The following is a 55,769-nucleotide window of genomic DNA, read 5'->3' as shown; positions in this document are numbered from 1 at the left end:
TTGCAACTGGCCCGCGACCAGATGCCTGATATTGTCATTCTGGATATCGGCATACCCAAGCTTGATGGACTGGAAGTCATTGCGCGCCTGACGACAAGTGCATTGCCCATGAAAGTGCTGGTACTGACATCCCAGGCACCCGGTCATTTTTCAATGCGTTGCATGCAGTCAGGGGCGGCAGGCTATGTATGCAAGCAACAGGATCTGACCGAGCTGCTCAGTGCCATAAAAGCTGTTTTGTCCGGATACAGCTATTTTCCGAATCAGGCCTTGCACACCGTGCGTACCAGTCTGGGAAATGCCAGTGAAGCAGACATGGTTGATCGTCTGTCCGGGCGAGAAATGATGGTGTTGCAGCAATTGGCGCGGGGCAGAACCAACAAGGAAATCGCCGATGGCATGTTTCTCAGCAACAAGACAGTCAGTACCTACAAGACTCGTTTGCTGTTGAAACTCAATGCGCGCTCACTGGTGGATCTGATCGAGCTGGCGCAGCGTAATGGGCTGGTCTGATGGTTCCAGCCGTCGATGGATCTTGGGCGGATCGGTATCGACTTGCGGCAGAATGTAAAAAGCCTCCGTTGCGGGAGGCTTTCAAAAGTCACAGATCAAAATCGTAATCCGCCAATTGCTTCTGCAGTCGGCGCTCCTCGAGCAGGTTATCGATGGTCCGGCGCTTGCTGAGGTTGGTCTTGGCGACTTCGACTACGGGCTCGGCGTCGTCGGTATCGGCAGCGGCGAAATCGTCATCTACGTCCAGTTGTTCTTTGCTGTCAGTCATACGGTTAGCTCCAGGCTGAGACTGCCTTTGGCGCTCCTTATATCGATATTCCTGCTACGGGTAAAAAAGATTTTTTCAATCGACGAATCAAGAAACCCAATAGCCAATCAATCGTCAGAGGTTTTGTGTTTGTACTCGCACAAATCCTCGATCCGGCAACTGCCACAACGCGGCTTGCGTGCCAGGCAAACATAGCGCCCGTGCAGAATCAGCCAGTGGTGAGAGTCCAGCAGGTAGTCTTTTGGCACAAACTTCATCAGCTTCTTTTCGACCTCGACCACATTTTTGCCAGGGGCAATACCGGTACGGTTGCAGACCCGGAAAATGTGTGTGTCCACCGCCATTGTCAGTTGACGAAAAGCAGTGTTTAGCACGACGTTGGCGGTTTTGCGGCCAACGCCGGGCAGGGCTTCGAGTGCTTCGCGTGTCTGCGGGACCTGGCTGTCATGCTTTTCCACCAGCAGGCGGCAGGTCTCGATGACGTTTTTGGCCTTGCTGTTATAGAGGCCGATCGTCTTGATGTACTCGGACAGGCCTTCGACGCCCAGGGCATGAATGGCCGCTGGCGTATTGGCTACCGGAAACAGCTTCGCAGTGGCCTTGTTTACCCCGACGTCAGTGGACTGTGCGGACAGGATCACTGCAATCAACAGTTCAAAGGGCGAAGAGTAGGCCAGTTCGGTCTTGGGCTCGGGATTGTCCTCGTGAAACCTGCGGAAGATCTCCAGACGTTTGGCGGCATTCATGGGTGATGCTTTTCCTTGGGTGGAGCGGGGCGGGTCCAGGCCTGGCGGGCCGCCAGCAATAACCCCAGCAGAATAAAGGCGCCGGGTGCCAGCGTCGCGAAATGCAGGCCGTCGGCAAACAGGATCAAACCTTGCCAGCGCTCAGAAAGGTGATGGCCGATGCTGCCCTGACCGATCAGTTCACGCAACACGCCCAGCACTGTCATCAGCGCGGCAAACAGCCCGCACAGTCTCAGTTTTCCATTGATCGGCAGGCGAAAGAATCCATTGTGTTCCAGTACGACGCATTGCAGGCCGATCAACCCCGAGTAAAGGCCGATCAATTGATGCCACTGCAAAGAGGCGCTTTGCAGGAGAATCTCGGCGCAGCTGGCCAGGGTCGCAGCCAGCACCAGGCTGACGGGCAACAAGCTCTCGCCGCTCAAGCGCGAACGCAGTGCTGTCATACACAAGCCGTACGCGCCCACTACGACAGCGAACAGCAACAGAGTCGCCAGCGTGCCGGCCACGGAGTCGGTAGCACCGATCAACAGCACCAGCATCATTGAGTTCGACAGGGTCGTTGACGTGTTCATGGCGCGCTCCCCAGCAGAGCCATCCGGTGATCATCAAAGTAGCGCAAGGCATCGTGGATGGCGTTGATGGTCGCGCGGGAGGTAACGGTTGCGCCCGCGATCTGGTCGAATTGCCCCTGATCCTTTTTCAAGGCCCATCCGGCATCCGTCGGCTGGTTGATCGATTTACCTATAAACGTCTGAAGCCATGGGTTCGGCCAATCGCCGATATGCCCGCCAAGCGCGGGTGTTTCGGTTTGCTCGAGGGTTTTTACCCCGAGCAGTCGGCCATTGGCATCGATGGCAATCAGCAACTCGATGCGGCCCGCGTAGCCCTCGGTCTGGCTGCGCAGCAGCACTGCCACAGGCTGCCCGGCGCTGGTCGCGCGATAACCGTCCAGCAGCAGGCTGTGGCTCAGGTCAGTGTCGGTCAGCGTCAGGGGGTGTTCCAAAGGCTGGTTGTCGTACGCTTCGACCGGAAGTACGTCCAGCAGTTTGCGATTTTCGAGCTGGTGCTGTTCGGCGGCGATGTGTGGCGCATTGCTGTGTTGCACAACACAGGTCACGCCGACGCCTGTCACGGCCAGTAGCGCCAGAGTGATCAGGCTGTCAGTGCGGTTCATGGCGTCACCTGTGTCTGACGGTCATTGGCAAAGCGTTCCAGCGCCGGCACGCACAGGTTCATCAGCAGTACTGCGAATGCCACGCCGTCCGGATAACCGCCCCAGGTGCGAATCAGATAAGTCAGCAGGCCGACCCCTCCACCGAACAGCAAGCGGGCAAGTGGGCTTTTGGGCCCCGACACCGGCTCCGTGACGATGAAGAATGCCCCCAGCATGGTCGCCCCGCTCAGCAGATGAAGCAGCGGCGACCCATGGGAGTCCGACCCCGAGCCGTTCCAGCACAGCAGGCTGATAATGAACAGGCTGGCGAGCATACCGACCGGCGCCTGCCAGCCGAACACCCGACGCTGCAGCAGGAACAGCCCGCCGGCGAGAAACGCCAGATTCACCCATTCCGCACCATGGCCGCCCAAACGGCCAAACGCCGGGTGGCTGGCAAACAATTCATCGATGGTCAGGCTTTTATTGATGCGCAGACTGTCCAGTGCAGTGGCCTGAACCCAGGCATCCGGCGCCACGCCCAGGTTGAACACCTGGCTGAAAGCTGCCGTCAGATCCATGCCATGGGCCGGCCAATGAGTCATCGGTTGCGGAAACATCACAATAACCAGAGCAAAACCGAGCATGGCCGGATTGAAAGGATTTCTGCCCACGCCACCGTACAAATGCTTGCCCAGCAGCAAGCCTGAGGCAATCGCCGTGACCGTCAGCCACCATGGGCAGTAAGGCGGCAGGGCGATGGCCAGCAGCGTGGCGCTGACCACCGCGCTGCCATCGGTCAAAGTGGTTCGCAGCGGCTGCCGGCGAAGACAGGTCACGGCGGCTTCGACGCTCAAGGCTGTGGCGACGGACAGGATCAGGTTGATCAACACGCCCCAGCCGTAGAACCAGAACAACGCCAACAGCCCCGGCAATGTCGCCAGTAAAACCAGCTTCATTGCCTGTTGCAGGCGCTCGTCCCGGTTTTCAGTGGAGGACATGGGCTTGTACCTGCCGTTCGGCCTCTTGCAGGCGGGTACGGGCCTTGTCGAGGACTTCGGCTGGCGTGCCGTCGCGTCGTTGCAGCTTATTCAGATCCGCGCGGGCGTAAGCCAGTTCGGTTTTCAACTGGCGAAGTTGATTATCGATAGGGCGTTTCTCGACACGCACAAGCTCGGGAACCGGTTGATCGCTGGCGACTTCGGCGCTGTGCAGCGCCTGTTCGGCGTCACGCAGGGCTTGTTCGAGTGCGGCAATCTGCTCTGGTGAGGCTTCTGCGGTCTGCGCCTTTTTCAGCTCGGCACGGCGCATCGCCAACTGGATTTTCGCTCGCTTGAGGTCGGCGTCCTTTGCCGGCGCCGCCTCGGTCGGTGTCGGAGCGGTCTGGCTTTCCAGTTTCGCCAGGGCCTGTTCGGCGGCTTCGAACTGCTGTTGCAGCACGATCAATTGCGACTGCTGTTCGAAGGTCGGCGGGTGGCCGAAGGCTTTCAGCGATTTGTGCAACTGGGCGCGGCTCATCGCCACGTCGATCCTGGCCTTTTTCAGCGCGGCGTCGGTGGTCGCGGCTTTCTGCGCTCGCACCCGTTCCAGCGCTGCCTGCACCGGATCGAGCGTGTCGGCTGCGACTTTAACCTGAGCCGCACGTTGTGCGCGGGCGTCGCGTTCAGCCTGCTTCTGCTGTTCTTCTCTTTGCAGCCGGGCGTTACGTCGTTTGAAACGTTGCCTGGCGTGATTGCGTTTTTCGGTGCGTGCCTGTTGTTCTTCGGGGGTGTTGGCCAGACCGCCCACCACTGGCAGCGTTCCGAGCGGCAGCGGGTGCATCTCGATGCAATCGACCGGGCAGGGCGCCACGCACAGATCGCAGCCGGTGCACTCGTCGATGATCACCGTGTGCATCAGTTTCGCCGCGCCGACGATGGCATCGATCGGGCAGGCCTGTATGCATTTGGTGCAGCCGATGCATTCGGCCTCGCGGATGAACGCCACTTGCGGCGGCGCCGAACCACGACTGACGTCCAGCTCCAGTACCGGGATTTTCAGCAGCTGTGCCAGGGCTTCGATGGTTTCATCGCCACCGGGGGGGCACTTGTTGATCGGCTCGCCGCCGGCGATGCCTTCAGCGTAGGGTTTGCATCCGGGATGGCCGCACTTGCCGCATTGGGTCTGCGGCAGCAGGGCATCGATGCGTTGAATCAGACTCATGTTTTGATCAGTCCACTGAATCCGAGAAAAGCCACAGCCATCAGTCCGGCGCCGATCAACTGGATCGGCAGGCCACGAAAGGGCAGGGGAATATCGTTGTTGGCCATGCGTTCGCGCAAATCGGTGAACAGGCTCAGCACTAGCCAGAACCCGAGGCCGGCCCCTGCGCTCAGCGCTGTCGCATGAAACAGGCCTTTATCCGCTTGCGCGTTGATCAGCGTCAGCCCCAGCACACCGGCATTGCCCAGCAGCAGCGGCCACAGACCGTCGAATCGCAGAGCGGGTCGCCAACTCGCCAGCAGCTTCAGCAATGGCGCGATCAGCAGGACGCTCAACGGCAGGAGCACGAACAGCCGCAGGAATTCCAGTTGCAGCGGCACCAACAGCCAATGCCGGATTGCGTAACCCGCCACGCCGACAATCAGCATCAGACACGACGTTGCCAGGCCCAGTGCATGCGCCTGGCGGCGCTCGCCAGCCAACAGCGGATCGAAACCCAGCGGCCAGTGCAACACGAAGTTGTTGATCAGCGCAGCACTGAAGAGCGTAAGCACGAATTCGGTCATGGTTCTGCCGGTGAGAGCGGGCGGGTGTCACTTAAGATTAGGCATTATCCGGCCTTCCTGGAGGGCGGGCCAGATATGAAAAATCCCACAGGCGCACGGGGCACGCCGGTGGGATCGATCAGTGCAGAACCTTACTTGATGCGCTGACCTGGCTTGGCGCCGCTGTCCGGGCTCAGCAGGTAGATTTCTTCACCGCCAGGGCCGGCCGCCATCACCATGCCTTCGGAGATGCCGAACTTCATTTTCCGTGGCTTGAGGTTGGCGATCATCATGGTCAGGCGACCGTCGAGTTTTGACGGGTCCGGGTAGGCGCTCTTGATCCCGGAGAACACGTTGCGTTGTTCGCCACCGAGGTCCAGGGTCAGACGCAGCAGCTTGTCCGCGCCTTCAACGTGTTCGGCCTTGACGATCAGCGCCACGCGCAGGTCGACGGCGGCGAAGGTGTCGAAGTCGATTTCCGGCGACAGCGGATCCCTGGCCAGTTCGCCATTGCCGGCAGGCGCGGCGGCGCCGGTGTCGGTCTGGCTGGCGGTCAGGTCTTCTTTCGAGGCGTCGGTCATGGCTTGCACTTTTACCGGGTCGATGCGGGTCATCAACGGTTTGAATTCGTTCAGCTGGTGGTTGGCCAGCAGGGTGGTGTGGTCGTTCCAGGTCAGCGGGGCAACGTTGAGGAACGCCTCGGCATCGGCGGCCAGCACCGGCAGCACCGGCTTGAGGAAGATCACCAGCTGGCGGAACAGGTTGATCGCCGTGGCGCAGACCGCCTGGACTTCATCCTGCTTGCCTTCCTGCTTGTTCAGCGACCACGGTGCCTTGTCGGCGATCCAGGCGTTGGCGCGGTCGGCCAGGGCCATGGTTTCGCGCATGGCACGGGCAAAATCGCGGGCTTCATAAGCGTCGGCGATGCTCGGCGCGGCAGCCAGGAAGGCTTCGGTCAGTTCCGGTGCGGCGTTGGTGTCAACCAGCAGGCCGGCATTGCCCTTCTGGATGAAACCGGCGCAACGGCTGGCGATGTTGACGACTTTGCCGACCAGGTCGGAGTTGACCTTCTGCACGAAGTCTTCGAGGTTCAGGTCGAGGTCGTCCACGCCACGGCCGAGTTTGGCCGCGTAGTAGTAGCGCAGGTATTCCGGCGACAGGTGATCCAGATAGGTGCGGGCCTTGATGAAGGTGCCGCGGGACTTGGACATCTTCTGACCGTTGACGGTCAGGTAGCCGTGCACGTTGATCCCGGTCGGCTTGCGGAAACCCGCGCCTTCGAGCATCGCCGGCCAGAACAGGGCGTGGAAGTTGACGATGTCCTTGCCGATGAAGTGGTACAGCTCGGCGGTGGAGTCCTTGCCCCAGAACGCATCGAAGTCCAGCCCCGGCGTGCGGTTGCACAGGTTCTTGAAGCTGGCCATGTAGCCGATCGGCGCGTCCAGCCACACGTAGAAATACTTGCCCGGCTCGCCCGGGATCTCGAAGCCGAAGTACGGTGCATCGCGGGAGATGTCCCACTGTTGCAGGCCGGCGTCCAGCCACTCGGCGATCTTGTTGGCCACGGCATCCTGCAGCGTGCCGCTGCGGGTCCAGGTCTGCAACATCTGCTGGAAGTCCGGCAGCTTGAAGAAGAAGTGCTGGGAATCCTTCAGTACCGGGGTGGCGCCGGAGATGGCCGACTTCGGATCCTTCAGATCGGTCGGGGCATAGGTCGCGCCGCATTTTTCGCAGTTGTCGCCGTACTGGTCTTCGGTGCCGCATTTAGGGCAGGTGCCCTTGATGAAACGGTCGGCCAGGAACATTTTCTTTTCCGGGTCGAAATACTGGGTGATCGAGCGCTGGGCGATGTGCCCGGCATCACGCAGCTTCAGATAGATCTGGCTCGACAGCTCACGGTTTTCTTCGGCGTGAGTGGAGTGGAAGTTGTCGAAATCCACCAGAAAGTCGGCAAAGTCGGCGCTGTGTTCGGCCTGGACGTTGGCGATCAATTGTTCCGGGGTAATGCCTTCCTTTTCCGCGCGCAGCATGATCGCCGAGCCGTGGGCGTCGTCGGCGCAGACATAAATGCACTGATTGCCGCGATGTTTCTGGAAGCGCACCCACATGTCGGTCTGAATGTACTCCAGCATGTGGCCAAGGTGGATCGAACCGTTGGCATAGGGCAGGGCGCTGGTGACGAGAATCTTGCGTGGTTCGGACATGTGGGGCTTCGCTACTTGATGAAACGGAGGTCGGCCACTATAAAACGCCCGAGCATATTTTTCACCCTGTGAGCGCGTTATCGGGTTTGTGTCGTAGGATACCCGCCATCTTTTCCAGTCTTGTTATCGGAGTTGCCCATGAGCGCCGTCACTCGCGCAGCGGTGGAAGCCGTCCTCAGCCAATACACCGACCCTTACCTGAACCAGGATCCGGTCAGCGCCGGTTGCGTGCGCAGCATCGACATCGCCGGTGACCGCGTCAGCGTGCAGCTGGAAATCGGCTATGCCGCCGGTCTGTTCAAGAGCGGCTGGGCGCAACTGCTGCAACTGGCCATCGAAAACCTCGACGGTGTCGTGACAGCCAGGGTCGAGGTCAACAGCGTGATCGCCGCGCACAAGGCCCAGGCGCAGATTCCGGGGTTGGCCAACGTCAAGAACGTGGTTGCGGTGGCGTCGGGCAAGGGCGGTGTGGGCAAGTCCACCACCGCCGCCAACCTGGCGCTGGCGCTGGCCCGCGAAGGCGCGAAGGTCGGGATTCTCGACGCCGATATCTACGGCCCGAGCCAAGGGATCATGTTCGGCATTGCCGAGGGCACCCGCCCGCAGGTCAAGGATCAGAAGTGGTTCGTGCCGCTGCAGGCCCATGGCGTGGAAGTGATGTCGATGGCCTTCCTGACCGACGACAACACACCGATGGTCTGGCGCGGACCGATGGTGTCCGGTGCACTGTTGCAACTGGTCACGCAAACTGCCTGGGGCGATCTGGATTACCTGGTGATCGACATGCCGCCAGGCACCGGCGACATCCAGCTGACCCTGGCGCAGAAAGTCCCGGTGGCCGGCGCCGTGATCGTCACCACGCCGCAGGATCTGGCGCTGCTCGATGCGCGTAAAGGCGTGGAGATGTTCCGCAAGGTAAACATTCCGGTGCTGGGCGTGGTGGAAAACATGGCCGTGCATATCTGCTCGAACTGCGGTCATGCCGAGCACCTGTTCGGTGAGGGCGGTGGCGAGAAACTGGCGACCCGGTACGGCGTCGAACTGCTGGCTTCGCTGCCGCTGTCGATGTTGATCCGCGAGCAGGCCGATGGTGGCAAGCCGACGGTGATTGCCGAGCCGGACAGCCAGATCGCCATGGTCTATCAGGAACTGGCCCGCCACGTCGGTGCGCGGATCGTGTTGCAGGAAGCGGCGTCGCCGGCGATGCCGAACATCACCATCAGCGACGATTAAAACGTATCGGTAAGACGCAGGACAAAACTGTGGGAGCGGGCTTGCTCGCGAATGCGGTGGATCAGACAACTGATGGGTTGAATGACACTCTGCGTTCGCGAGCAGGCTCGCTCCCACATTGGGTTTTGTGTTGTCGGCTAGATGCGCAACCCGCCATCCATTTCCAGGATCCGGCCGGTGTAGTACTCGTTCTCGAAGATGTACGCCGCCGAATGGGCGATCTCTTCCGGCTTGCCCATGCGCTTGAGCGGAATGCCCGACGTCATTTTCTCTAGCGCTTCGGGTTTCATGCCCAGAGTCATCTCGGTCTCGATAAAACCCGGTGCGATGCCGGCCACGCGAATGCCGTAACGCGCCAGCTCCTTGGCCCAGGTCACGGTCGCCGCAGCGACACCGGCCTTGGCGGCGGAGTAGTTGGTCTGGCCGACGTTGCCCGCACGGGAGATCGATGAGATGTTGATGATCGCGCCGCTGTTCTTCAGCTCGACCATTTTGGCTGCGACTTCACGGGTGCAGAGGAACACGCCGGTCAAATTGACGTCGATCACTGCCTGCCACTGGGCCAGGCCCATCTTGGTCATTTCGCCGTCCTTGACCTTGAGCAGCAGACCGTCACGCAGGATCCCCGCGTTGTTGATCAGGCCGTGGATCGCGCCGAAGTCTTCGGCGACCTGGGCGACCATGTGCGTCACCTGCTCTTCATTGGCAACGTTGCACAGGTAGCTGCGGGCTTCGACACCCTTGGCCTTGCAGGCCGCGACCGCGTCATCGAGCTTTTCCTGGTTCAGGTCGACCAGTGCCAGCTTCGCGCCCTTGCCTGCGAAATACTCGGCCATCGAGCGGCCCAGGCCTTGGCAACCGCCAGTGATAATGATTACTTTGTCGTTGAGTTGCATTCGCATGCCCCCGAGAGCAGGTCAGAGTGGTGTTGCTTGCAGGGCGTCTCCCGATCTGCACCGGCTTTGGGCAGGTTGCACATGAGAATTGCCCGATGGTGTAAACGGGACTTGATCCCGAGCGCCCGTCCGTTTTTATGACGGACTTTATTTAAGGAGTCATAAATTGAGCGTTGAAGCGGCCAAGAATGCCCGAGAATTGCTTCTCAAGGAATACCGTGGCGTATTGTCGACCCACTCCAAATCAATGCCCGGTTTTCCGTTCGGCTCCGTGGTTCCCTACTGCCTGGACGAGCAGGGCCGGCCGTTGATCCTGATCAGCCGCATCGCCCAGCACACCCATAACCTTCAGAAAGACCCGAAGTGTTCGCTGCTGGTGGGGGAGCGCGACGCCGATGATGTGCAGGCCGTTGGCCGCCTGACCTATCTGGCGGAAGCGGAAAAGCTCGAAGACGCTGCGGCCATCGAAGCGGCTGCCGAGCGTTACTACCGCTATTTCCCCGAATCGCAGAATTACCACAAGGCCCACGATTTCGATTTCTGGGTGCTCAAGCCTGTGCGTCATCGCTACATCGGCGGTTTCGGTGCGATTCACTGGGTCGATCACCTGACCCTAGCCAACCCGTTCGCCGGCAAGGCCGAGATCAGCATGGTCGAACACATGAACAGCGATCATGCCAAGGCCATCGCGCATTACGTCGATCTCGCCGGGCTGCCGAAAACCGTCCCGGCACAAATGGCCGGGATCGACACCGAAGGCATGCACCTGCGCATCGGTCAGGCGCTGTACTGGCTGCCGTTTCAAGCACCTTGTCATACGCCGATACAAGTGCGCGAGGCCTTGGTTTCTCTGGCTCACGCCGAGGTCTGGCCAAAAAATGCGGTGGCCGACGCTTGAATTCACGAAAGGGCGACGTCATCTAAGGCTTACTGCAAGGCATTTCTTGCGTTGAGGAAATTTTGATGCGCCCTTTCTTGTTGCTCTTTCTACTGTTCCCGGTGCTGGAGCTGTTCGTATTCGTCAAAGTGGCAGGATCGATCGGATTTTTCCCGGCCCTGCTGCTGATCATTCTCGGCTCGATGTTCGGCGTGTTCGTGCTGCGCATCGCCGGCCTGGCCACAGCCCTTCGTGCCCGTGAAAGCCTGAACCGCGGCGAACTGCCTGCGCAGACCATGCTCGAAGGCCTGATGCTGGCCCTGGCCGGTGGCCTGTTGATCCTGCCGGGCTTCATCAGTGATGTGGTCGGTCTTGTGTTGCTGTTGCCGTTCAGCCGTCGTCTGTTCGCCAGCAAAATGCGTCAGCGCGCCGAAGAGCAGGCCATGCGTCAGCGTGCGTTCGCCGATGACCTGCAACCTCGCGGCGGTCCTGCACCGCGTCAGCCTCTGGGCCGCGAAGGCGATGTGATCGAAGGCGAATTCGAACACCGCGACAGCAAATGACTTCTGCACTCACACGGCACCTTCGGGTGCCGTGTTCGTTTGTGTGGTTAATCATGAAGCTCACCGCAAAAAAAATTTAGCCCCCACCCTTGTAATAAGCATAGGCGCCCCTATGTATCGGTCACCGAAAGGTTTCCGGTTATCTGAACCGGACAGACTTCCGCGGTTCGCTCGACGAACCGCAACCGGCGCAGGCCGGATTCGTTAAACCCGCCGGGACTACACCGGCCGATGAAAACCACAATTAGGAGAGATCGACAATGAAGCTTCGTCCTCTGCATGACCGCGTCGTCATCCGTCGCAGCGAAGAAGAAAAGAAAACCGCTGGCGGTATCGTCCTGCCAGGTTCGGCTGCCGAGAAAGCCAACCACGGTGAGATTCTGGCTGTAGGCCCGGGCAAGGCACTGGAAAGCGGTGAAGTGCGAGCACTGTCGGTAAAAGTAGGCGACAAGGTTGTGTTCGGTCCGTACTCCGGCAGCAACACTGTGAAAGTCGACGGCGAAGACCTGCTGGTAATGAGCGAGAACGAAATCCTCGCTGTTATCGAAGGCTGATTACCCGCTCATTTTCCCGCTACTACAAAGTATTTAAGGAATATCGATCATGGCTGCTAAAGAAGTTAAATTCGGCGATTCCGCTCGCAAGAAAATGCTGGTTGGCGTAAACGTCCTGGCTGACGCGGTAAAAGCGACCCTGGGCCCGAAAGGCCGTAACGTGATCCTCGAGAAGAGCTTCGGCGCTCCGACCATCACCAAGGACGGCGTTTCCGTTGCCAAGGAAATCGAGCTGGAAGACCGTTTCGAAAACATGGGCGCGCAGCTGGTCAAAGACGTTGCCTCCCGTGCCAACGATGACGCCGGTGACGGTACTACCACCGCTACCGTGCTGGCTCAGTCGATCGTCAACGAAGGCCTGAAAGCCGTCGCTGCCGGCATGAACCCGATGGACCTGAAACGCGGTATCGACAAAGCGACCATCGCGATCGTCAAAGAGCTGAAAGCCCTGTCCAAGCCATGCGCCGACACCAAGGCCATCGCTCAGGTCGGCACCATCTCCGCCAACTCCGACAACTCCATCGGCGACATCATTGCCGAAGCCATGGAAAAAGTCGGTAAAGAAGGCGTGATCACCGTTGAAGAAGGCTCGGGCCTGGAAAACGAACTGTCGGTTGTAGAAGGCATGCAGTTCGACCGTGGCTACCTGTCCCCGTACTTCGTCAACAAGCCGGACACCATGGTTGCCGAGCTGGAAGGCGCGCTGATCCTGCTGGTCGACAAGAAGATCTCGAACATCCGCGAAATGCTGCCAGTACTGGAAGCTGTTGCCAAAGCCGGCCGTCCGCTGCTGATCGTTGCCGAAGACGTTGAAGGCGAAGCCCTGGCGACGCTGGTCGTGAACAACATGCGTGGCATCGTTAAAGTCGCAGCCGTCAAGGCGCCAGGCTTCGGCGACCGTCGCAAGGCCATGCTGCAGGACATCGCCGTTCTGACTGGCGGTACCGTGATCTCCGAAGAGATCGGCCTGAGCCTGGAAAGCACCACCCTGGAACACCTGGGCAGCGCCAAGCGTGTGACCTTGTCCAAGGAAAACACCATCATCGTTGACGGTGCTGGCGTTCAGAGCGACATCGAAGCCCGTATCGCCCAGATCCGTGCCCAGGTGGCCGAGACTTCCTCGGACTACGACCGTGAAAAACTGCAGGAGCGTCTGGCCAAGCTGTCCGGCGGCGTTGCAGTGATCAAGGTTGGCGCTGGTTCCGAAGTAGAAATGAAAGAGAAGAAAGCCCGCGTTGAAGACGCCCTGCACGCTACCCGTGCAGCCGTTGAAGAAGGCGTGGTGCCTGGCGGCGGCGTTGCGCTGATCCGCGCTCTGCAAGCCATCAGCGAACTGAAAGGCGACAACGCCGATCAGGACGTCGGTATCGCGGTGCTGCGTCGTGCCGTTGAAGCACCGCTGCGTCAGATCTCCGCCAACAGCGGTGACGAGCCTAGCGTTGTGGTCAACGAAGTGAAGAACGGCAAAGGTAACTTCGGTTACAACGCAGCTTCCGGCGAATACGGCGACATGATCGAAATGGGTATCCTGGACCCAACCAAGGTCACCCGTTCGGCTCTGCAAGCTGCAGCTTCCATCGGCGGTCTGATCCTGACCACCGAAGCGGCTGTTGCCGAAGCACCGAAGAAAGATGCACCTGTGGGCGGCGGCATGCCGGACATGGGCGGCATGGGTGGCATGGGCGGCATGATGTAAGTCAGCCTCACCCCGAAACGAAAAACCCCGCCTGCGATGAGCAGGCGGGGTTTTTTATTGCCCGTCAAAAAGCCTCGGGATCATCGGCCCGAGGCATTTCGATCAGCGTTCACTGACTTGTGGATGGCCCTCTTTGGGGGCTTTCCAGCCAAGCAGCTGTTGCTTGAAGCCATAGCTGGCGGTCTGGTAATACGAGATCGCGCGGCTGATCAGCGGATCGTTGCTGTCGACCCGGGATTCGCGGCTCTCGCTCAGCGCATCGTCATGCCGGCGCAGGCCCTGGCGTGGGCTGAGGATCGCCAGGTCCTTGCCGTCGAACAGGCCCAGGTGCTGATAGTTGCCTACCACGACCCGAGGCGGCAGCGGGTTGTCCTGCAGCAGATTTCGACCGAAGAACGTCGATTGGTAATCCAGGTTCAACAACCCCAGCAGGGTCGGCGCGAGATCGATCTGGCTGGCCAGTTGCGCGTTTTCCCGTGGCTCGATCAGCTTGGGCGCATAGATGAACAGCGGGATCTGGTAGTTGGTGATCGGCAGGTCTTCCTTGCCTGCACTGCCGGCGGTGTGGTCGGCGACGAAGATAAAGATCGTGTTGTCGAACCACGGTTTCTGCCGCGCCTGCTCCAGGAACTGGCCGATGGCGTAGTCGGTGTACTTCACCGCGCCGTCGCGACCGTTACCCGACTTGATGTCGATGCGGTTTTCCGGATAGGTGTAGGGCCGATGGTTGGACGTAGTCATCAACTGCAACAGGAAGGGTTGCTGTCTGGCGTAATCGGCGTCCGCCAGTTTCAGGGTCTGCTTGTACAGATCTTCGTCGGCCATGCCCCAGGCATTCTTGAAGTGGATTTCCGACTCATCGACGCTGCTCTGGTCGACAACGCGATAGCCGTTGCCGCTGAAGAACGCGTTCATATTGTCGAAGTAGCCACGGCCGCCGTAGACGAACACGCTGTCATAGCCGACCGCGCTCAGTTGCTGGCCGAGGCTGGCGAAACCGCTTTCGCGACCGATGCGTTTGACGATCGAACGGCCCGGTGTCGGTGGAATGGCCAGGGTGATGGCTTCCAGACCCCGGTCGGTACGGGTGCCGGTGGCGTAGAAATTGTTGAAGTAAAGGCTCTGCTTGCGCAACGCGTCGAGGTTCGGCGTCAGGTTGCGCCCGTCACCGTTGCTGCCCAGGTATTTGGCACTGAGGCTTTCAATGGTCACCAGCACAATGTTCGGTTTGCGGGTGACACCGGGGTTGTCGATATTGCGGCGGATATCCTGTGGATCCTGACCGACGAAACGGGCATTGGGCTCATTCAGTTCGGCACGCATCTGACTGGCGACTGTATCCGTCGGCAGGCTCTTGTAGAACTGGCTGTAATCCAGCTCGTTATTACGGAATGCGGCGAAGAACTGATACGGGCCATTGCTCGCCAGTTCGTTCTGATAGGCGTTGCCACCCTGGGCGCGCGGTGCGTCCTGGCTGATCAGTTGCAGACTCAGACCCGCCACCACCAACAGCGCCAGCGCATTGAGCAGCCGACCACGCAGTGGCGGCAGCGGGGCGTCGAGTGCGGCATTGAACGGCTTGCGCAGCGCGAAACTCAGCGCGATGGCCAGCACTGCCAGAAGGCTCAGCAACTTGCCGATCGGGTAGGACTCAAGCACGTTGTTCAGCACTTCGTCGGAATACACCAGATAATCGACGGCGATGAAGTTGAAGCGAACCCCGAACTCGTCCCAGAACAGCCATTCGGCCACTGCCGTGAACAACATGGCGTAGAGGCTGACGGTCAGCAGTCCCTGAAGGAACCAGCGGTGACCCCGGCGGCGCCACAGAGCCGGCGGACACAGCAACAGATACAGCCCCATCGGCAGGGCGGCATAGGCGAGGAAGGCCAGGTCGTATACCAGGCCGATGCCGAACACGGACAACGATCCACCACCGGCCTCATTCAGATGAGTCAGCAGCAGAACGATACGGGTGAGGAGGAATACCGCCAGCCAGGTGCCGGTGACCAGTTGCAGATAGCGCATCGGCGCCGTCTTGAGAAAAACCATTGTGTTTAGTTCCTTTTATCAATGGCGCGGGAGTTTCGCGGCGCCACTGTAATCAGGTTGTGAATCGATAGTGAAAACTTTGTTAAAAAATTATTTAAGTCAGGCAAATTCAGCTGTCGGGACGCCAACCCTAGCCCTGAGCCGAAACAGGCCGTAAGCTGCGCGGGCCATGATGGCCGTTACTGTGTACGCAAGAGGTGCCCATGCGAATTCTATTGGTCGAAGACAACCGCGATATCCTGGCCAACCTGGCTGATTACCTGGGCCTGAAGGGCTATACCGTCGATTGCGCCCAGGACGGTCTGTCGGGCCTGCATCTGGCAGCCACCGAACACTATGACCTGATCGTGCTCGACATCATGTTGCCGGGCATCGATGGCTATACCCTGTGCAAACGCCTGCGCGAAGATGCCCGCCGCGACACGCCGGTGATCATGCTCACCGCCCGCGACCAGCTCGATGACCGCCTGCAGGGCTTCAAGTCCGGGGCCGACGATTATCTGGTCAAACCTTTCGCCCTGTCGGAGCTTGCGGCGCGAGTCGAGGCGGTGATGCGCCGGACCCAGGGCGGCGGTCGTCGCTCCCTGCAGGTCGGCGACCTGAGTTACGACCTCGACACGCTTGAAGTGACCCGCGAAGGCAAATTGCTCAAGCTCAACCCGGTCGGCCTGAAACTGCTCGCGGTATTAATGCAGAAAAGCCCGCATGTGCTGCGTCGGGAAATTCTCGAAGAAGCCCTGTGGGGCGATGACTGCCCGGACAGCGACAGCCTGCGCAGCCACGTCCACCAGTTGCGCCAGGTGATCGACAAGCCTTTCGCCAAACCACTGCTGCACACCGTGCACGGCGTCGGCTATCGCCTGGCCGAGGGCCGCGATGGAGTTTAAGCAAAGCCTTGCCCAGAGGATCATCATCGCTTTTGCGTTGATGAGTGCGCTGGTGGCAGGGGCCTTCGCCATGGGCATCGTCGCGACGGTGCACCTGGTGGAAGAAAAACTGATCTCTGCCGGGCTGGGCGGCGACCTGCAGCGTCTGTTGCTGATGGACAATGTCTCGGACTGGAGCCACCGGCCGGAGCCGGATCAGCTGTTCTATTTCAGCGGCGGTCCTGGCGACTTCGAGCTGCCCAAGGATCTGCGGCACCTGGACTCGGGGTTCCACGAAGTTTTCCGCGAACAGCTGTCGTATCACGCCATGGTCGAAATCGTCGATGGCCGACGCTATGTGTTGCTGCAGGATCAAAGCGATTTCGAAGAGCGTGAGCGCGTGCTGTTCGCTGTGGTGCTGGTGGGCTTCGTGCTCAGTCTGGCGCTGGCGGTGTTCCTGGGCTGGGTGCTGGCGCGCAAGGTGATGGCGCCCGTGGTACGGCTGGCGCGTCAGGTGCGTCACCGCGATCAGTTACTGGGGCTGGCCCCGCCGCTGGCCCCGGACTACGCCGCCGATGAAGTGGGCGAGCTGGCGGTGGCCTTCGATGCGACGTTGGGGCGTCTGCGCCAGGCACTGACCCGCGAGCGGCTGTTCACCAGTGATGTCAGCCATGAGCTGCGTACGCCTTTGATGGTGTTGGCCAGTTCCTGTGAGTTGCTGCTGGAAAACCCGGACATCGATCAGCGCGGTCGTGCCCAGGTCGAGCGGATTGCCCGAGCCAGCGAAGAAATGCGCGAACTGGTGCAGACTTTCCTGATGCTGGCCCGCGCTCAGCGCGAAGATGCGGGGGCGGGGCCCCGGCACAGCCTCGGTCAGGTGGCGGACAATTTGTTGGGCCTGTGGCGCGAGCCGATCGAATCCAAGGGGCTGAAGCTGATTTTCGAACCGGGCAACCCGCCGGACACCCCTTACAACGCCACGTTGCTCAATGCGGTAATGGGCAATCTGCTGCGTAACGCATTGCACTACACCGAGCAGGGTTTCATCCGGTTGACGCTCAATGCCAACGGTTTTGTGGTCGAAGACTCGGGCGTGGGCATTCCCGAGGAGAAACGTCAGGAGATGTTCAAACCTTTCGTGCGCGGTAATGAAAAACGCGGAGAAGGCCTTGGTCTCGGGCTTTCACTGGTTCAACGTATCTGCGAAAACCAGGGTTGGAGCGTCAGTTTGAGTACGATGGAGCCCAATGGCTGCCGTTTCGAAGTAGATCTTGGCAAACGCGAATCCCTCCCAAACAGCACAAAAAAGCTGCCAACCTGAACAAATGCTGTATAACCTTGAAATAGTTCGTGGGTTTACGCGACGTTTTTTTCACAAAGGGATGACCTGACGCTGACACGTCCCTGCATAAGGTGGGGATATCAGCAATTCAGGAGTCCCGATAATGGCCGGCCCGATCAAGCTCGATTTTTCCGAGAAGTACGACGATAACCATGCGCAGAAATATCTGCGCAAGCACCAAGATGGTCTGGGACGTCGCCTGTCCAACTGGCGTGATCAACAGTTGGCCCGCAAGGCGTTGACTCTGGTCGGCGAACCGGGACTGGTGCTGGATCTGCCGTGCGGTGCCGGGCGTTTCTGGCCGTTGCTGGCAGAAAAACCCAATCGGGTAATCATCGGGGCAGACAATTCCGAGTCGATGATCAGGACGGCGATGCAGGCGCAGCCGGCGGACGTGGTGAAGCGGGTGCAACCCTTGCACACGTCGGCGTTCGACATTGCCTTGCCTGACAATGCCGTGGACAGCATTTTCTGCATGCGTCTGCTGCACCACATCGGCGAAGCCGAACATCGGCAGGCCATTCTGCGTGAATTCGAACGCGTGACCCGGGACAGTGTGATCATTTCGTTGTGGGTGGATGGCAATTTCAAGGCCTGGAAACGCAAGCGCGCCGAGAAACGGCGCGGACAGGAAGGTTACCAGAACCGGTTTGTGTTACCGGCCGCTACGGTTGAAAAGGAATTCGAAGCGGCAGGATTCAGGATCCAGGAACAACTGGACTTCATTCCGCTCTATGCCATGTGGCGAGTTTACGTATTACGCAAGAGGTAAGAGGATGGCAGTGCAATTTGCAGCAGAAACGGAAGTCGCTCCCCAGGATCGCTTCGACTATTACTGGAACCAGCGCGGTGAATGGGTAGAAGAACCCAACGTGCGTCGTGGTGGCGAAAGTGGAGTGCAGCGAGTGGTGGGGCGCGATGGGCAACTGCTGTATGCCAAACGCCAGACAGGACATATCTATCGCAGTTGGCTGCACCCCTTCGGGCGGCCGACCGTATTGCGTGAACTCGATGCGCTGACCGGCGTGACCCGGTTGGGCGTCCGGGTACCGGAAGTCGTTTTTTGTGGTGCGCAGCCCGATCCAGAGCACAAGTGGCGGGCGTTGCTGGTCACCAAATCGCTGGACGGTTTCCAGGAACTTGAACAGTGGGAAGCGGGAGGCGGTCGCGAGCGACACGGTGAAGCCGTGTATGAACGCGTGCTCAAGGACCTCGCCGAGAATCTGGCCCGCATGCACAAGGGCCGCTGGCAGCACAGCTGCATTTATATCAAGCACGTTTTTGTCAGTGTCACCGGCGAGGGTGAGTCGGCCAACGTCCAAGTGGCGCTGATCGATCTGGAAAAATGCCGCCAGCGCCTGACCGCTTATCGTGCGGCGTCCCACGACATGAAACAATTGCGTCGCCACTCGTCGTTCAGCCCTACGGACTGGAAAAAACTCGTCTATTTTTACGAGACGGCGTTTGGCAGCGCTATCAAGGGTTTATAGCGATGAAACTAGAAATTGCGCGAGGTTTGTTTCTGGTAGGAGCCTTGGCAGTTGCATCATTGGCGGTGGCGGCCTGGGAACAGCCACAAATGCAGGTGATCGGCAAATCGGGCAACGATGCCCATTGCCCGATGCCACGGGTGGCCAAGGCCACCGTGGCCACTCAACCGGACCATGATCTGCTGCTGTTCATGTTCGGGCTTTCTCAACGGATGAGGCCGCAGAGTTGAATCGATTGAAGCCTCTTTCTACAAGAGCCAAAGGCCTTGCATATGCGAGGCCTTTTTTATTGCGGCATCAGCTGGAAGTGGAAGGCTTGGGGTCGGGGCTGGCCAGCAGGGTATAGACACAGGGCAGAACAAACAGGGTAAACAGTGTCCCGATCGACATCCCGGTGGCAATCACCGTACCGATATCAAAACGACTGACCGCGCCGGCACCTGTGGCCACGATCAGTGGCACCATGCCGAACACCATCGCGGCAGTGGTCATCAGCACCGGCCGCAAGCGAATGGCTGCCGCTTCCTCCACGGCTTCCCGAGCCGTCAGCCCCTTTTCCTTGCGCAACTGATTGGCAAACTCGACGATCAGGATCCCGTGCTTGCTGATCAGGCCGATCAGCGTCACCAGGCCGACCTGAGTGTAGATGTTCATGCTCGACCAGCCGAGGAACAGCGGGATCAACGCCCCGCAGATCGACAGCGGTACGGTCACCAGGATCACCAGCGGATCGCGGAAGCTCTCGAACTGGGCGGCCAGTACCAGGAAAATGATCGCCAGCGCCAGGGCGAAAGTGACCCATAGCGCGCTGCCTTCCTGCACGAACTGCCGTGAGGCGCCGCCATAGTCGAAGGCAAACCCGGCAGGAGCTTCTTCCCGGGCGATCTGCAACACGCTGTCGATGGCTTCGCCCATGCTGACCAGCGGAAATCCGGACAGCTTCGCCGCATTGAGCTGCTGGAACTGATTGAGCTGTCGCGGTCGTGCCCGGTCGGTCACGGTGATAAGGGTCGACAGGGGCAACAAGTCGCCCTGGGTGTTTTTCACGTAGTAATTGTTCAGCCAGTCCGGATTGTCGCGATAGGCCCGCTCGACTTGGGCGATGACCTTGTAGCTGCGCCCTTCGATGGTGAAACGGTTGATTTCCGCCTCGCCCAGCAAGGTGGCGAGCGTGCCGCCCAGATCCTGCATCGAGACGCCCATCTGTGCTGCCTTGGCACGGTCGATATCGACCACGACTTCCGGTTTGTCGAAGGCCAGATCCAGGTCGACGAACGCGAACTTGCCCGACTCCATCGCACGTTTCTTGATCCGGTCGGCCACCTGCAGCAACGGCTCGTAGTCATTGGCGGTGTTGATCACGAACTCGAACGGCAGACCTTCACCGGTGCCAGGCAGGGAGGGCAGGTTGAAACCGAAGATCTGCAGGCCTGGAATGCTGCCGAGCTTGCCCTGGACTTCAGGAAGGATCTGCATCTGGGTACGGTGGCGTTCGTTCCATGGCTTGAGCAGGAAGCCGCCGATGCCGCTCTGCACACCGTTGTAGCCATTGATCTGGAACGATGAGTAGTACTCCGGGAATTCCTTGAAGATCTTCACGAATTCTTCGGTATAAGTGTTCAGGTAATCGAGGTTGGTCGGTTGCGGTGCGTTGGCCATCATGAAAATGATGCCCTGGTCTTCATCCGGCGCCAGTTCCGATTTGGTGAACTTGAGCAGCACCGGAATCAGGCACAGCACGATCACCGCGAACACCAGCACCACCGGGCGCGTATCGAGAGTGCCGTGCAGCATGCGCTGATAACGGCGCTTGAGGCTGTCGAAGATACTGTCGAGTCGATGGGCAAGGCCGGTGGGGTTTTCCTCGTGGCGCAACAGCAGTGCGCACATCATCGGCGACAAAGTCAGGGCGACGATGCCGGAAATCACCACGGCGCCGGCCAGGGTCAACGCGAACTCCTTGAACAACGCACCGGTCAGCCCGGTGAGGAAACCGATCGGTGCATACACCGCCGCCAGGGTGATGGTCATCGACACCACCGGCATCGCGATTTCCCGGGCACCCTCCAGAGCGGCCTCCAGCGGTGTCTTGCCTTCCTCGATATGCCGGTGGATGTTTTCCACCACGACGATGGCGTCGTCCACCACCAGCCCGATTGCCAGCACCATTGCCAGCAGGGTCAGCAGGTTGATCGAGTAACCCATCATCTGCATGAAGAACATCACGCCGATCATCGACAGCGGGATGGTCACCACCGGGATCACCACCGAACGCAGGGCGCCGAGGAACAGGAACACCACCACGATCACGATCAGCACCGCCTCGAACAGGGTTTTCACCACCTCGTCGATGGACGCCTGGATGAACAGCGTGGCGTCGTAGGCGATCTCGCTCTTGAGGTTGGGCGGCAACTGGGCTTCCAGTTCCGGCATGATCTTGCGCACTTCCTTGATCACGTCCAGCGGGTTGGCCCCAGGGGTAGCCTTGATGCCGATGTACACCGACGGCGTACCGCCGAAGGAACTGATGGAGTTGTAGTTCTCCGCCCCCATTTCCACCCGCGCCACATCGCTCAGCAGTACGCGGCTGTCTCCATTGACCTTGAGCGGAATCTTGCCGAATGCCTCGGCGGACTTCAGCTCAGTGTTGGCGTTGATGCTGGTGACCACGTATTCGCCTTTCACTTCGCCGGCGGCGGAGAGGAAGTTGTACTGGCGCACGGCATTGGTCACGTCGCTTGCGCTGAGGCCGAATCCGGCGAGCTTCACCGGGTCTATCCACAGACGCATGGCGAACACCTGGTTACCCAGAATCTCGGCTTCGGCCATGCCCGGCAGGGTCGCCAGTTTTGGCTGGATCACCCGTGACAGGTAGTCGGTGATCTGCGGGTTGCTCAACTCCTTGCTGAAGAAGCTGATGTACATCAGCGCCGAGGCATCGGCGGACTCCTTGCTCAGCACCGGGTCTTCGGCGTCCTGCGGCAGTTTGTTCTTGACCTCGTTGGCCTTGGCCAGCAGTTCGGTGAACAGACGATCGCTGTTGGAGCCGATGCGTGCATAGATCGAGATCACCGAGAAGTTCTGGCGGCTGACCGAGGTCATGTAGTCGATGCCCTCGGCACTCGCCAGGCTCTGTTGCATCGGCTGGGTGATATAGCCCTGAATGGTTTCGGCGTTGGCTCCTGGATAAGCGGTGGTCACCGTGATCAGGGCGTTTTCCATTTGTGGGTATTGGCGCAGCGGCAGCTTGCTCCAGGCCTGGAAGCCCAGCAGCACAATCAGCAGGCTGACCACGGTGGCGAGCACCGGGCGGCGAATGAACGGATCGGTAAAGGCCATGGGGGTTCCTTGATCAGTCGACGCGGCGCGGACTGTTCTGTTCGCCGAGGGTCTTGTCTTCGCTGATGGCGATGTGGGCACCGTTGTCCAGTTTGATCTGGCCGGCCGTCACCACTTGTTCGCCGCTCTGCACGCCCTTGTTGATCATCACCAGGCCATCACGGCGTTCACCGGTCTCGATGAAGCGGCGCTCGGCGATCAGTACCGGCTGGCCCTGGTCGTCCTTCTCGACGCCGCCGTCCTCGGCTTTCTTCTGTCCGACCACGTACAGCGAGTTGCCGTAGAGGGTGTAGGTGACAGCGCTCTCCGGTACCACGACGTGCTTCTGCGGATCCGGCAACAGGACTTCGAGGCTGGCGAACATGCCCGGCAGCAACTTGCCGTCAGGGTTGGCCAGCGTCGCGCGAACCAGAATGTTGCGGGTGGTGCTTTCGACGATCGGGTTGATGGCGCTGATGGCGCCGGGGAAGTTCTGCCCGGGGTAAGCCGCGACCGAGATCTGGACCGGCTGACCGATGGCCAGTTTCGGCACGGATTGCTCAGGCACGTAAAAGTCGGCGTAGAGGCTGCTCAGATCCTGCAGGGTGGCGATTTTCGTACCGCTGGCGAGGTAGTCGCCGACGTCCACCTGACGGATGCCGATGGTGCCGCTGAAGGGGGCGACGATGCGTTTTTTCGCCAGCGATGCATTGAGCTGATTGACCGTTGCGCGGTTCTTTTGCAGGACCGCCGAGAGCCGGTCGTATTCGCCTTTGGAAATGGCGCTGCTGCCCACCAGCTGACTGCCGCGACCGAAATCCAGTTGCGCCAGGCCGAGGTCGGCCTTGGCGGTTTCCAGCAGGGCGGACTCGACAGCGCTGTCGAGTTGCAGCAACGGTTGCCCGGCCTTGACCTTCTGCCCCGATTCGAATTTCAGCTCGGTGACGGTGCCGGCGACTTCCAGGCTCAGCTCGACGCCTTGCAGCGCCTTCAACGTGCCAACGGTGGGCAGACGCATCTGCCACGGGCGCTCGGTGGCAGTGGCCACGGCGACGCTGATCGGCGGCTTCGGTTTGGCAAAGCCCTGGATCATGGTGTAGATCGAGAAGGCCTTGTAACCGGCGAGAAGCAGAACGATCAGCAGTACAACACCCAACATGATCAGCATGCGGCGACGCAGCATATTCCAGTTCCTTGGAGAAAATCAGGCGAGACAGGCGGGCACATTACCCCGACTCCGGCAGGGATTCCAACTGCCAGTTTTTACAGGGTAGGAGGGGATGAGGTGGAGAAAGGAAGCACCGCCGACCGGACGGTCGGCGGCGATCTTCAGGCCATCAGGTGCAGATGGTTGTCCCAGAGCCCTGCGGGCAGATCCAGCGGTTTGGCCAGCAGTTCATCCTGGCGGCAATCGTAGTAGCGGCAACGTCCTTGCCCCGAAGTCACGACAAAGCCGTCTTTCACCGCACCGACGCCGGCGCAGTCGGGCAGCGGTGCGTCGAGGCGCACTTCGCCACTGTCCAGATCCCAGATGAAGAAGCGGTTGCCACGCGGCGCGGTCAGCGCCACCAGACGCAGTTCGCTGTGCACGGCGACGCTGGCGGTGTAGTGCCCCATTGACTGCAACTGATGCTCCGGCACCGGAAACGCCACGAACGGCTGGCCCGGACGCTTGATCGCCAGCAGTTCGGAGCGCTCCTGGGAAGGCCCCATGAACTGCTGACCGGCGACGATGGTGCCGTCGCTGGCGATGCCCAGATGACGCACGCTGTTCATCTGCTGGGCGAGGGTTTCCTTGCTCAGCAGGGTGCCGTCGCGTTGCATCAGCACCAGGCTCGGCTCCATGGCATCCAGGTTCATGTCGACCCGGCTTTCGGCTTCGGTGCGGATTCCGCCGTTGGCCACCACCAGGGTTTCGCCATCGGGCATCCACGACACCTGATGGGGGCCGAGGCCATGGGTGGAAATCTCGCCGCTGTGCACCAGCCGTTCGCCCTCGAACCTGTACACGCCGAGCAAGCCCCGGCCCGGATCGCTGGTGTCGTTTTCGGTGGCATACAGATAGTCGCCGCTGTGGTGGATCACCGCGTGGCCGTAGAAATGCCGGTTCGGCTGCGAAGTCACGGTCTGCAGCAAGTTACCGTCGCGCAGATCGATCAGGTAGCTCTCGGTGCCCGGACGCCGGGCGACGAACAGCGCGATCGGCAGCGTCGGGTGATTGATGATGTCGTGGCAGCGCTGGCCGACTTCGGTGGCGAACACCCGGGTGCCGTCCAGCCGATAACCGACGGCGTAGTGCCTGCCGTCGGTGTCGTCCCGCGCCGACAGCAGCAGCGGGCTCTGATCCTTGCGCTTGAACAGCGTCCAGCCGCCCAGTGTCACTGCTCCCAGCAGCAAACTACCTAAAGTCAGAGCCTGGCGTCGCAGCATGGCACTTGCCCTCATCAGTCACCGTCGTTGGCGTTGAAGCCCAGTTGGATGCCCAGCGCCTTGGCCAGTTCGCCTTCGTGCAGGCGATGGACGACGTTGAGGCTGTCATAGATGTCGTTGAGCTGCTGGCGACCGGCGTCGTCTTCGAGCATTTCGGTCAGCGAGCGCTGAGTGCTGCCGAACAGCTTGAGCGAGGCCGCGTACGCCGCGTCGATCTTGTCCGCGAGTGGTTTCTGCTCGGCAGGCAGCAAGCCGCGCAGGCCTTTGTTGTCGACGCCTTCCCAGACGGTTTTGGCAGCGGCCAGGCTGGCTTCCATCGCTGTCAGCGACGACTGGCTGCGCCATGCATCGGCCTGGAACGGTTGCGGCACACCTTTGCTCTGGCGGCCCATCGGGGTGCCGAGTTTTTTCTTCAGGGTGTCGAGGGCGGTGACCTGTACCCGCAGCAGATCGGCGATCGCCTCGTGGGAATCGGCGTAGCGCTGGTTGGGGAACTTGCTCATCTGCGCGAGCATGCCGTCAGTGTTGTTCCAGTTGCTCAGGATCTCTTCAGCCAGTTGTTTCTGGCGTTCGCCGATGGCCACCAGCAACGGGCAGTATCTGGCCTTCTGTGCGTCGTTGGCCACGTCAGGCTTGGCGTCGAACAGGATGTATTCGTAGGCCGACAACCCCTGGACCACAACACTGGACTTGGCCAAAGCGGCGGCATCGATCTGCGGCTGGCTGCTGACCAGTTGCTCGACCTGACGGCCGACCAGGTTTTTCTTGTCCGGCCAGAACTGCACCTGCCACGAACGGTTGCCTTCGGACAGCGGGCCGATCAGTAGCGGTTGCAGCTCGGCCCAGGCTTTCTGCGCGTGCAGGAAGTCGGCGCGGGCGGTTTCCAGATTTTCCTTGCCCTGGCAGTAGGCGAGGGCGCTGACGGCCAGTTGCCGGTCAGCCTCGACCCAGCGGGTGTAGGTCGGCAGGATCACCGACTTGGCGATCGCGGCCGAGGTGACGGCTTGCGGATCCTGCGGCGAGCAGGCGCCGAGGGCCAGTGCGGCAAGGCTGGTGAACAACAGCTTGGGACGGAACATGTCGGGCTCCCGATTCTTTTAAGTGTTTAAAGTGAATTCAAGAACGCCAGCAGCGCGGCACGCTGCCCGGCATTGAAAGACAAAACCTGTTGCTGCGCCGCCCGGGCTTCGCCGCCATGCCAGAGCACGGCTTCAAGCAGGTTGCGCGCGCGGCCGTCATGCAGGAACTGGGTGTGACCGCTGACCGCCTGTGTCAGGCCGATGCCCCACAACGGCGGCGTGCGCCAGTCGCGGCCGCTGGCCTGGAATTCGCTGCGGTTGTCCGCCAGGCCCTCGCCCATGTCATGCAGCAACAGATCGCTGTACGGACGAATCACTTGATTGGCCAGTTCAGGTTCGGCCGCGTTGGCGGCGGTGGTGTATTTCGGTGTGTGGCAGGACTGGCAGCCCGCCTGGAAAAACAGATTCTTGCCGGCCAGCACCTGCGCATCGTTGACGTTCCGGCGGGCGGGAACGGCCAGGTTGCGGGTGTAAAACAGTACCAGGCGCAGGATGTTGTCGCTGACTTCCGGTTCGCCGTCCGGGCCATTGCCATTGGGCGCCTGTTTACAGGCGGTTTGCGCATCGGTGCAGTCATCGAACGGTCGCAGACGGGTCGTGAGGCCCATGTCTCCTGAGAACGCGTGAACATTTTGCTGATTGAGATTCGGTTGCCCGGCTTTCCAGCCAAATCGGCCCATTACGGTCTTTTGCTGCTCGTCGTCCCAGACCCGGTTGGGTCGGCCGTTGATGCCGTTGTTCTCTTTGGCCTGCGCGGTGGCGTTGGCGAGGATGGCTTCTTCCGGAATGGCTTCGAGCAGGCCCAAACCGATCATCGGCGGCGCGACCCGTGCAGAGAAACGTGTGTCCGGGTGCATCGGGCCGTAGCCGAGCTGGCTGAACTGCAGGACCGGTTTGCGCAGCTCGACTTCGGTGCCGTCCTTGAAGCGCACGGGCACCGGCGTGTAATCGACCCGCACCTTGCCTTCCGGCGCCACGCCCGGGATCGCCATGTCCTGGAACTGCCCGCCGTACACGGGCTCCGGCACCACCCCGACCTGCTCGATCAACCTGGCGTACTGCGGCGCATCGGGAATCGACAGACGCACCAGCATTGACACGGCGTTGGGTGCATCCGGCGTCGGTGGATGGCCGCGCCCGTCCTTGATGTGACAACCCTGGCAGGCGTTGGTGTTGAACAGCGGGCCGAGGCCATCACGGGCGGTGGTGGTCGATGGTGCGATCACCCAAGGGCTGCGAAAGAAACTGTTGCCGACGCTGAAGTCCACGCGGCGCGAGGGCGGCAGATTGGCCGAGGGCAGGGAAAATGCATTCTGATCCGTCTTGCGCACGGTCGCCGCGCCGCCGGAACGGGCCTCGCCGGGTTCGGCCTTGGTGAAACGCGGGGCGTCATCGCAAGCACTCAGGCCCAGGGCCAGAAACAGTGCGGACAAGCGAAGAGGCAACGACGGCATCAGACTTCCTGCGGACGGGCAAAAATAAAGGCGCAAAGTCTAACAGGGCGTGGGAGTTTGAATAAGAGGAATTATCGTTTGCTTGATTTGTGGCAACTATGAAGGATTGATCGTTCCCACGCTCTGCGTGGGAACGCAGAGCGTGCGTTGAGACATTTCCACGCAGAGCGTGGGAACGATCAGCAAAAAAAGGCGACCCGAAGGTCGCCTTTTTTACCGGACGCTGTGATCAGAACTCGTGATCGGCGTTGTCCGGGTTCAGGTCGCTGATGCCCAGTTTGCCGGCAGCCGCTTCGATCGAGGCGGTCTGCTTGACCAGCGAGGCGATGGCGTCACGGACGATCTGGTTGCCGGCGGTGTTGCCGGCGGCGATCAACTGGTCGTAGTGCTCACCCTTGTTGGCGTGATCGACCATGACCTGGATCCTGGCTTCGGTAGCGGCCAGATCGTTTTTCAGTGCGGTGTCGGTAGCCGGGTCAACCTTGGCCACCAGCGAAGACAGGCTCGGGCCGGTCATTTTGGTGCCGTCGACGCGGGTGTATTCACCCAGATAAACGTTGCGAATGCCCTTGGCATCGTAGAAATGCGAGTTGTGGGTGTTGTCGCTGAAGCAGTCCTGTTCGTCTTCCGGGGAGTTCGCTTCCAGTGACACCTTCATGCGCTCGCCGGCCAGCTCGCCCAAAGACAGGCTGCCCATGCCGAACAGCATTTTGCGCAGGCCGCTTTCAGCCGGCTCGGCTTCCAGGGTGGCGCGGTAGTTGTCGGCCACGTTCGGTTTCCAGTTGCCGACCATTTCTTCCAGGTCGCTGACCAGCAGCTGGGTCACGGCTTTCAGGTAGGCACGACGACGATCGTTGTGACCGCCGGTGGCGCCGGCGCCCTCCAGGTAGTCCGAGGCCGGACGGTTGCCGGCGCCCGGGCCGGTGCCGTTCAGGTCCTGGCCCCAGAGCAGGAATTCGATGGCGTGGTAGCCGGTGGCGACGTTGGCTTCGGAACCGCCCAGCTCGTTCAGGCTGGCGAGTTTTTCCGGAGTGATGTCCTTGACGTCGACCTTGTCTTCGCCGACCTGCACTTCAGTGTTGGCAATGATGTTGGCGGTGGCGCCCGGATTGCCCAGTGCGTGTTCGTAGGATTTGTCGACGTAGTCGATCAGACCTTCATCCAGAGGCCAGGAGTTAACCTGGCCTTCCCAGTCGTCGATGATGGTGTTGCCGAAGCGGAACACTTCACTTTGCAGGTAAGGAACGCGGGCGGCGATCCAGGCTTCGCGCGCGGCTTTGAGCGTGTCGGCGTTCGGTTTGGCGAGAAACGCATCGATAGCGGTCTGCAGGGTTTTCGCAGTGGATTCGGCATCGCTGTAGACGGCGAAGACCATGTCGGCGTAGTGCGCGACCACAGCCTTGGCGGCGGCTTCGTCGACTTTACCGGCAGCGGCAGGTGCAGCCGGTGCGGCGGTGCTGGCGGCTGGCGTCGGCGCAGCCGGAGCGGCGGCCTTGTCTTTGCCTTCGCCGCAACCGGCGAGGGAAATGGCAATGGCCAGCAGACTGGCGGTAGCCAGAGGCATACGAATCATGGCGAACATCCTGCTTCGGTAATTGAGTGGACAGGCGCTTGGGTGCGCAAAAGCTGCGACATAATGCAAATCTTTCGCATTATGTGTAAAGGGTTGCAGCTGGAAATATTTCTTGTTTGCGCAGGGGTTGCTTTGGATCAACGGCGCCGGTTTCGCCCCGGCAGCGGTTGGCGGCGACAGGTTTCAGAGAATCGCGGCGTTGCTGCGTTGCGCCTGCTTGAGATAGACGCTCAGCTCCCGCGCCGGCAGTGGCTTGCTGTAGTGATAGCCCTGACCTTCGTGGCAACCTTCGGAGATGATGTAAGTCTCTTGCTCGGCGGTTTCCACACCTTCGGCGATCACCTGCATGCCCAGGCTCTTGCCCAGTTGGATGATGGCGCGAACGATGGTCGCGTCATCGTCGTCGTCCAGCAGGTCCTGAACGAAGCTCTTGTCGATCTTGATCTTGTCCAGTGGCAGGCTTTTGAGATAGCTCAGCGAGGAATAGCCGGTTCCGAAGTCGTCGATGGCGATCAGTGCGCCGGAGCGGCGCAGGCTCAGCAGGTGCTGGGCGGCGGTGCTGATGTCTTCCATCAGGCCGGTTTCGGTGACTTCCAGCTCCAGGCTGCGCGGCGGCAGGCGGTACATCTGCAGCAGGTTGTTGACCACCCGCGGCAGCTCGGCGTGGTGCAGTTGCACCGTGGACAGATTGACCGCCATGCGCAGGTCGACGAAACCCTGATCGTGCCACTCGCGCAGTTGCTTGCAGGCTTGATCCAGCACCCACTCGCCGATGGCAATGATCGTGCCGTTCTGCTCTGCCAGAGGAATGAACAGATCCGGCGGCACCATTCCATGTTCGGGATGCTGCCAGCGGATCAGCGCCTCGACGCCTACCACGCGATGATCGCGATAGCTGATCTGCGGTTGATAAACGAGATAGAACTGATCCCGCAGCAAGGCGTCGCGCAGGTCTTTTTCCAGTTCGCGACGGCGGCGCATTTCGCTGTCGACGCTGGCGATATAGAACTGATAGCGGTTGCGCGAACGGGTCTTGGCCAGGGTCATGGTCTGCTCGGCTTTCTGCAACAGCTTCTCGGTGCTGTCACCATCCTCCGGAAACAGCGTGATGCCGATGGTGGCGCGCAGGCGGATCTCTTGATGGTCGAGGGCGAAAGGGGCTTCCAGATCGTCGAGGATGCTTTGCGCCAGTTCCGCCGCTTCGTAAGGTTGTTCGATATCGGCCTGCACCAGGGCGAACTGGTCGCCACCGAGTCGGGCGAGGGCGCCGAGGCGGCCGCTGTGGGCGCGCAGACGATCCGCCAGGGCCAGCAGCAACTGGTCGCCGGTCTGGTAGCTGAATTGTTCGTTGATGCCCTTGAAGTCATCCAGCCCGACACACAACACCGCGACCCGACGCTGCAGCTTGCCGGCGTCCACCAGGATCTTGTCCAGTTGCTGTTGCAATTGCTGGCGGTTCGGCAGACCGGTGAGGAAATCGTACTGGGCCATGCGCAGCAGGCTGTTTTCCGCTTCATGACGCAGATGGGTATTGCGTTCGATGGACTCGAGCAACTGGTTGGCGGTGTTGATCCAGATCCCGAGCTCGTTCTTCTCGTGCCCCTTGATCTGCGGAATCTTGTGTTCGCTGGGACGGTCCGGGTTGATTTCGGTGAGGTGCTCGATGATCCGCGACAGCGGCTTGGTCAGCAGCCAGTGATAGACCAGATACAGCACCAGCCCCAGGGCCAGTGCGCGCAATACGCCGGAAATGAAGATGATCACCGAACTGACGATGAAACTCTGACCGTAGGTCGCGGTGTCGAGGGTGATGCTCAGGTCGCCGTAATACTCGCTGTAGGGGCCGCGACCCACCAGTTGGGTGGTGAAGGTGCGTTCCTGGCCGAGGATCAGGTCGGTCAGCCAGCGGCTGCTCGATTGCTGCAATTCACGGGACTTTTGCGCGAGCATCGCTTCATTGGGATGCCCGATGGACGCCTGGCGCACGGCGTCGTCCTGGAACAGGCCTTCGATCACCTGCATGCCCATTTCCCGGTCCAGGCTGTAGACCGCCTGGGTGGAGGGATCGCGGAACATGTCGAGGATGCGTTCGGCGTCGCCGGCGACCGCCTGGCGTGTCTTGTAGGCATCGAAAACGATTTGCGCGCAGCTCAAGACCACGCCGACGATCAATGCTGAAAGGAGCACGACCCGGAGCAACTTCACCGACAAGCTGTTCTTGAGTTCCAGCTTCAAAGGGTTATTCCTTGTTCCGTGCGGGTAGCGTCAAGTTGCCATGAGTATTGGCAATCCCGTGTTGGCAGTCAAAGGGACAATCGAGCCGCGGAAAAATTGTCCGTGGCCTTGGCCGAAATGCGGCTGCCTGGAGCGTTTGCCCTGATTGTACTGTGTCGGTAGTTTTGCCCTGCAACTTGAGGGCCGTCAGACAATTTTTCCTCTGTTTGATGGTAGTCCGCCGTGGCTCGGGGGCAAGGGGGCGAGGGCTGCTTTGCGCGTGGGAAATGGCCCTGTTTGTGACGGGATTCGCCGACCTGATCGTGCAGAAATAAAAAACCCGGCAAAGCCGGGTTTTTGTCTGGCGTGCAGCTCAAGCGGTGAAGGTCTTGCCTTCGAACTGCTCGGCCACGAACTTCCAGTTGACCAGGTTCCAGAACGCCTCGACATACTTCGGACGCAGGTTGCGATAGTCGATGTAGTAGGCGTGTTCCCAGACGTCGCAGGTCAGCAGCGGGGTGTCGCCGCTGGTCAGCGGGTTGCCGGCGCCGATGGTGCTGGCCAGGGCCAGGGAACCGTCAGCCTTTTTCACCAGCCAGCCCCAGCCGGAACCGAAGGTGCCGATGGAAGTTTTGCTGAACTCTTCCTTGAACTTGTCGAACGAACCGAACGCCGCGTTGATGGCGTCAGCCAGTGCGCCGGTTGGCTGACCGCCGGCGTTTGGCGCCAGGCAGTTCCAGTAGAAGGTGTGGTTCCAGACCTGAGCGGCGTTGTTGAAGATACCGCCCGAGGAAGTCTTGACGATTTCTTCCAGGGTCTTGCCTTCGAACTCGGTGCCTGGCACCAGGTTGTTCAGGTTCACGACGTAGGTGTTGTGGTGCTTGTCGTGGTGGAATTCCAGGGTTTCCTTGGAAATGTGCGGCTGCAGGGCATCGTGTGCGTAAGGCAGCGGCGGCAATTCGAAAGCCATGATGATTCTCCTAATCAGGTCTGTTGCGGTGAGCGCAAGGCCGATCACGGGCGGCCAGAAATGCACCGGCGAGTTTTTACTCTTTGCGGCGCAGGGTTCGGATCATAGCACCGGGGGTGCGGCTTAACCACGCAACAACTGTGTGGGATAGAGGTTCCAGAGCCTTTTGGAATAATTCAGGAAGCCAATATCAATTGCCCTGCCACCGTGAACATCATTACCGCCACCAGCAGATCGAGAATTCGCCAGGTACCCGGCCGCGCCAGCCACGGTGCCAGCCATGCCGCGCCGAACGCCAGGGTGAAAAACCACAGCAGCGAAGCACTCGCCGCGCCCACGACATAAGCGCCGGGCACCGATTGCTGTGCACCCAGGGAGCCAATCAGCAGCACTGTGTCCAGATAGACGTGGGGGTTGAGCAGGGTCACCGCCAGTGCGCTGAGCATCACCGCCCGCAATGAGCGCACGGTCTGGTTTTCACCCTGTTGCAGGCTCTGTTTCGAGAAGGCCCGGCGTAGCGCCTGGCTGCCGTACCAGATCAGGAACACCGCGCCGCCCCAACGGGCGACCGCCAACAGCATCGGGTTCTGCGCCAGCACCGTGGCCAGGCCGAATACCCCCGCCGCCACCAGCAATGCGTCGCAGGCCACGCACAGCGCGGCGACCGGCAGGTGATGTTCGCGACGCAGGCTCTGGGCCAGGACAAAAGCGTTCTGGGTGCCGATCGCCATGATCAGCCCTAAGGCCACCAGCAGGCCGTTTGTATAGCTTTGCCACATGACGGTTACTCCGCGTTGGCTGCGAGATCGCGCAGCACTTGCATGGCGCGTTCGGCGTCGGCCTGACCAACGAACAGATGGTCGTGGTAGTAGCCGGCAATCACGTTGCAACTGATCCCGGCCTTGCCCAGAGCAGTGGCGAAAGCGGCGGTCAGGCCGACGGCCTCCAGCGCCGAATGCACGTTCAAGGTGATCCAGGCGGCAACGTAGTCGAAGCTGAAACCGGCTCGCTCGGCGTGGGACCGTTCGAGAATCACCGTCAGGCCTTCCTGTTCACGGAAACTTCCAACAACTCCCAGACCGCTCGGCAACTGTCCGTCGCGCAAGGTGCAGAACACGTATTCGCCGGCATTGAGCTGCGGGCTCATGCTGCGCAGCAGGGTGGTCAACGAGGTTTCGCCAGCCATGGGGGGGATCCTTGATAAAGAGTGATTGCTGGCTATTCTCCGGGCACAAGCTGTATAAGAAAAACCAATAGTGCTGATCGCTCATTAGGAAAACTGATGTTCGACTATAAATTGCTTTCCGCTCTGGCTGCCGTGGTCGAGCAGGCCGGATTCGAACGGGCGGCGCAAATCCTCGGGCTGTCGCAGTCGGCGATTTCCCAGCGGATCAAATTGCTGGAAGCGCGGGTGGGCCAACCGGTGCTGGTGCGCGGAACTCCACCGTCACCCACTGAAATCGGCCGGCGTCTGCTCAACCATGTTCAGCAGGTGCGCCTGCTTGAACGGGATCTGCAAAGTCTGGTGCCGGCGCTGGACGAAGAGGGGCTGCCGGAACGTCTGCGTATCGCATTGAACGCCGACAGCCTCGCAACCTGGTGGGCCGAGGCGGTGGGGGACTTCTGTGCCGAACAACATCTGTTGCTCGACCTGATCGTCGAAGACCAGACTGTCGGCCTCAAACGCATGCGCGCCGGTGAAGTGGCGGCTTGTCTGTGCGCCAGCGAGCGACCGGTGGCAGGCGCCCGCAGCGTATTGCTCGGGGCGATGCGCTATCGGGCGCTGGCCAGTCCGGCGTTCATCCAGCGACACTTCCCCGACGGCGTGCGGGCCGAACAACTGCCGCGCACCCCGGCGCTGGTGTTCGGCCCGGACGACTTTCTGCAACATCGTTATCTCGCGTCCCTGGGTGTCGATGGTGGTTTCGAACATCATTTATGCCCGTCGTCCGAAGGTTTCATCCGCCTGACCGAGGCCGGGCTCGGCTGGGGGCTGGTGCCCGAACTGCAGGTGCGCGAGCAACTGGAGCGCGGCGTGTTGCGCGAACTGTTGCCAGATAAACCGATCGACGTGCCGTTGTACTGGCATCATTGGCGCAATGGCGGCCAGCTGCTGGGGTTGTTGACCGAGCAATTGGTACGTTCGTCGTCGCAATGGCTGGTGGCCTGAAAGCAGCTGCGAGCGTCAAGCTGCAAGCGGCAAGCAAGCGCTTGCGTACTGTTTTTACCTTGCAGCTCGAAGCTCGAAGCTCGAAGCTCGAAGCGTGCAACCGGTTTTGTTGGAGCTCTACATGAAAATTCTGGTCACCGGCGCGAGCGGTTTCATTGGCGGGCGCTTTGCGCGTTTTGCCCTGGAGCAGGGTCTGGACGTGCGGGTCAACGGTCGCCGGGCCGAAGGCGTCGAACATCTGGTACGTCGTGGTGCCGAGTTCGTTCAGGGTGATCTGAGTGATCCGGAGCTGGTGCGTACGCTCTGCACCGATGTCGAAGCTGTGGTGCATTGTGCCGGCGCCGTCGGTTTGTGGGGGCGCTATCAGGATTTTCATCAGGGCAATGTGCAGGTCACCGAAAACGTGGTCGAGGCCTGCCTCAAACAGCGTGTGCGGCGCCTGGTGCATCTGTCGTCGCCGTCGATCTATTTTGACGGTCGCGATCACCTCGGCCTGACCGAAGAGCAAGTGCCCAAGCGTTTCAAGCATCACTATGCGGCGACCAAATATCTGGCCGAGCAGAAGGTTTTCGGCGCCCAGGAATTCGGCCTCGAAACCCTGGCCCTGCGCCCGCGTTTCGTCACCGGTGCCGGCGACATGAGCATTTTTCCGCGCCTGCTGAAGATGCAGCGCAAGGGGCGTCTGGCGATCATCGGCAACGGTTTGAACAAGGTCGACTTCACCAGCGTGCACAACCTCAACGAAGCTTTGTTGAGCAGCTTGCTGGCGGCCGGCTCGGCGTTGGGCAAGGCCTACAACATCAGCAACGGCGCGCCGGTACCGTTGTGGGATGTTGTCAATTACGTGATGCGCAAAATGGAAGTCCCACAGGTCACCCGGTACCGATCCTACGGACTGGCCTACAGTGTGGCGGCCCTCAATGAAGGCGTTTGCAAACTCTGGCCGGGACGCCCGGAGCCGACCCTGACGCGTCTGGGCATGCAGGTGATGAACAAAAATTTCACCCTCGACATCAGTCGCGCCCGGCATTATCTGGACTACGATCCGAAAGTCAGTCTCTGGACCGCCCTCGATGAGTTCTGCGGCTGGTGGAAGGCGCAGGACATTCGTTGATACGAAGTGCTGAACCCAGCCGCAGGTCGAGGGTCAATCCCTGCGGTTGCGGGGTTTATACTGCGCCGCAATCAGCCATTACCGGGTTTCACAAAGGTTGCCTCAATGTCCATGCGTAACGATGCCCACGACGACGATTTCGACGATGTACCCAGTCTGCGTGCCGACACCCTCGATGATGACGACTTCCCCGCCACGGCGCGCACGTCCGTGCATTCGCGCACGCCGCCGGTGGTCAAGGTCAAGTCTGCCAGTACCGGGCCGCTGTGGGCGCTGGTCGGCGCCTTATTCTTTGCCTTCATCGGTCTGGCCTGGTGGAGTTTCCAGCAGATCTCGCTGATGGAGCAGCAACTGGTGGCGACCCAGGAAAGTTTCGCGCGGATCAGTGAGGAAGCGGCAGGGCGTCTGCAGGACATCTCCGGCAAGGTCGTGGCCAGTCAGACCAACGTCAACACCGACAGCGAAGCGCTGAAATTGCAGATCAAGCAATTGCAGAATGCGCTTCAGGATCAAAACAAACAGCAACAGGGTGTTGCCGGGCAGGCGACGGATCTGGACAAGCGTCTGGCGCAGATGAGCGCCCAGACCACTGAGCAACAGAACGCCAATACCCAGTTGCAGGCCCAGGTCAAAGCCCTGAGCGCAGAGCTGGCGACGCTGAAAAGCACACCGGCCGATACCAGCAGGATCGACGCGCAACTCAAGGGCTTCGATGCGCAGTTCAAGAGCCTCGGTGCCGACATTACGGCCCTCAAGAAACAAGGCGGTTCGAACGCCGCCATCGAGCGTCTGGAACAGGAAATCGTCGTGCTCAAGAGCGAGCAGGACAACCGTCCGGCAGCGCAGGGCGGCTCCAGCACCGCCGAGTTCGATGCATTTCGCGGGCAGATGACCCGCAACATCAACACCCTGCAGGCGCAGATCCAGAACCTGCAACAGCAGATCAACGCCCGGCCTTGAGCCTTTTCTGTGGCGAGGCAGCGAACGCCCTCGCCACAGCAACATTCAGAAGCTTTCTGAATATCCCTGCATCCCTTAACGCCGTCTACGCTCTTGAAACACCAACAGGAACGAGGGATGCGTCATGGGGTTTGTGCAAAGACTGGCCTGGCTCGGCGCGGTGCTGTTGTTGAGTTTTGGCCAGGCCAATGCGGCCACGGAAAAGGACGACAGCAAGGCGGCCATCGCCCTGCTGGAAAAGGCGCTGGCCTACTATCACGACAACGGTGACAAGGCGTTCGCGGCATTCAGCCGCCAGGGCGAATTCGTCGACAGGGATCGTTACGTGTTCGTGGTCGACACCAAGGGTGTGATGCTCGCCAGCGGCGGGCCGTCATCGGCGTTGATCGGCCGGGATGTGAGTGAAGTGCTCGGGCCGGATCTGCAGAAAGCCTTCAAGGATGCGTTGAAGGTGCCGGAAGGCAACGGCATCCAGCAGGCCGAGTACCGTTGGCAGAATCAGGCCGACGGCAGGGTCGAACGCAAGCATGTGTTCTATCAGCGCATCGGACAGCGGATTCTGGCGGTGGGTTACTACTTGCCGCGAGCCTCGGCGGAGCAGGCGAAATCATTGCTGGACAAAGCCGCTGCCGATTTGATCAGAGACGAAAAGGGTACGCTGACGGCGATCAATTCGCTCAAGGGCGGTTACCTTCAGGATGACCTGTATGTGTTCGTGGTTGACCTGAATACCCGGCGCTACGTCGCCCATGGCACCAACCTGCGGTTGATCAACACCGATTTCGCCAGGGTCAAGGACCCGCAAGGCAAACCGGTGGGCGAACCGATTCTGGCGCTGATCGGCAAGCAGGATGAGGGTGAATACGAATACCGCTGGAAGAATCCGGTGACCGGCAAGGTCGAGGACAAGCATGCCTACCTGAAAAAGGTTGGCGGGTTCCTGGTGGCGGTCGGTTATTACAGCGCTTGATCCCTGTGGCTCCCACGCAATGCGTGAGAGCCAACGGCATCCGTCAGCGTGAGCCGTGCTCACGCCCGCGCAACAAGCGGTTCGGCATGGCAATCGCCGCGGCCAGCCCCAGCAACGCAACCCCGGCGCTGACCATCAGCAAATGCCGGAACGTCACCAGCAACTCGGCGCGCAACGCGTTCTGCGCATCGCCGGGAGCGGCGTTCAGGCCATCGAGCAGCACGTTGCCGGAATGGCCTTCACCGAGCAGCGATGCGCCGGTCAGGTGGGCCAAGCTGGAGTCCTGCAACAACGCCAGCAACAGCGCCGACATCAACGCCACGCCCACCGCGCCACCCAAAGATCGGAACAGGTTGGTGGTGCTGGTGGCGACGCCGATGTCCTTTTGTTCCACCGAGTTCTGCGTGCCGACCAGTGAGGTCGGGAACTGCATGCCGCCGGCGATACCGCTGAGCAACATGAACAGGCTGCTGACCAGCGTCGCATCGGGCGGGCTGAAAGCCATGCCGAGAATCGAGATCGGCATCAGCAGCGCACCGGTGAAAATCTGCGGCTTGTAGCGCCCGGTAATCGAGGTGCGGCGTCCGGCGAAATACGCACCGATCGGCAACCCCATCGCCAGTGGCAGCAAGTGCAGTGCTGCGCTGTCCGCACCGGCACCGGTCACGCTCTGAAAGCGCAACGGCATCAGCACGATCAACGAAATCGCCTGGAAGCTGCAGAAGAAAATCGTGCACCAGCACAGCAGGGCGTTGCGGTTGGTGAACAGATGCATCGGCAGCAACGGTTCCTGCGCACGGCGTTCATGCCAGACAAACACCGCCAGTACCGCCACCGCGCAAGCGAACAGACCAAGCACTTCAGGGCTGCGCCATGCATGACCCTGGCCGACCTGAGTGATCGCCAGCAACAGCGCGGTCAGGCCGATGATCATCAGCAGAGTGCCGAGGTAGTCGATAACCGGTTTGCGCTGGGGAATCGGCAGACCGACCAGATTGCGTCGAGCCACCCAGTACGCGCCCAGGCCCAGCGGCAAGTTGATCAGGAACACCCAGCGCCACGAAAGATATTCGGTCATGTAGCCGCCGAGCACCGGGCCGGCAACGCTGGCCACCGCATACATGCTGCTGAAGTAGCCCTGATAGCGACCACGCTCCCGGGGTGGCACGATATCGCCGATGATCGCCTGACTCACCGAAATCATTCCGCCGGCGCCGATCCCCTGGAAAATCCGCGCCAGCACCAGTTGCTCCATGCTCTGGGCCATGCCGCAGAACAACGAGGCGAGGGTAAACAGGCCCATGCCGAACAGCATGAGTCTGCGCCGCCCGTACAGATCGCCGAGCTTGCCGTAGATCGGCACCGCCACGGTCATCGCCACCATGTAGCCGGAAATCACCCACGCCAGCAGGCTGACGTCCTTGAATTGCGCGGAGATGGCCGGCATGGAAACGGCGACGATGGTCTGGTCCAGCGCGCCTAGAAAGATCGCCAGCATCAGCGCGACCAGCACGCTGCGAATGGCCGGTTTGGGCGTTTCGGGGTGATTGAGAGTGGTCACGGGCAAACCTGTGGGCAGAGATGATATCCGCCGTGGCGAGCGGATCAGTGCTCGCCAGTGTAAGTCGATAGCAGGCTATTCGATAGCCTCATACGGAAGCCCGACGTAATTTTCTGCAATGGTTTTTTGCCCCGCTTCCGAACTGACAAAGTAGTCCAGTTCCGAGGCGCTGATCCGCTGGCTGAAGTCATCGTGCTCGTCGAAGCGATGCAGCATCGAGGTCATCCACCAGGAGAATCGCTCGGCTTTCCACACTCGCCGCAGACAGATCTGCGAATACTTCTCCAGCAAGTCGGTGCGGCCTTCGCGATAAACCTTCAGCAAAATCCTGAACAGCGTGCTGACATCGCTGGCGGCCAGATTCAAACCCTTGGCCCCGGTCGGCGGAACGATGTGCGCCGCATCCCCCACCAGAAACAGGCGCCCGTACTGCATGGGTTCGACCACGAAACTGCGCAGCGGCGCGATGCTCTTTTCAATCGACGGACCGGTCACGAGTTTTTGCGCCAGATCCTGTGGCAGACGATGGCGCAGCTCATCCCAGAAGCGTTGATCCGACCAGTCGTCGACCTTTTCCTCGGCCGGCACCTGCAGGTAATAACGGGTGCGTGTCGCCGAACGCATGCTGCACAGGGCGAAGCCGCGTTCGTGACGGGCGTAGACCAGTTCGTCATGAACCGGCGGTGTATCGGCGAGAATGCCCAGCCAGCCAAAGGGATAGACGCGTTCGAAGACTTTCAGGCATTCCGCTGGAATCGACTGCCGGGCCACGCCGTGGAAACCGTCGCAACCGGCGATGTAATCGCAATCGACGCGCCAGGTTTCGCCGTCCTTTTCAAACGTGACGAAGGCCTCGTCGCTTTTCATGCCACCGGGAACGACATTGCATGCTTCGTAGAGGGTCTGCCCGCCGGTCTCCCGACGAGCGGCCATCAGGTCGCGGGTGACCTCGGTCTGGCCATAGACCATCACGGTTTTGCCAGCGGTCAGCGCCTGCAGATCGATGTGTACCCGACGCCCGTCCAGGGCCAGTTCGAACCCTCCGTGCACCAGGCCTTCGGCGTCCATCCGCTGACCCACGCCAGCTTCGCGCAACAGCTCTACCATGCCTTGTTCAAGCACGCCGGCACGGATTCGTCCGAGGACATATTCAGGTGTCTGGCGCTCGATGATCAGGGTGTCGATGCCGGCGTTGTGCAGCAGTTGGCCGAGCAATAATCCGGACGGACCGGCGCCGATGATGGCGACTTGGGTTTTCAGCGTTTTCATTGTTTTTATGACTCGCAAGCTTCACACGACAACGGCCGGTGAATGATTTTCAGGATTCGAGTGCTTGCATTTTTCCCTTGCGGGTCTGTCAATTGAAGGTGAAAACTGAGCCGATACCTGTACATTCTGCCAATCGGGGCGATTATCGCCCGCAACCTTCGAGGCCTGGATTGAAGTGATGAACAAGCCTGACCTGCCTTCGATTCCGGTGTTCAAGCTCTACGGTGAAAGCCTGGACTGGCCGACCCCTGACTTGCTGCACTGTGAAACCATTTCCAAACGCAGCCGCGAACATCAATGGGAAATCAAACCTCACCGTCACGCCGATCTGTGCCAGTTGCTCTTCGTATTCAAAGGTCAGGCAGAGCTTGAAATCGAAGGCCAGCGCACGCAACTGAACGAACCCGCCATCCAGATCCTGCCACCGCTATCGGTGCATGGATTCCGTTTTTCCGAGGACGTCGAAGGATTCGTCGTGACCCTCGCCACACCGTTGATCAACCACCTTCAAGCGCAACTCGGCAGCGCGGTGCAGGCCCTGGCCCAGGCCGGGAGCTACCCGGCGGGACAGGATGCGGATTACCTCAATAGCCTGTTCGCCGCACTGCAGGCCGAGTACAACGGTCACCAACCGGCGCGGGAAATGCTCATGCATTCGCTGGTGAGCGTGATCATGGTCTGGGTCAGCCGTCAGGCGATCCGCCGTCATAACGCCAGTCAACGTCCGCAGCGTCAGCGCGAATACCTCAACGGGTTCATTCAACTGGTGGAAGAAACCTACCGTCAGCACGTCAAGGTCGAAGACCTGGCGCATCGTCTGGGTATTTCCGTTTCGCACCTCAACGGCACTTGCCGCGAACTGGCGGGGCAGCCGGCGTTGCAGATCATGCATGAGCGTCAATTGCTGGAAGCCAAGCGCCTGCTGACGTACACCAGCATGACGATTTACGAGATGTCCGAGGTATTGGGTTTTTCCGATCCGACCAACTTCACGCGCCTGTTCCGGCGTCGGGTGGGGATCTCGCCAAAGGCGTTCCGCGACCGACTCAAATCCGAACAACAAGAGAGTGAATAGGTGGGAGCGAGCTTGCTCGCGAAGACGGTGTGTCAGCCAGCAATTTTGCCACCTGACACGCCGTCTTCGTGAGCAAGCTCACTCCCACAGACGACCTGTATCAGCGCAGGGCGTTGAGGGTGGCGTTGTGAGGGATGCAGCGCTCGAAGTTGCAGCTCGCGTACTCACGGGGCAGTTGCCGCAACTGCTCCACGCGCCATGCCGCGGTGCCGTACAGCGCCAGCGTGGCCGCGCAGGTGATGAAAATCGCGAGGTATCTTCTTGTTCTGGTGCTCATGATCATGGCGGTGACCTCTGAACGAATACCCGTGGGTACTACTTTCAGCATAGGTCAGCGCCGGCGAGTTGCCAGCTGCGGTGCGAGCGGGTTTACAGGCCGACATCCCATTGCGGGTTTTCGGGAAATCGCACTACCAGGAAATCCAGCATGCTGCGCAGTGCCGCCGGCATGTGTTTGCGTGAGGCGTACACCGCATAGATGTTCATCCGCCGAGGTTCGGCGTCGGGCAGCAGGCGCACCAGTTCGCCATTGTGAATATGTACGCCGGCCTGATAGGTCGGCAGCATCGCCACCCCGGCACCGGCCAGTGTGGCACGGAGCAGGGTGCTCGCCTCGTTGGCGCTGATGTTGCCCTGCACCGGCACCGAAACCGGCTCGCCATCCTCTTCGAAATGCCACAGGCTCTTGCCGAAATAGGAGTGAGTGAGGCAGTTGTGCCGGCTCAGATCTTCCACCCGTTGCGGCTGCTGATGTTCCTGCAGATAGGCGGGCGCTGCGCAGACCACCGAGCGGCAGACCGTCAGGCGGCGGGCGATCAGGTTGGGGTCGAGGTCGTTGCTGGTGCGGATCGCCAGATCGATGCGTTCATCCACCAGGTTCACCGTGCGATCGAGCATCTGCAGATCGATGCTGACGCCCGGATAGCGTTTGACGAACGCGGCCATTGCATCGGCCAGTTGCGCCTGGCCGAATGAAGTGCTGACGCTGATCCGCAACAGACCCCGTGGCGCATCGTCAGGCTCGCTGACGGCGGCCTGCATGTCGCTGGACAGTTCGAGCATCTGCCGGCAGCGCGGCAGGATTTCGTTGCCGGCGGCGGTCAGGCTCAGTTTGCGTGTTGTGCGGTGCATCAGGCGCGCGCCGACCCAGTCTTCCAGTTCCGCCAGATACCGCGATACCACCGGCCGTGACAGATCCAGGTGATCGGCCGCCGCCGACTGGCTGCCCAGATCCACCACCGTGACAAACACCCGCATTGCTTGGAGACGATCCATGATTTGCCCGCTTTCAGAAACAAACTATGTTCAAGCATCGCATTTTTTGTAATGAGTATGGCAACTAAGCTCTGTCCCATCGCCAAGCACGGCATTTGAACAGCGGAGCAACTCATGATCGGCTTCACCACTCTCAAGCGCGTTTTACTGGCCACCGCCACCCTCGGCTTTGCTGCCCACGCAGCGGCTGCGAACCTGAACCTCGATGTCTACAACCCTGGCACCAATGCGATCTTCCCGGTGACCTCGGTGCTGGTCAGCGGCGAAAAGGATGCGATTCTGGTGGACGCCCAGTTCGGCAAATCCCAGGCCGAGCAAGTGGTGGAAAAAATCCGCGCCAGCGGCAAGCAACTGACCACCATCTACATCAGCCACGGTGACCCGGATTACTACTTCGGTCTCGACACCCTGACCAAAGCCTTCCCGAATGCCAAGGTATTGGCCTCGCAGCCGACCGTTGATCACATCAAGCAAACCGTCGACGGCAAACTCGCGTTCTGGGGGCCGAAAATGGGCGCCGACGTGCCGGCCAAAACCATCGTGCCGGGCGTGCTCAAGGGCGACAGCCTGATGCTCGAGGGGCAGAAACTGCAGGTGGTCGGCCTGGAAGGCAAGCAACCGGATCGCAGCTTCGTGTGGATTCCATCGTTGAAAGCCGTGGTTGGCGGTGTGGTCGTCGCCGAGAACATCCACGTCTGGATGGCCGACACCCAAACCGCGCAATCCCACGCCGACTGGCTGGAAACCCTGCACTCGATCGAAACCCTGAAACCGAAAACCGTGGTGCCGGGTCATTACCTGGGTGACAGCGCCCGTTCGCTGGCCGCCGTGAAATTCACCGCCGACTACATCAAGGCCTTCGACGAAGAAACCGCCAAGGCCAAGGACTCTGCCGCGCTGATCGCCGCGATGAAAAAGCGCTACCCGACACTGGGCGAGGAAAGCTCCCTGGAGCTGAGCGCCAAAGTCGCCAAGGGCGAGATGAAGTGGTAACCCGATTCTGAAAAACGCAGCACTCTCAAGCCAACTGGAGAATGTCATGAGCAAGATCGCAATCATTGGCGCCACCGGCCGTGCCGGCAGCCAATTGCTGGAAGAAGCCCTGCGCCGCGGCCACAGCGTTACCGCCATCGCCCGGGATACCTCGAAGATCGGTGCCCGTGCCGGTGTGGTCAGCAAGAACGTCGACGTGCTGGACGCTGCCGCGCTGCAAGCCGCTGTTGCCGGTCACGATGTGGTGATCAGCGCCGCGCATTTCGCCACGGTGCCGGCCAGTGCGCTGATCGGCCCGGTGAAACAGGCCGGGGTGAAACGTCTGCTGGTGGTCGGCGGTGCCGGTTCGCTGTTGCTGCCGGACGGCACCCGGGTGATCGACAGCGCCGGTTTCCCGGCCGAGTACAAGGCCGAGGCCAGCGCCGGTGCAGCGTTTCTCGATGCCCTGCGTCAGGAAAAGGAACTGGACTGGACATTCCTGTCGCCGTCGGCGCTGTTCTTCGAAGGTGAGCGCACCGGCAAATTCCGCATCGGCAAGGATGACTTGCTGGTGAGCGCCGAAGGCCAGAGCTCAATCAGCTTTGCCGACTACGCGATTGCGCTGATCGACGAAGTGGAAACGCCGAAGCATTCGCGTCAGCGGTTTACGGTCGGTTACTGAGTCTCGACTCCGATCCAATGTGGGAGCGAGCCTGCTCGCGAAGAGGGCGAGTCAGTCGACATCAACGTTGAATGACCTGTCGTATTCGCGAGCAGGCTCGCTCCCACAGGGTATTGGGATGTTCACCGCGTATGGGCCTGCTCCACCAGCCACCCCATCAACTCCTGCAGTTTCGCCGACGGCTCCGACGCCGGCGCCACGATGTAATAACCCAGTCCCGTCTTCACCTTCAGATCGAACGGCATCACCAGTCGCCCGGCGCTCAAGTCATCGCCGATCAACGACCAGTCGCCAATCGCCACGCCCGTCCCGTGGGACGCCATCGACATCGCCTGATCCAGCGTCTCGAAATGCTGGCCGCTGCTGATGTTGTTCAAGTGCAGTTCGGCGGCTTCAAGCCACAGAGCCCAGTCGTCATCGGTGTGGGTCGGATGCAGCAGCAGATGCTGTTGCAGATCCGCCGGCGTGTGCAAAGTCGGCCCACCGTTGAGCAGCGTTGGCGAACAGACTGGCGTCAGTTGTTCATCGAACAGATGCAGCGCGGCGGGAGACTCGTGGGGCGCGGGGCCATAGATCACAGCGGCGTCGAACTGCTCGCGATGAAAATCCACGCCGTGTTGCAACGACGCCGTGAGTTTCACCGGCACGTCCGGGCGCTCGCGTTGCCATTGCAACAGCCGTGGCAACAACCAGCGCATCACGCAGCTCGGGGCCTTGAGTTGCAGGGTTTCGCGCCTGGCGCCGATCTGCTCCATCGAGTCGCCGATCAGGCTGAACACCTGCTGCACCCGTGGCAGCCATTCGCGACCTTCGGCCGTCAGCTCCAGTCCCCGGGCCAGGCGTATGAACAGCTCATAACCCAAATGCTCCTCCAGCCCGGCGATCTGCCGGCTCACTGCGCCCTGGGTGATGTGCAACTGCTCGGCGGCCCGGGTGAAGTTGCAGCACTGCGCGGTGATCAGAAACGTGTGCAGGGCGGGCAAAGGAGGCAGTCGTTTCATGTGGATCCAAGCCATGACGTGAGGACATGGCTAGTATGAGCTTTTATCGATTGTTGCGGCTACACGTCGCCCGTTTCAATGAGGCCAATCACCGGTTCCTTTAAAGCCCGGTGCCTCAACGAACAAGAAGGGCAAAGACATGGCGACGTGTGGCGAAGTACTGGTCAAGTTACTCGAAGGTTACGGGGTCGAGCAGGTGTTCGGCATTCCCGGGGTGCATACCGTGGAGCTGTATCGCGGGCTGGCCCGTTCGAGCATCAACCATGTGACTCCGCGTCACGAGCAAGGCGCCGGTTTCATGGCCGACGGCTATGCCCGCACCAGCGGCAAACCGGGTGTGTGCTTCATCATCACCGGCCCCGGCATGACCAACATCACCACCGCCATGGGTCAGGCCTACGCCGATTCGATCCCGATGCTGGTGATCTCCAGCGTGCAGTCGCGCAGCCAATTGGGCGGCGGTCGCGGCAAGTTGCATGAACTGCCGAACCAGAGCGCACTGGTCGGCGGCGTGGCGGCGTTCTCTCACACACTGATGTCGGCGTCCGAATTGCCGGGCGTGCTGGCTCGTGCTTTCGCACTGTTTCAGGCTGGGCGTCCGCGTCCGGTGCACATCGAAATTCCGCTGGACGTGCTGGTTGAAGAGGCGGACGAGTTGTTGGCCAGCGTGCCGGTCCACATCGACCGCGCCGGTGCCGCGCCAGCTGCCGTGAGCCGCATGACCGAACTGCTGGCCGGCGCCCAGCGCCCGTTGATCCTCGCCGGTGGCGGCGCCATCGATGCCGCTGCCGAACTCACCGAGCTGGCCGAACTGCTCGACGCACCGGTGGCCCTGACCATCAACGCCAAAGGCATGTTGCCGTCCAGCCATCCACTGTTGATCGGTTCGACCCAGAGTCTGGTAGCGACCCGTGCCTTGGTGGCTGATGCCGACGTGGTGCTGGCGATCGGTACCGAACTGGCGGAAACCGACTACGACGTGACCTTTGCCGGCGGCTTTGAAATCCCCGGCAAGCTGCTGCGCGTGGACATCGATCCCGACCAGACCGTGCGCAACTATCCGCCGCACGTGGCGTTGGTCGCCGACTCGCGCAACGCCGCCCAGGCGCTGCTCAGTGCGCTGTCGCACAAACCGCTGGCCGAACGTCGCAACGATTGGGGGCAGGTGCGCGCTGCGCGTCTGCGTGAGGAACTGGCCACAACCTGGGATGCCCCGACGCTGGCCCAGACCCGTTTCCTCGAAACCGTGCTGCACGAACTGCCGAACGCGGTGTTCGTCGGCGACTCCACGCAACCGGTGTACACCGGTAACCTCACCTTCAACCCGGAGCGCCCGCGCCGCTGGTTCAACTCGTCCACCGGTTACGGCACGCTCGGTTATGCCTTGCCGGCGGCGATTGGTGCCTGGCTCGGTGGCCATCTCGAACACGGCGCGCGTCCGCCGGTGGTGTGCCTGATCGGCGACGGCGGTCTGCAATTCACTCTGTCGGAACTGGCCAGCGCCGTGGAGGCGCGCACCCCGGTGATCATCCTGCTGTGGAATAACCAGGGTTACGAAGAGATCAAGAAATACATGGTCAACCGTGCCATCGAGCCCGTAGGCGTGGACATCTACACCCCGGATTTCATCGGCGTGGCCAAGGCCCTGGGTTGCGCGGCGGAGGCGATCAGCTCGGTCGAACACCTGCGCGGTGCACTGCGCGCTGCCAGCGATCGCCAGGGCCCGACCCTGATCGAAATCGACCAGACCCAATGGATGAAGGCGGTGGCCCGATGATGAATTTCCCGACCACACTCGACGGCCTGTACATCAACGGCCAATGGTCTGCCGGCCGCGAACACCTGCGGGTGATCAACCCGGCGACCGAAGCGCTGCTGACCACGGTCAATGGCGGTGATGAAAGCGCCGTCAATCAAGCGGTAACGGCAGCGACCGAAGCCTTCAAGGGCTGGTCGAAAACCACCGGCGCCGAGCGCGGCGCGATCCTGCGCAACATCGCCAATGGCGTGCGCAACGGCCGCGAACATCTGATGAGGTTACAGTCGAGCAACAACGGCAAACCGCAGTTCGAAGCGGGCATCGATGTCGACGACGTGATCGCGACCTTTGAGTACTACGCCGGACTCGCCGAAGGCCTCGATGCAAAACAGGACAGCAACGTGCCGCTGCCCAGCGACGACTTCAGCGCACGTCTGCGTCGCGAGCCGTGCGGTGTGGTCGGGCTGATCGTGCCGTGGAATTTCCCGATGGTCACCACCGCGTGGAAACTTGCACCGGCCCTGGCCGCCGGTTGCTGCGTGGTGCTCAAACCCTCGGAAGTCACACCGCTGCCGGAACTGGAACTGGCGACCATCATCGCCGAATCCGGTCTGCCCAAAGGCGTGTTCAACCTGGTGTGTGGCACCGGTCTTGCGGTCGGTGCGCCGCTGTCGGCGGATCCGCGCATCGCCAAGATTTCCTTCACCGGCAGCAATGCCGTCGGTGTGCAAGTGATGCAGCGCGCCGCCGAAAGCGTGAAGGGCGTGAGCCTGGAACTGGGCGGCAAATCCTCGCTGCTGATTCTGCAGGATGCCGACCTTGATCTGGCGGTGGAGCTGGCTTGCGGCGGTGGTTTCTTCAACGCCGGGCAGATGTGCTCGGCCACCAGCCGGGTATTGGTCGCCGATGAAGTGGCCGACGAGTTCCTGATTCGTTTGCAGGCCCGTGCGGAAAAAATCCGTGTGGCCGACCCGTTCGATCCCGACGTCGAGATGGGCGCACTGGTCAATCAGGCGCAGTACCAGCGTGTGCTCGGTCATATCGACCGTGGTCTGAGCGCCGGTGCCAGGCTGATCTGTGGCGGCAATCGCCCGGCGGATCTGCCGCGCGGCTATTTCTTGCAACCGACGATCTTCACCGAAGTGCCCCTCGACAGTGCGCTGTGGTGCGAAGAGATCTTCGGGCCGGTGATCTGCGTGCGCAGCTTCGCTACGGAAGCCGAGGCGATTGCCCTGGCCAACGACAGCCAGTTCGGTCTGGTGGCCAGCGTGGTCACGCGCAATGCCGAGACCGCGGATCGGGTCGCCAACGCCTTACAGGCGGGGCTGGTGTGGCTCAACGCGCCGCAGGTGATCTTCCCGCAGACCGCGTGGGGCGGCTACAAGCAGAGCAGTATCGGTCGTGAATTGGGGCCGTGGGGCCTGACGGCATTTCAGGAAATCAAGCACGTGGTTCGCGCGCTCTGAATGCCCGAAAAAGGTCAGTGCATGCCTCGCAACGAGGCATGCGTCGGTGTCATGGCTCCAATGAGTTTTTATCGATAGTCAGGTGTTTTGCACGACCTCAGGATGAACCCGCAGACCACGCTCAAGCCCTTTGAAACCGGGCGCTTGGGCGATATCGGTCAGGCAGATGCAAGGGTTGCGATCAATCTCATACTTAAAAGAATAATGGGAGTCCTAAATGGGCGAGCACGATCTGAACAGGCGTCAATTCATCAAAACCGTCGGCGTGGCCTCGGTGGCTGCGGCGGCCATGAGCATGCCCTTCATCCGGGCCAGTGCGAGCGACACCCGTTTTGCCGGCAAGACCCTGCGCCTGCTGACCTGGTCCGATGACACGGGCCTGGCCGCACTGCGCAATATCGCTGCAACGTTCGAAGCCAAGACCGGCGCCAAAGTGATTGCCGACCGCACCGGCAGCACTTCGGAAATGGTCGCAAAACTCAAGGCCGGCGGTGATCGTCCGCAGTACGACATCATCACCCTGGCCGGGGTCGGCGCCGAAGGTCTGGCCGCTGCCGGACTGCTGGAAAAACCTGATCTCAACCGCATTCCCAACCTGATCGACGTCCCGGAAAAATACCGCACAGGGGCCAACGGTCACGGCATCGGTTACCTGTTGTGGTGCAACAGTCTGATCTACAGCACCCGCACCCAGAAAGAAGCTCCGGACAGCTACGCCGCGCTGTGGGACGCTGATCTGGCACCGAACATTTTCCTGCCGCCGCCGAACTGGACCGAGGCGATGGACCTGATCATCATCGCCGCCAAACTGGCCGGTGGTGACGAGCACAACATCGAACCGGGCTTCAAGAAACTCGCCGAACTCAAGGAACGCGTGGTGACCCTGGGCGAAAACCCCAACCAGATCGCCGAGCTGTTCCGCACCGGTTCACTGGACATGGGCGGCCTCTACGCCCCGGCGTTTTTCCCAAAACAGATCCGCGATCCGAACTACGGCCTCGGTGCCACGTTCGGGATGAAGGAAGGTTTCTACACCGACCTGATGCTCTCGGTGATGCCGAAGAACCGTCCGGGCGACACCGACCTGGCCTACGCCTTCATTGATCACTCCCTCGACCCGCTGGTGCAGGGCAAGATGGCCGAAGACATCTTCAACGGTCCGGTCAACGCCAAGGCGATCATTTCCGCCGAAGCGCGCAAGAGCCCGTTCATCCTCACGCCGGAGCAGATCGCAGAGAAGGCGATCATGCACGACAACGCCTTCCTGGCGACCGTGCATGACCAGTGGATTCGTCGCTACACGGAAATCTTTTCTTCCTGATCGAGTGATGGACACAGGTTCTTCAAACACCGAAGTACCTGTGGGAGCGAGCTTGCTCGCGATTGCGGACTGACATTCACCGACAGTGTCGACTGACAGATTGCTATCGCGAGCAAGCTCGCTCCCACAGGTTTCTCGATGAATTTGAAGGCAGTGTCTGTCAGTTGTTTTTCCATTGACGAGATCATTGCTATGGAACATCAATCCCTGACCCAACCGGTCGGCGCGGGTGACGTGCGCCCGGCGCGAGGTGTTTCGCCGACTGCGCGGGCGTGGTTTTTCCTCACGCCGTCGATGTTGTTTCTCGGCGTGCTGATTGCTGCCAGCCTGCTGGTGCTGCGCATGAGTGTGGGCACCAAAGGCGCGGAGTGGTCTGGCTTCAGCCTGGCCAGTTACGCGCAGTTGCTCGAACCTTACTATCTGAAATCGTTGCTCCTGACCTTGCGTCTGGCGCTGATCAGCGCGGTGATCGCCGTGGTGCTGGCGATCCCGGTGGCGTACACCATGTCGCGCCTGACCTCGCCGTTCCTGCGGCGGATCTTTCTGGCGGCGGTGCTGTTGCCATTGCTGGTCAACCTGCTGCTGCAAAGCTATGGCTGGCTGGTGATCCTCGGCCCCGGTGGCATGCTCAACCAGACCCTGATGGGCCTCGGCCTGATCAAGCGTCCGATCATGTTGCTCTACAACCAGAACGGCGTGTTGATGGGCCTGGTGCAGACCGCGTTCCCGCTGGCTGTGCTGCCGATTGCCAGTGCCATGCGCGGTGTTGCCCGCAGCTACGAAGAAGCTGCCGCGACCCTTGGCGCCAGTCGTTTTCAGGTTTTCCGTCAAGTGGTGTTGCCGATGAGTCTGCCGGGGATCATCACCGGCGCGACGCTGGTGTTCGCCTACAACGCCAGCAGCTTTGTGGTGCCGTTGCTGCTCGGCGGTCGGCGCGTGCCGATGCTCGCGGTGATGGTGCATGACCAGATTGCTCCGCTGATGAACTGGCCCGCCGCGTCCGCCGCCGGGGTGGTGCTGATCGTCACCACGCTGGCGATCATGACCTTGTCCGAATACATCACCGGCCGCCGTCGCCGTCTGCTGGAGGCTTCGCAATGAGTGCCCTGATCAAGAAACGTCAGTCGCTGCTGCCGGGCGATACCGGCAAGTTTGCCGGCATTCTTTCCGGGATCATTTTGTTCCTGGCCGTGTTGCCGATCCTGACGATGATCGTGATGTCGTTCAGCGGTGCGTCGAACCTCGACTTCCCGCCGAGCAGCTACAGCCTGCAGTGGTACAAGGCGGCTTGGCACACCTTCGTTTCACCGGATGCCAGCGATGTGCTGAGCCTGGGGCAGGCCATGGGCACCAGTCTGCTGGTGTCGTGTCTGGCGATGATTTTCGCCACGCTGATCGCGGTGCCGGCGGCTTACGCGCTGACCCGTTGTGAGTTCCGTGGCAAGGGCGTGGCGCTGCAACTGATGTCGCTGCCGCTGGTGTTCCCGATGGTGGTGCTGGGGCTGGCCTTGCTGCTGGTGTTCGACAGCCTGCCGTTCCACATGACCACCTCCCGGCTGGTGATTGCCCACGTGATTCTGGCGCTGCCGTTCGTGGTGAAAAATTGCACGGCGGCCATGCTCTCCATCGGCAGTGAAGTCGAAGAGGCCGCGCAGATGCTCGGCGCCTCGCCGCTGCGCGCCATTGTCGATGTGGTGGTGCCGTTGATGAAATCGGGGATTCTGGCGGGGATGTTGCTGGCGTTCATCGTCTCGTTCAACGAGTTCACCGTGACCTATTTCCTCTACACCATCGACGTCATGACCGTGCCGATCTGGATGTACAGCCGCACCGTGTCATCGCTCGACCCTACCGTGTTCTCGTTTGCCGTGCTGATCGTGCTGATCGACTTCGTCCTGATCTGGGCGTTGGAGAAGCTGGTCGGTGAAGGCGGCGTTTCCTTTTGATTAGAGGTGCAACATGACTGGACTGATTCTGGAAAACGTCGAGAAACACTACGGCTCGGCCTGCGCGGTAAAAGACGTCAACCTGCATTTGCCCGAGGGCAAACTGGTGTGCTTCCTTGGCCCGTCGGGCTGCGGCAAGACCACGTTGCTGCGCATGATCGCCGGGCTGGAAACCCTCACCGGCGGCGAGATTCGCCTGAACGGTGAAGACATCGGCCACACCCCGGCGCATCTGCGCAACTTCGGCATGGTGTTTCAGTCGCTGGCGCTCTTCCCGCACATGACCGTGGGCGAGAACATCGCTTATCCGCTGAAACTGCGGGGTGTGAGCAAGGCCGATCAACAGGCGCGGGTGGTGGAGTTGCTGGAAATGATCCAGCTGCAACCGATGATCGACCGTCCGGTGGCGAAACTTTCCGGCGGCCAGCGTCAGCGGGTGGCGATTGCCCGGGCGATTGCTTCGCACCCGAAACTCCTTTTGCTCGACGAGCCGCTGTCGGCACTGGACGCCAAGTTGCGCGAGTCGATGCAGGTGGAAATCCGCCAGCTGCAACAACGCCTGAATATCACCACCATCATGGTCACCCATGATCAACGCGAGGCCATGACCATGGCCGATATCGTAGTGGTGCTCGGTGAGCACCGGGTGCAGCAAGTGGGCACGCCGATTGAAATCTACCGGCACCCGGCCAACGAGTTTGTGGCGGACTTCATCGGCTCCGGCAATATCTTCCCGGCCACGGCGCTGGGCGATGGCAAGGTCGTGCTGCCAGGCGGCGATGCCCTGCAAGTGCCGATCTGCAGCAGCATCGTGGTCGGGCAAAAAGTGAAGATGTTGATTCGCCCCGAAGACCTGCAACTGTCGGCGCCCCAAGCCACGGCAGGCAATCGCCTGCTGGGCAAGGTGACGTTCGTTCGGGATATCGGCGCGACTATCGAGACTACGGTGGAGTGTTCCGGGGTGACCTTCACGGCGCTGAGCACGCCGTGTCAGGGGATTGGGTTGGGGATCGGGCATCCGGTGTCGGTGACGTTGCCGAGTGAGGCGTGTCGGGTACTCGGCGCCTGATCAGACACTCAGCCGAAGGCGCGCCAGATCCCGCAACGGCGGCGCGCCGAACAACCGGCTGTACTCGCGGCTGAACTGCGACGGGCTTTCATAACCCACCCGATACCCGGCTGCCGAGGCTTCCAGTCCTTCAGCCAGCATCAAGCGCCGCGCCTCTTGCAGACGCAATTGCTTTTGATACTGCAACGGACTCATCGCCGTCATCGCCTTGAAACGGTGATGCAGGGTCGAGACGCTGAGGTTCACTTCCTTCGCCAGATCATCGATACGCAATGGCTGTTCGAAGTTGCCGTTGAGCCATTTGATCGCCTGGCTGATGCGGTGGCTCTGGCTGTTGGCGATGGCGATTTCGTAGAGCCGATGGCCCTGCGGACTGCGCAGCAGGCGATAGAGAATCTCCCGGCGGATCAGCGGCGCGAGCATGGCGATGTCTTTCGGCGTGTCGAGCAGACGGGCCAGACGCAACACCGCATCGAGCATTGCGCTGTCGATTTTTTCCACATACAGACCGCGACCGGTGGGCCGGGTCGGCACACCCATCGGGCCGGCATCGGCGATCAGTGCGGTGATCTCCGCTGGATCGATGTCCAGGCGCACGGCGAGGATCGGCTCTTCGGGCGAGACATTCACCACCCGCCCGCTCAACGGCATCGAGACCGAGACCACCAGATAATTCAGCGGATCATAATTGAAGTATTCGTCCGCCAGCCGTACCTCTTTGCGACCCTGGGCCATGATGCACAGCGCCGGTTGTGCGAGCACCGGGGCGAATTCGTGGGATTTTGTGTGGCGCGACATGAACAGCGAGCCGACGGCGGTGGCATAACTGCCATCTTCGGACGTGTTGCGGCGAATGATCGCCGCCAGTTCCTCGCGTTGCTTTTCCATGTCGGCATCGGGCGGCGCCTGAAAACGATCGAATGACGTCATGCACAGCCTCCTCGGCAAGGGATGGAATGGGAACAGAGCATAAGTTTGTGCAAGTACAAGTGGTAGATACATCCTGCGAAATGCTTGCCTGATCCTGCATTGCGTTGCGTGCCTGCCCAGGCATGACAGTGTGCATTGCGGAAAACTTGCTCGAAACCGGTGTGACAGGACGGTGACAGCGATTCACGATCTGTTACAGGTCTGAAAGACAGTCTCGCAGGATTGTGCAACGCGACGGCAGGAATCGACTAACGGCGAGCGTTCCCCGGCCCTTAACCTTGGATCCTGTCGCAGCCCGTCCCCGGCTGCCACGCGACTCCCTGGGAGGGTTGAACATGTCCAAGCAGATTCCCGTCAGTCATATGGCCTTCGTTCGAGCGCGCGCCGGGCGTTCGGCGGAACTCGGCATGCGCCTGAGTGCGCTGATCGAACCGTCCCGTGCCGCCGCCGGTTGCCTGAGCTTTTCCCTGCAGCATTCACAGTGTGATCCCGAGCTGTGGCTGGTCTCCGGTTTCTGGAGCAACCAACAGTCGATGACCGCCTATTTCAGCAGCCCGTCAATGGAGGTCTTTGCCGAGCTGGTGCAGGACCTGGTGGTCAACAGCCTGGATTTCCATACGTTTAAAGACGTGTCGGCGGCGCAGGCGCCGGGCCAGAGTTGCGCGCCGATACACAAACTCGCCGGTTGAGGGTTTAATGGCCGGCCTATCTGACTGAGCCAGGACCTGCGACATGGCACGTAAAGAGTTCGAACACTTCGAAGCGGTTTCCGCTGTAGTCCCCGTCGAATTGGGCAGCAACAAGGGTTATCACGCGGCAATCGCGGTCAAGGCCCTGGTTGACGGCGGTGCGCCACGCTTTCACAAACTGTTGAATGACCAGGTATTCCCTGGTGCCATTGCCGCCGATGAAGCGGCCATCAATGAGCTGGACAAGCTCAAGGGCGTCACTGATGACGCCGAGCTGATCTGGTGACTGCGTTTACTTGACGGCGCCCGGGCGCCACATCTTGAACAGGGCCTCCGGCCCCAGCTGGAAGTAGTCCGCCGGCCCGCCGCCACGCAGAATCGGTTCTGCGGCGGCGGTGTCGTAGATCCCGTCCTTCAACAGCCATTTGGCAATGTGCACAGCGACCACTTCGCCGAGCACCAGCCAGCTCGGCACCGTCTCGCCGTCGGCGCGCTGCAACTGAATGATCTGCGTGACCTTGCACTCGAAGGACACCGGGCTTTCGGCCACCCGTGGTACGGCAATCACCTTCGACGCCACCGGCGTCAGCCCCGCCAGTTCGAACTCGTTGATCTGCGGCGCGACCGCTGCGCAGCTCTGGTTCATCTGCTCGGCCAGCGGACGGGTGGCGAGGTTCCAGACGAACTCGCCGGTCTGCTCGATGTTGTTCAGGCTGTCTTTGCGCCCGACGCTGGAGAACCCGATGATCGGCGGAATGTAGTTGAACGCGTTGAAAAAACTGTAAGGCGCCAGGTTCAGTCGACCTTCGGCATCCTGCGAAGAAATCCAGCCGATGGGGCGCGGGCCGACGATGGCGTTGAACGGATCGTGGGGCAGGCCGTGGCCGTTGGCCGGTTCATAGAAGTGGATGTCATCGGACATGGCGAGGGTGTTCCTGAAGGCTTTCGGAAGCGGGCAATAGTGCAAGTCCGGCCCGAGAAGATCAAATGCAGGCTCTGCAGAAATGAACAAGCCCGGCAATGGCCGGGCTTCGGTGTCTGCATTCGCCGATCAGCTGATGGCGGCGGCGGTACCGGTTTTGTCGAAGCCGTCGGCAGCGATGGCAGCGGCGGTGCCGGTCTTGTCGAAACCGTCAGCCGCAACGGCTGCAGCCGTACCGGTCTTGTCGAAGCCGTCGGCAGCAACGGCTTTGCCGACATTGGTTTTATCGAAACCATCGGCAGCGTAGGCGCCGGAGTGGCTGGTTTCGATGGCGGCGCTGGCGCCAGAAATGAAGTCGGCGGATTTGGTTTTGGTCG

At 60.8% G+C, this 55,769-nt stretch carries 54 protein-coding genes (1 of these 54 running past the window's edge); 26 read left to right on the top strand and 28 right to left on the bottom strand.

Translation table 11 applies throughout. The features are described 5' to 3' along the window. Positions 1-513, top strand: the 3' portion of a protein-coding gene (locus tag ACK6BI_RS03380; protein ID WP_065258623.1) for a response regulator transcription factor. The gene continues 114 nt to the left of window position 1, outside the view; the window shows 513 of its 627 coding nt (coding positions 115-627); the start codon falls outside the window, past its left edge; the stop codon is at positions 511-513. 88 nt (positions 514-601) lie between these two features. Here ACK6BI_RS03380 and ACK6BI_RS03375 read toward each other — a convergent pair whose 3' ends face one another. The 8 genes from ACK6BI_RS03375 to metG all read right to left on the bottom strand — a co-directional run bounded on the left by ACK6BI_RS03375 (position 602) and on the right by metG (position 7,634). Beyond that, positions 602-781: a PA3496 family putative envelope integrity protein gene (locus ACK6BI_RS03375; protein WP_065258622.1), complete on the bottom strand. Its 180-nt coding sequence runs from the start codon at positions 779-781 to the stop codon at positions 602-604. Positions 782-888: 107 nt separating this feature from the next. After that, positions 889-1,527 carry an endonuclease III gene (gene nth, locus ACK6BI_RS03370; RefSeq protein WP_409315998.1) on the bottom strand — a complete coding sequence of 213 codons (639 nt, stop codon included), beginning with the start codon at positions 1,525-1,527 and terminating at the stop codon, positions 889-891. Continuing rightward, a complete protein-coding gene (locus ACK6BI_RS03365; protein ID WP_409315997.1) occupies positions 1,524-2,102 on the bottom strand; it encodes an Rnf-Nqr domain containing protein in 579 nt (192 codons plus the stop codon). Before ACK6BI_RS03365 ends, nth begins: the two co-directional genes overlap by 4 nt. Continuing rightward, positions 2,099-2,704 carry an RnfABCDGE type electron transport complex subunit G gene (locus ACK6BI_RS03360; protein ID WP_409315996.1) on the bottom strand — a complete coding sequence of 202 codons (606 nt, stop codon included), beginning with the start codon at positions 2,702-2,704 and terminating at the stop codon, positions 2,099-2,101. The genes ACK6BI_RS03365 and ACK6BI_RS03360 overlap by 4 nt, the downstream gene beginning before the upstream one ends. Then, on the bottom strand, positions 2,701-3,684 hold the full coding sequence (locus ACK6BI_RS03355; protein WP_409315995.1) for an RnfABCDGE type electron transport complex subunit D: 984 nt from the start codon (positions 3,682-3,684) through the stop codon (positions 2,701-2,703). The genes ACK6BI_RS03360 and ACK6BI_RS03355 overlap by 4 nt, the downstream gene beginning before the upstream one ends. Then, the gene (rsxB, locus tag ACK6BI_RS03350) at positions 3,671-4,885 is read right to left on the bottom strand and encodes an electron transport complex subunit RsxB (RefSeq protein WP_409315994.1); all 1,215 of its coding nucleotides are present in this window, start codon (positions 4,883-4,885) and stop codon (positions 3,671-3,673) included. The genes ACK6BI_RS03355 and rsxB overlap by 14 nt, the downstream gene beginning before the upstream one ends. After that, positions 4,882-5,451 carry an electron transport complex protein RnfA gene (locus ACK6BI_RS03345; RefSeq protein WP_409315993.1) on the bottom strand — a complete coding sequence of 190 codons (570 nt, stop codon included), beginning with the start codon at positions 5,449-5,451 and terminating at the stop codon, positions 4,882-4,884. Before ACK6BI_RS03345 ends, rsxB begins: the two co-directional genes overlap by 4 nt. A gap of 131 nt (positions 5,452-5,582) precedes the next feature. Next, a complete protein-coding gene (metG, locus tag ACK6BI_RS03340; RefSeq protein WP_409315992.1) occupies positions 5,583-7,634 on the bottom strand; it encodes a methionine--tRNA ligase in 2,052 nt (683 codons plus the stop codon). Between the two features lie 138 nt (positions 7,635-7,772). Between metG and apbC the strand changes: the two genes are divergently transcribed. Then, complete coding sequence (gene apbC, locus ACK6BI_RS03335; protein ID WP_409315991.1) at positions 7,773-8,867, top strand: iron-sulfur cluster carrier protein ApbC; 1,095 nt, start codon at positions 7,773-7,775, stop codon at positions 8,865-8,867. Between the two features lie 137 nt (positions 8,868-9,004). On the opposite strand, the gene ACK6BI_RS03330 is transcribed toward apbC, so the two are convergent. Continuing rightward, positions 9,005-9,763, bottom strand: coding sequence for an SDR family oxidoreductase (locus tag ACK6BI_RS03330; RefSeq protein ID WP_409315990.1), 759 nt, complete (start codon positions 9,761-9,763; stop codon positions 9,005-9,007). Positions 9,764-9,929: 166 nt separating this feature from the next. On the opposite strand from ACK6BI_RS03330, the gene ACK6BI_RS03325 reads away from it, so the two are divergent. The 4 genes from ACK6BI_RS03325 to groL all read left to right on the top strand — a co-directional run bounded on the left by ACK6BI_RS03325 (position 9,930) and on the right by groL (position 13,453). Further along, complete coding sequence (locus ACK6BI_RS03325) at positions 9,930-10,661, top strand: HugZ family protein (RefSeq protein ID WP_409315989.1); 732 nt, start codon at positions 9,930-9,932, stop codon at positions 10,659-10,661. A 65-nt stretch (positions 10,662-10,726) separates the two neighbouring features. Then, positions 10,727-11,203, top strand: a complete 477-nt coding sequence (locus tag ACK6BI_RS03320) for an FxsA family protein (protein WP_409315988.1) — start codon at positions 10,727-10,729, stop codon at positions 11,201-11,203. Between the two features lie 260 nt (positions 11,204-11,463). Next, a complete protein-coding gene (locus tag ACK6BI_RS03315; RefSeq protein WP_011335724.1) occupies positions 11,464-11,757 on the top strand; it encodes a co-chaperone GroES in 294 nt (97 codons plus the stop codon). 49 nt (positions 11,758-11,806) lie between these two features. Then, positions 11,807-13,453 carry a chaperonin GroEL gene (groL, locus tag ACK6BI_RS03310; RefSeq protein ID WP_409315987.1) on the top strand — a complete coding sequence of 549 codons (1,647 nt, stop codon included), beginning with the start codon at positions 11,807-11,809 and terminating at the stop codon, positions 13,451-13,453. A gap of 102 nt (positions 13,454-13,555) precedes the next feature. Here the strand turns inward: groL and ACK6BI_RS03305 are convergent, their stop codons facing one another. Continuing rightward, positions 13,556-15,505 (bottom strand): LTA synthase family protein, encoded by a 1,950-nt coding sequence (locus tag ACK6BI_RS03305; RefSeq protein WP_409315986.1) that lies wholly within the window; start codon positions 15,503-15,505, stop codon positions 13,556-13,558. A gap of 203 nt (positions 15,506-15,708) precedes the next feature. Here ACK6BI_RS03305 and colR point away from each other — a divergent pair, with 203 nt between their 5' ends. From colR to ACK6BI_RS03280, 5 genes are all read left to right on the top strand, one after another. Beyond that, a complete protein-coding gene (colR, locus tag ACK6BI_RS03300) occupies positions 15,709-16,392 on the top strand; it encodes a two-component system response regulator ColR (protein WP_065258608.1) in 684 nt (227 codons plus the stop codon). Beyond that, positions 16,382-17,692 (top strand): sensor histidine kinase, encoded by a 1,311-nt coding sequence (locus ACK6BI_RS03295; RefSeq protein WP_409315985.1) that lies wholly within the window; start codon positions 16,382-16,384, stop codon positions 17,690-17,692. The genes colR and ACK6BI_RS03295 overlap by 11 nt, the downstream gene beginning before the upstream one ends. Before the next feature lie 124 nt (positions 17,693-17,816). Further along, positions 17,817-18,485 carry a class I SAM-dependent methyltransferase gene (locus ACK6BI_RS03290; protein ID WP_065258606.1) on the top strand — a complete coding sequence of 223 codons (669 nt, stop codon included), beginning with the start codon at positions 17,817-17,819 and terminating at the stop codon, positions 18,483-18,485. Between the two features lie 4 nt (positions 18,486-18,489). Next, complete coding sequence (locus tag ACK6BI_RS03285; RefSeq protein WP_409315984.1) at positions 18,490-19,203, top strand: lipopolysaccharide kinase InaA family protein; 714 nt, start codon at positions 18,490-18,492, stop codon at positions 19,201-19,203. 2 nt (positions 19,204-19,205) lie between these two features. Further along, positions 19,206-19,433 carry a hypothetical protein gene (locus tag ACK6BI_RS03280; protein WP_065258604.1) on the top strand — a complete coding sequence of 76 codons (228 nt, stop codon included), beginning with the start codon at positions 19,206-19,208 and terminating at the stop codon, positions 19,431-19,433. A 67-nt stretch (positions 19,434-19,500) separates the two neighbouring features. On the opposite strand, the gene ACK6BI_RS03275 is transcribed toward ACK6BI_RS03280, so the two are convergent. The 10 genes from ACK6BI_RS03275 to ACK6BI_RS03230 form a co-directional block, all read right to left on the bottom strand. Next, positions 19,501-22,542 carry a multidrug efflux RND transporter permease subunit gene (locus ACK6BI_RS03275; RefSeq protein WP_409315983.1) on the bottom strand — a complete coding sequence of 1,014 codons (3,042 nt, stop codon included), beginning with the start codon at positions 22,540-22,542 and terminating at the stop codon, positions 19,501-19,503. Positions 22,543-22,555: 13 nt separating this feature from the next. After that, on the bottom strand, positions 22,556-23,704 hold the full coding sequence (locus tag ACK6BI_RS03270; RefSeq protein ID WP_409315982.1) for an efflux RND transporter periplasmic adaptor subunit: 1,149 nt from the start codon (positions 23,702-23,704) through the stop codon (positions 22,556-22,558). Between the two features lie 146 nt (positions 23,705-23,850). Then, positions 23,851-24,951, bottom strand: a complete 1,101-nt coding sequence (locus ACK6BI_RS03265; RefSeq protein ID WP_409315981.1) for a DUF1513 domain-containing protein — start codon at positions 24,949-24,951, stop codon at positions 23,851-23,853. A 14-nt stretch (positions 24,952-24,965) separates the two neighbouring features. Further along, positions 24,966-26,030: an imelysin family protein gene (locus tag ACK6BI_RS03260; RefSeq protein WP_409315980.1), complete on the bottom strand. Its 1,065-nt coding sequence runs from the start codon at positions 26,028-26,030 to the stop codon at positions 24,966-24,968. 26 nt (positions 26,031-26,056) lie between these two features. Further along, entirely contained in the window at positions 26,057-27,484 is a 1,428-nt protein-coding gene (locus tag ACK6BI_RS03255) for a di-heme oxidoredictase family protein (protein ID WP_409315979.1), read from the bottom strand. Positions 27,485-27,713: 229 nt separating this feature from the next. Then, positions 27,714-29,057: an imelysin family protein gene (locus tag ACK6BI_RS03250; protein ID WP_409315978.1), complete on the bottom strand. Its 1,344-nt coding sequence runs from the start codon at positions 29,055-29,057 to the stop codon at positions 27,714-27,716. Positions 29,058-29,240: 183 nt separating this feature from the next. Beyond that, complete coding sequence (locus ACK6BI_RS03245; RefSeq protein ID WP_409315977.1) at positions 29,241-31,292, bottom strand: putative bifunctional diguanylate cyclase/phosphodiesterase; 2,052 nt, start codon at positions 31,290-31,292, stop codon at positions 29,241-29,243. 352 nt (positions 31,293-31,644) lie between these two features. Next, positions 31,645-32,241 carry a superoxide dismutase gene (locus ACK6BI_RS03240; RefSeq protein WP_016773431.1) on the bottom strand — a complete coding sequence of 199 codons (597 nt, stop codon included), beginning with the start codon at positions 32,239-32,241 and terminating at the stop codon, positions 31,645-31,647. 176 nt (positions 32,242-32,417) lie between these two features. Next, entirely contained in the window at positions 32,418-33,020 is a 603-nt protein-coding gene (locus ACK6BI_RS03235) for a LysE/ArgO family amino acid transporter (protein ID WP_409315976.1), read from the bottom strand. A 5-nt stretch (positions 33,021-33,025) separates the two neighbouring features. Then, entirely contained in the window at positions 33,026-33,427 is a 402-nt protein-coding gene (locus ACK6BI_RS03230) for an ACT domain-containing protein (protein WP_409315975.1), read from the bottom strand. A 96-nt stretch (positions 33,428-33,523) separates the two neighbouring features. On the opposite strand from ACK6BI_RS03230, the gene ACK6BI_RS03225 reads away from it, so the two are divergent. From ACK6BI_RS03225 to ACK6BI_RS03210, 4 genes are all read left to right on the top strand, one after another. Beyond that, on the top strand, positions 33,524-34,411 hold the full coding sequence (locus ACK6BI_RS03225) for a LysR family transcriptional regulator ArgP (protein WP_409315974.1): 888 nt from the start codon (positions 33,524-33,526) through the stop codon (positions 34,409-34,411). Between the two features lie 121 nt (positions 34,412-34,532). Beyond that, positions 34,533-35,525 carry an NAD-dependent epimerase/dehydratase family protein gene (locus ACK6BI_RS03220; RefSeq protein ID WP_409315973.1) on the top strand — a complete coding sequence of 331 codons (993 nt, stop codon included), beginning with the start codon at positions 34,533-34,535 and terminating at the stop codon, positions 35,523-35,525. Between the two features lie 105 nt (positions 35,526-35,630). After that, positions 35,631-36,485 carry an ATPase gene (locus ACK6BI_RS03215; protein ID WP_409315972.1) on the top strand — a complete coding sequence of 285 codons (855 nt, stop codon included), beginning with the start codon at positions 35,631-35,633 and terminating at the stop codon, positions 36,483-36,485. 124 nt (positions 36,486-36,609) lie between these two features. Next, a complete protein-coding gene (locus ACK6BI_RS03210) occupies positions 36,610-37,455 on the top strand; it encodes a cache domain-containing protein (RefSeq protein ID WP_409315971.1) in 846 nt (281 codons plus the stop codon). Positions 37,456-37,498: 43 nt separating this feature from the next. On the opposite strand, the gene ACK6BI_RS03205 is transcribed toward ACK6BI_RS03210, so the two are convergent. Then, positions 37,499-39,016 (bottom strand): MDR family MFS transporter, encoded by a 1,518-nt coding sequence (locus ACK6BI_RS03205; RefSeq protein ID WP_409315970.1) that lies wholly within the window; start codon positions 39,014-39,016, stop codon positions 37,499-37,501. Positions 39,017-39,091: 75 nt separating this feature from the next. Further along, complete coding sequence (gene pobA / locus ACK6BI_RS03200) at positions 39,092-40,276, bottom strand: 4-hydroxybenzoate 3-monooxygenase (RefSeq protein ID WP_409316134.1); 1,185 nt, start codon at positions 40,274-40,276, stop codon at positions 39,092-39,094. 187 nt (positions 40,277-40,463) lie between these two features. Between pobA and ACK6BI_RS03195 the strand changes: the two genes are divergently transcribed. Beyond that, a complete protein-coding gene (locus tag ACK6BI_RS03195; RefSeq protein ID WP_409315969.1) occupies positions 40,464-41,360 on the top strand; it encodes a helix-turn-helix domain-containing protein in 897 nt (298 codons plus the stop codon). 100 nt (positions 41,361-41,460) lie between these two features. Here the strand turns inward: ACK6BI_RS03195 and ACK6BI_RS03190 are convergent, their stop codons facing one another. After that, entirely contained in the window at positions 41,461-41,688 is a 228-nt protein-coding gene (locus tag ACK6BI_RS03190) for a hypothetical protein (RefSeq protein ID WP_065258587.1), read from the bottom strand. Between the two features lie 41 nt (positions 41,689-41,729). Continuing rightward, entirely contained in the window at positions 41,730-42,635 is a 906-nt protein-coding gene (locus ACK6BI_RS03185; protein ID WP_409315968.1) for a LysR family transcriptional regulator, read from the bottom strand. A 114-nt stretch (positions 42,636-42,749) separates the two neighbouring features. Here ACK6BI_RS03185 and ACK6BI_RS03180 point away from each other — a divergent pair, with 114 nt between their 5' ends. Together ACK6BI_RS03180 and ACK6BI_RS03175 are read left to right on the top strand one after the other, a co-directional pair. Next, positions 42,750-43,628, top strand: coding sequence for an MBL fold metallo-hydrolase (locus ACK6BI_RS03180; RefSeq protein WP_409315967.1), 879 nt, complete (start codon positions 42,750-42,752; stop codon positions 43,626-43,628). A 46-nt stretch (positions 43,629-43,674) separates the two neighbouring features. Continuing rightward, on the top strand, positions 43,675-44,289 hold the full coding sequence (locus ACK6BI_RS03175; protein ID WP_409315966.1) for an NAD(P)-dependent oxidoreductase: 615 nt from the start codon (positions 43,675-43,677) through the stop codon (positions 44,287-44,289). A 122-nt stretch (positions 44,290-44,411) separates the two neighbouring features. Here ACK6BI_RS03175 and ACK6BI_RS03170 read toward each other — a convergent pair whose 3' ends face one another. Beyond that, positions 44,412-45,290, bottom strand: coding sequence for a LysR substrate-binding domain-containing protein (locus tag ACK6BI_RS03170; protein WP_409315965.1), 879 nt, complete (start codon positions 45,288-45,290; stop codon positions 44,412-44,414). Between the two features lie 139 nt (positions 45,291-45,429). Here ACK6BI_RS03170 and ACK6BI_RS03165 point away from each other — a divergent pair, with 139 nt between their 5' ends. The 6 genes from ACK6BI_RS03165 to ACK6BI_RS03140 all read left to right on the top strand — a co-directional run bounded on the left by ACK6BI_RS03165 (position 45,430) and on the right by ACK6BI_RS03140 (position 52,851). Then, positions 45,430-47,067: a 5-guanidino-2-oxopentanoate decarboxylase gene (locus ACK6BI_RS03165; protein WP_409315964.1), complete on the top strand. Its 1,638-nt coding sequence runs from the start codon at positions 45,430-45,432 to the stop codon at positions 47,065-47,067. Then, the gene (locus ACK6BI_RS03160; protein WP_409316133.1) at positions 47,067-48,515 is read left to right on the top strand and encodes an aldehyde dehydrogenase family protein; all 1,449 of its coding nucleotides are present in this window, start codon (positions 47,067-47,069) and stop codon (positions 48,513-48,515) included. Before ACK6BI_RS03165 ends, ACK6BI_RS03160 begins: the two co-directional genes overlap by 1 nt. 217 nt (positions 48,516-48,732) lie before the next feature. Further along, on the top strand, positions 48,733-49,836 hold the full coding sequence (locus ACK6BI_RS03155; protein WP_409315963.1) for an ABC transporter substrate-binding protein: 1,104 nt from the start codon (positions 48,733-48,735) through the stop codon (positions 49,834-49,836). Positions 49,837-50,028: 192 nt separating this feature from the next. Next, the gene (locus tag ACK6BI_RS03150) at positions 50,029-50,937 is read left to right on the top strand and encodes an ABC transporter permease (protein WP_409315962.1); all 909 of its coding nucleotides are present in this window, start codon (positions 50,029-50,031) and stop codon (positions 50,935-50,937) included. Beyond that, on the top strand, positions 50,934-51,782 hold the full coding sequence (locus tag ACK6BI_RS03145) for an ABC transporter permease (RefSeq protein ID WP_409315961.1): 849 nt from the start codon (positions 50,934-50,936) through the stop codon (positions 51,780-51,782). Before ACK6BI_RS03150 ends, ACK6BI_RS03145 begins: the two co-directional genes overlap by 4 nt. 13 nt (positions 51,783-51,795) lie before the next feature. Further along, positions 51,796-52,851: an ABC transporter ATP-binding protein gene (locus ACK6BI_RS03140; protein WP_409315960.1), complete on the top strand. Its 1,056-nt coding sequence runs from the start codon at positions 51,796-51,798 to the stop codon at positions 52,849-52,851. Here the strand turns inward: ACK6BI_RS03140 and ACK6BI_RS03135 are convergent, their stop codons facing one another. Further along, positions 52,852-53,781 carry an AraC family transcriptional regulator gene (locus ACK6BI_RS03135; RefSeq protein ID WP_065258580.1) on the bottom strand — a complete coding sequence of 310 codons (930 nt, stop codon included), beginning with the start codon at positions 53,779-53,781 and terminating at the stop codon, positions 52,852-52,854. 335 nt (positions 53,782-54,116) lie between these two features. Here ACK6BI_RS03135 and ACK6BI_RS03130 point away from each other — a divergent pair, with 335 nt between their 5' ends. After that, positions 54,117-54,470, top strand: a complete 354-nt coding sequence (locus ACK6BI_RS03130) for a putative quinol monooxygenase (protein ID WP_409315959.1) — start codon at positions 54,117-54,119, stop codon at positions 54,468-54,470. A 43-nt stretch (positions 54,471-54,513) separates the two neighbouring features. Continuing rightward, the gene (locus ACK6BI_RS03125) at positions 54,514-54,756 is read left to right on the top strand and encodes a hypothetical protein (protein ID WP_096818378.1); all 243 of its coding nucleotides are present in this window, start codon (positions 54,514-54,516) and stop codon (positions 54,754-54,756) included. 6 nt (positions 54,757-54,762) lie between these two features. Here the strand turns inward: ACK6BI_RS03125 and ACK6BI_RS03120 are convergent, their stop codons facing one another. Then, a complete protein-coding gene (locus ACK6BI_RS03120; RefSeq protein WP_409315958.1) occupies positions 54,763-55,392 on the bottom strand; it encodes a flavin reductase family protein in 630 nt (209 codons plus the stop codon). Between the two features lie 129 nt (positions 55,393-55,521). Continuing rightward, positions 55,522-55,769: hypothetical protein (locus ACK6BI_RS03115; RefSeq protein ID WP_409315957.1), on the bottom strand; the 248-nt coding region annotated here is incomplete at its 5' end.

It is taken from the genome of Pseudomonas sp. KCJK9016 (assembly GCF_046231795.1).
Taxonomy (GTDB): Bacteria; Pseudomonadota; Gammaproteobacteria; order Pseudomonadales; family Pseudomonadaceae; genus Aquipseudomonas; species Aquipseudomonas bananamidigenes.
The sequence above is the reverse complement of the archived record's forward strand: the minus strand, read 5'-3'. Positions and strand labels throughout refer to the sequence as shown.

What these genes read in the sequence shown, in the direction of transcription:
- ACK6BI_RS03375 (WP_065258622.1), bottom strand. Translation starts at nt 781, where the DNA reads ATGACTGACAGCAAAGAACAACTGGACGTAGATGACGATTTCGCCGCT.
- nth (WP_409315998.1), bottom strand. Translation starts at nt 1,527, where the DNA reads ATGAATGCCGCCAAACGTCTGGAGATCTTCCGCAGGTTTCACGAGGAC.
- ACK6BI_RS03365 (WP_409315997.1), bottom strand. Translation starts at nt 2,102, where the DNA reads ATGAACACGTCAACGACCCTGTCGAACTCAATGATGCTGGTGCTGTTG.
- ACK6BI_RS03360 (WP_409315996.1), bottom strand. Translation starts at nt 2,704, where the DNA reads ATGAACCGCACTGACAGCCTGATCACTCTGGCGCTACTGGCCGTGACA.
- ACK6BI_RS03355 (WP_409315995.1), bottom strand. Translation starts at nt 3,684, where the DNA reads ATGTCCTCCACTGAAAACCGGGACGAGCGCCTGCAACAGGCAATGAAG.
- rsxB (WP_409315994.1), bottom strand. Translation starts at nt 4,885, where the DNA reads ATGAGTCTGATTCAACGCATCGATGCCCTGCTGCCGCAGACCCAATGC.
- ACK6BI_RS03345 (WP_409315993.1), bottom strand. Translation starts at nt 5,451, where the DNA reads ATGACCGAATTCGTGCTTACGCTCTTCAGTGCTGCGCTGATCAACAAC.
- metG (WP_409315992.1), bottom strand. Translation starts at nt 7,634, where the DNA reads ATGTCCGAACCACGCAAGATTCTCGTCACCAGCGCCCTGCCCTATGCC.
- apbC (WP_409315991.1), top strand. Translation starts at nt 7,773, where the DNA reads ATGAGCGCCGTCACTCGCGCAGCGGTGGAAGCCGTCCTCAGCCAATAC.
- ACK6BI_RS03330 (WP_409315990.1), bottom strand. Translation starts at nt 9,763, where the DNA reads ATGCAACTCAACGACAAAGTAATCATTATCACTGGCGGTTGCCAAGGC.
- ACK6BI_RS03320 (WP_409315988.1), top strand. Translation starts at nt 10,727, where the DNA reads ATGCGCCCTTTCTTGTTGCTCTTTCTACTGTTCCCGGTGCTGGAGCTG.
- ACK6BI_RS03315 (WP_011335724.1), top strand. Translation starts at nt 11,464, where the DNA reads ATGAAGCTTCGTCCTCTGCATGACCGCGTCGTCATCCGTCGCAGCGAA.
- groL (WP_409315987.1), top strand. Translation starts at nt 11,807, where the DNA reads ATGGCTGCTAAAGAAGTTAAATTCGGCGATTCCGCTCGCAAGAAAATG.
- ACK6BI_RS03305 (WP_409315986.1), bottom strand. Translation starts at nt 15,505, where the DNA reads ATGGTTTTTCTCAAGACGGCGCCGATGCGCTATCTGCAACTGGTCACC.
- colR (WP_065258608.1), top strand. Translation starts at nt 15,709, where the DNA reads ATGCGAATTCTATTGGTCGAAGACAACCGCGATATCCTGGCCAACCTG.
- ACK6BI_RS03295 (WP_409315985.1), top strand. Translation starts at nt 16,382, where the DNA reads ATGGAGTTTAAGCAAAGCCTTGCCCAGAGGATCATCATCGCTTTTGCG.
- ACK6BI_RS03290 (WP_065258606.1), top strand. Translation starts at nt 17,817, where the DNA reads ATGGCCGGCCCGATCAAGCTCGATTTTTCCGAGAAGTACGACGATAAC.
- ACK6BI_RS03285 (WP_409315984.1), top strand. Translation starts at nt 18,490, where the DNA reads ATGGCAGTGCAATTTGCAGCAGAAACGGAAGTCGCTCCCCAGGATCGC.
- ACK6BI_RS03280 (WP_065258604.1), top strand. Translation starts at nt 19,206, where the DNA reads ATGAAACTAGAAATTGCGCGAGGTTTGTTTCTGGTAGGAGCCTTGGCA.
- ACK6BI_RS03275 (WP_409315983.1), bottom strand. Translation starts at nt 22,542, where the DNA reads ATGGCCTTTACCGATCCGTTCATTCGCCGCCCGGTGCTCGCCACCGTG.
- ACK6BI_RS03270 (WP_409315982.1), bottom strand. Translation starts at nt 23,704, where the DNA reads ATGCTGCGTCGCCGCATGCTGATCATGTTGGGTGTTGTACTGCTGATC.
- ACK6BI_RS03265 (WP_409315981.1), bottom strand. Translation starts at nt 24,951, where the DNA reads ATGCTGCGACGCCAGGCTCTGACTTTAGGTAGTTTGCTGCTGGGAGCA.
- ACK6BI_RS03260 (WP_409315980.1), bottom strand. Translation starts at nt 26,030, where the DNA reads ATGTTCCGTCCCAAGCTGTTGTTCACCAGCCTTGCCGCACTGGCCCTC.
- ACK6BI_RS03255 (WP_409315979.1), bottom strand. Translation starts at nt 27,484, where the DNA reads ATGCCGTCGTTGCCTCTTCGCTTGTCCGCACTGTTTCTGGCCCTGGGC.
- ACK6BI_RS03250 (WP_409315978.1), bottom strand. Translation starts at nt 29,057, where the DNA reads ATGATTCGTATGCCTCTGGCTACCGCCAGTCTGCTGGCCATTGCCATT.
- ACK6BI_RS03240 (WP_016773431.1), bottom strand. Translation starts at nt 32,241, where the DNA reads ATGGCTTTCGAATTGCCGCCGCTGCCTTACGCACACGATGCCCTGCAG.
- ACK6BI_RS03235 (WP_409315976.1), bottom strand. Translation starts at nt 33,020, where the DNA reads ATGTGGCAAAGCTATACAAACGGCCTGCTGGTGGCCTTAGGGCTGATC.
- ACK6BI_RS03230 (WP_409315975.1), bottom strand. Translation starts at nt 33,427, where the DNA reads ATGGCTGGCGAAACCTCGTTGACCACCCTGCTGCGCAGCATGAGCCCG.
- ACK6BI_RS03225 (WP_409315974.1), top strand. Translation starts at nt 33,524, where the DNA reads ATGTTCGACTATAAATTGCTTTCCGCTCTGGCTGCCGTGGTCGAGCAG.
- ACK6BI_RS03220 (WP_409315973.1), top strand. Translation starts at nt 34,533, where the DNA reads ATGAAAATTCTGGTCACCGGCGCGAGCGGTTTCATTGGCGGGCGCTTT.
- ACK6BI_RS03215 (WP_409315972.1), top strand. Translation starts at nt 35,631, where the DNA reads ATGTCCATGCGTAACGATGCCCACGACGACGATTTCGACGATGTACCC.
- ACK6BI_RS03210 (WP_409315971.1), top strand. Translation starts at nt 36,610, where the DNA reads ATGGGGTTTGTGCAAAGACTGGCCTGGCTCGGCGCGGTGCTGTTGTTG.
- ACK6BI_RS03195 (WP_409315969.1), top strand. Translation starts at nt 40,464, where the DNA reads ATGAACAAGCCTGACCTGCCTTCGATTCCGGTGTTCAAGCTCTACGGT.
- ACK6BI_RS03190 (WP_065258587.1), bottom strand. Translation starts at nt 41,688, where the DNA reads ATGCTGAAAGTAGTACCCACGGGTATTCGTTCAGAGGTCACCGCCATG.
- ACK6BI_RS03185 (WP_409315968.1), bottom strand. Translation starts at nt 42,635, where the DNA reads ATGGATCGTCTCCAAGCAATGCGGGTGTTTGTCACGGTGGTGGATCTG.
- ACK6BI_RS03180 (WP_409315967.1), top strand. Translation starts at nt 42,750, where the DNA reads ATGATCGGCTTCACCACTCTCAAGCGCGTTTTACTGGCCACCGCCACC.
- ACK6BI_RS03175 (WP_409315966.1), top strand. Translation starts at nt 43,675, where the DNA reads ATGAGCAAGATCGCAATCATTGGCGCCACCGGCCGTGCCGGCAGCCAA.
- ACK6BI_RS03170 (WP_409315965.1), bottom strand. Translation starts at nt 45,290, where the DNA reads ATGAAACGACTGCCTCCTTTGCCCGCCCTGCACACGTTTCTGATCACC.
- ACK6BI_RS03165 (WP_409315964.1), top strand. Translation starts at nt 45,430, where the DNA reads ATGGCGACGTGTGGCGAAGTACTGGTCAAGTTACTCGAAGGTTACGGG.
- ACK6BI_RS03160 (WP_409316133.1), top strand. Translation starts at nt 47,067, where the DNA reads ATGAATTTCCCGACCACACTCGACGGCCTGTACATCAACGGCCAATGG.
- ACK6BI_RS03155 (WP_409315963.1), top strand. Translation starts at nt 48,733, where the DNA reads ATGGGCGAGCACGATCTGAACAGGCGTCAATTCATCAAAACCGTCGGC.
- ACK6BI_RS03150 (WP_409315962.1), top strand. Translation starts at nt 50,029, where the DNA reads ATGGAACATCAATCCCTGACCCAACCGGTCGGCGCGGGTGACGTGCGC.
- ACK6BI_RS03145 (WP_409315961.1), top strand. Translation starts at nt 50,934, where the DNA reads ATGAGTGCCCTGATCAAGAAACGTCAGTCGCTGCTGCCGGGCGATACC.
- ACK6BI_RS03140 (WP_409315960.1), top strand. Translation starts at nt 51,796, where the DNA reads ATGACTGGACTGATTCTGGAAAACGTCGAGAAACACTACGGCTCGGCC.
- ACK6BI_RS03135 (WP_065258580.1), bottom strand. Translation starts at nt 53,781, where the DNA reads ATGACGTCATTCGATCGTTTTCAGGCGCCGCCCGATGCCGACATGGAA.
- ACK6BI_RS03130 (WP_409315959.1), top strand. Translation starts at nt 54,117, where the DNA reads ATGTCCAAGCAGATTCCCGTCAGTCATATGGCCTTCGTTCGAGCGCGC.
- ACK6BI_RS03125 (WP_096818378.1), top strand. Translation starts at nt 54,514, where the DNA reads ATGGCACGTAAAGAGTTCGAACACTTCGAAGCGGTTTCCGCTGTAGTC.
- ACK6BI_RS03120 (WP_409315958.1), bottom strand. Translation starts at nt 55,392, where the DNA reads ATGTCCGATGACATCCACTTCTATGAACCGGCCAACGGCCACGGCCTG.